The 57,671-nt window shown below is 35.4% G+C and carries 47 protein-coding genes and 1 pseudogene (1 of these 48 cut by a window edge); 22 read left to right on the top strand and 26 right to left on the bottom strand.

What is annotated here, in order from left to right; genetic code table 11:
• Window position 1, top strand: partial view of a DEAD/DEAH box helicase gene (locus GIY83_RS09110; RefSeq protein ID WP_229029256.1) — a 1-nt sliver only. 1,508 nt of this gene lie to the left of the window's left edge; a 1-nt sliver of its 1,509-nt coding sequence is all that appears in the window; its start codon lies off the left edge, out of view; only part of the stop codon is in view: it crosses the left edge, with 1 base visible at window position 1.
• Window positions 2-253: 252 nt separating this feature from the next.
• Window positions 254-1,552: an erythromycin esterase family protein gene (locus GIY83_RS09105; protein WP_208686467.1), complete on the top strand. Its 1,299-nt coding sequence runs from the start codon at window positions 254-256 to the stop codon at window positions 1,550-1,552.
• Window positions 1,553-1,630: 78 nt separating this feature from the next.
• Here the strand turns inward: GIY83_RS09105 and nagB are convergent, their stop codons facing one another.
• From nagB to GIY83_RS09040, 13 genes are all read right to left on the bottom strand, one after another.
• A complete protein-coding gene (nagB, locus tag GIY83_RS09100; RefSeq protein WP_208686465.1) occupies window positions 1,631-3,559 on the bottom strand; it encodes a glucosamine-6-phosphate deaminase in 1,929 nt (642 codons plus the stop codon).
• Between the two features lie 145 nt (window positions 3,560-3,704).
• Entirely contained in the window at window positions 3,705-4,496 is a 792-nt protein-coding gene (locus GIY83_RS09095) for a gluconate 5-dehydrogenase (protein ID WP_208686462.1), read from the bottom strand.
• Between the two features lie 212 nt (window positions 4,497-4,708).
• Entirely contained in the window at window positions 4,709-5,839 is a 1,131-nt protein-coding gene (locus GIY83_RS09090; protein WP_208686460.1) for a DUF4861 family protein, read from the bottom strand.
• Window positions 5,840-6,075: 236 nt separating this feature from the next.
• The gene (locus GIY83_RS09085) at window positions 6,076-10,119 is read right to left on the bottom strand and encodes a two-component regulator propeller domain-containing protein (protein WP_208686458.1); all 4,044 of its coding nucleotides are present in this window, start codon (window positions 10,117-10,119) and stop codon (window positions 6,076-6,078) included.
• A 222-nt stretch (window positions 10,120-10,341) separates the two neighbouring features.
• Window positions 10,342-13,020, bottom strand: coding sequence for a DUF4962 domain-containing protein (locus GIY83_RS09080; protein ID WP_208686456.1), 2,679 nt, complete (start codon window positions 13,018-13,020; stop codon window positions 10,342-10,344).
• A 21-nt stretch (window positions 13,021-13,041) separates the two neighbouring features.
• Complete coding sequence (locus tag GIY83_RS09075; RefSeq protein WP_208686454.1) at window positions 13,042-14,421, bottom strand: sulfatase; 1,380 nt, start codon at window positions 14,419-14,421, stop codon at window positions 13,042-13,044.
• 238 nt (window positions 14,422-14,659) lie between these two features.
• Window positions 14,660-15,625, bottom strand: coding sequence for an ROK family protein (locus tag GIY83_RS09070; protein ID WP_208686452.1), 966 nt, complete (start codon window positions 15,623-15,625; stop codon window positions 14,660-14,662).
• 130 nt (window positions 15,626-15,755) lie between these two features.
• Window positions 15,756-16,055 (bottom strand): hypothetical protein, encoded by a 300-nt coding sequence (locus tag GIY83_RS09065; RefSeq protein ID WP_208686450.1) that lies wholly within the window; start codon window positions 16,053-16,055, stop codon window positions 15,756-15,758.
• A gap of 230 nt (window positions 16,056-16,285) precedes the next feature.
• Window positions 16,286-18,172 (bottom strand): RagB/SusD family nutrient uptake outer membrane protein, encoded by a 1,887-nt coding sequence (locus tag GIY83_RS09060; protein WP_208686448.1) that lies wholly within the window; start codon window positions 18,170-18,172, stop codon window positions 16,286-16,288.
• Between the two features lie 16 nt (window positions 18,173-18,188).
• Window positions 18,189-21,338: a TonB-dependent receptor gene (locus GIY83_RS09055; protein ID WP_208686446.1), complete on the bottom strand. Its 3,150-nt coding sequence runs from the start codon at window positions 21,336-21,338 to the stop codon at window positions 18,189-18,191.
• A 1,187-nt stretch (window positions 21,339-22,525) separates the two neighbouring features.
• Entirely contained in the window at window positions 22,526-24,508 is a 1,983-nt protein-coding gene (gene hepC, locus GIY83_RS09050; protein ID WP_208686445.1) for a heparin-sulfate lyase HepC, read from the bottom strand.
• 30 nt (window positions 24,509-24,538) lie between these two features.
• The gene (locus tag GIY83_RS09045) at window positions 24,539-27,319 is read right to left on the bottom strand and encodes a chondroitinase family polysaccharide lyase (protein ID WP_208686443.1); all 2,781 of its coding nucleotides are present in this window, start codon (window positions 27,317-27,319) and stop codon (window positions 24,539-24,541) included.
• A gap of 277 nt (window positions 27,320-27,596) precedes the next feature.
• Entirely contained in the window at window positions 27,597-28,802 is a 1,206-nt protein-coding gene (locus GIY83_RS09040) for a glycoside hydrolase family 88 protein (protein ID WP_208686441.1), read from the bottom strand.
• Window positions 28,803-29,094: 292 nt separating this feature from the next.
• Between GIY83_RS09040 and GIY83_RS09035 the strand changes: the two genes are divergently transcribed.
• A complete protein-coding gene (locus GIY83_RS09035) occupies window positions 29,095-29,538 on the top strand; it encodes a GNAT family N-acetyltransferase (RefSeq protein WP_208686439.1) in 444 nt (147 codons plus the stop codon).
• Between the two features lie 8 nt (window positions 29,539-29,546).
• Here the strand turns inward: GIY83_RS09035 and GIY83_RS09030 are convergent, their stop codons facing one another.
• Window positions 29,547-30,404, bottom strand: coding sequence for a LysR family transcriptional regulator (locus GIY83_RS09030; protein ID WP_208686437.1), 858 nt, complete (start codon window positions 30,402-30,404; stop codon window positions 29,547-29,549).
• A 67-nt stretch (window positions 30,405-30,471) separates the two neighbouring features.
• On the opposite strand from GIY83_RS09030, the gene GIY83_RS09025 reads away from it, so the two are divergent.
• From GIY83_RS09025 to GIY83_RS24905, 9 genes and pseudogenes are all read left to right on the top strand, one after another.
• A complete protein-coding gene (locus GIY83_RS09025) occupies window positions 30,472-31,401 on the top strand; it encodes a DMT family transporter (protein WP_208686435.1) in 930 nt (309 codons plus the stop codon).
• Window positions 31,373-31,837 (top strand): GNAT family N-acetyltransferase, encoded by a 465-nt coding sequence (locus GIY83_RS09020; RefSeq protein ID WP_208686433.1) that lies wholly within the window; start codon window positions 31,373-31,375, stop codon window positions 31,835-31,837. Before GIY83_RS09025 ends, GIY83_RS09020 begins: the two co-directional genes overlap by 29 nt.
• Window positions 31,838-31,870: 33 nt before the next feature.
• Window positions 31,871-32,398 carry a GNAT family N-acetyltransferase gene (locus GIY83_RS09015; RefSeq protein ID WP_208686431.1) on the top strand — a complete coding sequence of 176 codons (528 nt, stop codon included), beginning with the start codon at window positions 31,871-31,873 and terminating at the stop codon, window positions 32,396-32,398.
• A gap of 69 nt (window positions 32,399-32,467) precedes the next feature.
• Entirely contained in the window at window positions 32,468-33,256 is a 789-nt protein-coding gene (locus tag GIY83_RS09010) for a PhzF family phenazine biosynthesis protein (RefSeq protein WP_208686429.1), read from the top strand.
• A 212-nt stretch (window positions 33,257-33,468) separates the two neighbouring features.
• The gene (locus GIY83_RS09005) at window positions 33,469-34,893 is read left to right on the top strand and encodes an amino acid permease (protein WP_208686427.1); all 1,425 of its coding nucleotides are present in this window, start codon (window positions 33,469-33,471) and stop codon (window positions 34,891-34,893) included.
• A gap of 256 nt (window positions 34,894-35,149) precedes the next feature.
• Window positions 35,150-36,505, top strand: coding sequence for an MATE family efflux transporter (locus tag GIY83_RS09000; protein ID WP_208686425.1), 1,356 nt, complete (start codon window positions 35,150-35,152; stop codon window positions 36,503-36,505).
• Window positions 36,506-36,559: 54 nt separating this feature from the next.
• Window positions 36,560-37,258 carry a DUF1826 domain-containing protein gene (locus GIY83_RS08995; protein ID WP_208686423.1) on the top strand — a complete coding sequence of 233 codons (699 nt, stop codon included), beginning with the start codon at window positions 36,560-36,562 and terminating at the stop codon, window positions 37,256-37,258.
• Between the two features lie 134 nt (window positions 37,259-37,392).
• The gene (locus GIY83_RS08990) at window positions 37,393-38,520 is read left to right on the top strand and encodes a serine hydrolase (protein ID WP_208686421.1); all 1,128 of its coding nucleotides are present in this window, start codon (window positions 37,393-37,395) and stop codon (window positions 38,518-38,520) included.
• A 23-nt stretch (window positions 38,521-38,543) separates the two neighbouring features.
• Window positions 38,544-38,639: pseudogene (locus GIY83_RS24905) on the top strand (DUF1826 domain-containing protein); the annotation flags it as partial.
• A 13-nt stretch (window positions 38,640-38,652) separates the two neighbouring features.
• On the opposite strand, the gene GIY83_RS08985 reads toward GIY83_RS24905, so the two are convergent.
• From GIY83_RS08985 to GIY83_RS08975, 3 genes are all read right to left on the bottom strand, one after another.
• Window positions 38,653-39,108: a hypothetical protein gene (locus GIY83_RS08985; protein WP_208686418.1), complete on the bottom strand. Its 456-nt coding sequence runs from the start codon at window positions 39,106-39,108 to the stop codon at window positions 38,653-38,655.
• A 252-nt stretch (window positions 39,109-39,360) separates the two neighbouring features.
• Window positions 39,361-39,648 (bottom strand): hypothetical protein, encoded by a 288-nt coding sequence (locus tag GIY83_RS08980; protein WP_208686416.1) that lies wholly within the window; start codon window positions 39,646-39,648, stop codon window positions 39,361-39,363.
• A 136-nt stretch (window positions 39,649-39,784) separates the two neighbouring features.
• The gene (locus GIY83_RS08975) at window positions 39,785-40,480 is read right to left on the bottom strand and encodes a pseudouridine synthase (protein ID WP_208686414.1); all 696 of its coding nucleotides are present in this window, start codon (window positions 40,478-40,480) and stop codon (window positions 39,785-39,787) included.
• Window positions 40,481-40,667: 187 nt separating this feature from the next.
• Here GIY83_RS08975 and GIY83_RS08970 point away from each other — a divergent pair, with 187 nt between their 5' ends.
• The 7 genes from GIY83_RS08970 (at window position 40,668) to GIY83_RS08940 (ending at window position 45,841) form a co-directional block, all read left to right on the top strand.
• Window positions 40,668-41,099, top strand: a complete 432-nt coding sequence (locus GIY83_RS08970) for an SMI1/KNR4 family protein (RefSeq protein ID WP_194614732.1) — start codon at window positions 40,668-40,670, stop codon at window positions 41,097-41,099.
• Window positions 41,100-41,183: 84 nt separating this feature from the next.
• Window positions 41,184-41,624, top strand: a complete 441-nt coding sequence (locus GIY83_RS08965) for a putative quinol monooxygenase (RefSeq protein WP_229029255.1) — start codon at window positions 41,184-41,186, stop codon at window positions 41,622-41,624.
• Between the two features lie 178 nt (window positions 41,625-41,802).
• Window positions 41,803-42,591, top strand: coding sequence for an SDR family oxidoreductase (locus GIY83_RS08960; RefSeq protein WP_208686411.1), 789 nt, complete (start codon window positions 41,803-41,805; stop codon window positions 42,589-42,591).
• A 226-nt stretch (window positions 42,592-42,817) separates the two neighbouring features.
• Window positions 42,818-43,624: a phytanoyl-CoA dioxygenase family protein gene (locus GIY83_RS08955; protein WP_208686409.1), complete on the top strand. Its 807-nt coding sequence runs from the start codon at window positions 42,818-42,820 to the stop codon at window positions 43,622-43,624.
• A 154-nt stretch (window positions 43,625-43,778) separates the two neighbouring features.
• Complete coding sequence (locus GIY83_RS08950) at window positions 43,779-44,465, top strand: CDP-alcohol phosphatidyltransferase family protein (protein WP_208686407.1); 687 nt, start codon at window positions 43,779-43,781, stop codon at window positions 44,463-44,465.
• A gap of 1 nt (window position 44,466) precedes the next feature.
• Complete coding sequence (locus GIY83_RS08945) at window positions 44,467-44,898, top strand: GtrA family protein (protein ID WP_208686405.1); 432 nt, start codon at window positions 44,467-44,469, stop codon at window positions 44,896-44,898.
• 364 nt (window positions 44,899-45,262) lie between these two features.
• Window positions 45,263-45,841, top strand: coding sequence for a DUF4833 domain-containing protein (locus GIY83_RS08940; RefSeq protein WP_194614727.1), 579 nt, complete (start codon window positions 45,263-45,265; stop codon window positions 45,839-45,841).
• Between the two features lie 135 nt (window positions 45,842-45,976).
• Here the strand turns inward: GIY83_RS08940 and GIY83_RS08935 are convergent, their stop codons facing one another.
• Complete coding sequence (locus GIY83_RS08935; protein ID WP_208686403.1) at window positions 45,977-46,348, bottom strand: SnoaL-like domain-containing protein; 372 nt, start codon at window positions 46,346-46,348, stop codon at window positions 45,977-45,979.
• Between the two features lie 125 nt (window positions 46,349-46,473).
• Between GIY83_RS08935 and GIY83_RS08930 the strand changes: the two genes are divergently transcribed.
• A complete protein-coding gene (locus tag GIY83_RS08930; RefSeq protein WP_208686401.1) occupies window positions 46,474-46,833 on the top strand; it encodes a helix-turn-helix domain-containing protein in 360 nt (119 codons plus the stop codon).
• A 282-nt stretch (window positions 46,834-47,115) separates the two neighbouring features.
• Here the strand turns inward: GIY83_RS08930 and GIY83_RS08925 are convergent, their stop codons facing one another.
• Window positions 47,116-47,823, bottom strand: a complete 708-nt coding sequence (locus GIY83_RS08925) for a hypothetical protein (protein WP_208686399.1) — start codon at window positions 47,821-47,823, stop codon at window positions 47,116-47,118.
• A 550-nt stretch (window positions 47,824-48,373) separates the two neighbouring features.
• On the opposite strand from GIY83_RS08925, the gene GIY83_RS08920 reads away from it, so the two are divergent.
• Window positions 48,374-48,976 (top strand): DUF4468 domain-containing protein, encoded by a 603-nt coding sequence (locus tag GIY83_RS08920; protein WP_208686397.1) that lies wholly within the window; start codon window positions 48,374-48,376, stop codon window positions 48,974-48,976.
• A gap of 37 nt (window positions 48,977-49,013) precedes the next feature.
• Here the strand turns inward: GIY83_RS08920 and GIY83_RS08915 are convergent, their stop codons facing one another.
• The gene (locus GIY83_RS08915; RefSeq protein WP_208686395.1) at window positions 49,014-49,667 is read right to left on the bottom strand and encodes a hypothetical protein; all 654 of its coding nucleotides are present in this window, start codon (window positions 49,665-49,667) and stop codon (window positions 49,014-49,016) included.
• A gap of 323 nt (window positions 49,668-49,990) precedes the next feature.
• Between GIY83_RS08915 and GIY83_RS08910 the strand changes: the two genes are divergently transcribed.
• Window positions 49,991-51,295 carry a M20/M25/M40 family metallo-hydrolase gene (locus tag GIY83_RS08910; RefSeq protein WP_208686393.1) on the top strand — a complete coding sequence of 435 codons (1,305 nt, stop codon included), beginning with the start codon at window positions 49,991-49,993 and terminating at the stop codon, window positions 51,293-51,295.
• Window positions 51,296-51,419: 124 nt separating this feature from the next.
• On the opposite strand, the gene GIY83_RS08905 is transcribed toward GIY83_RS08910, so the two are convergent.
• The 6 genes from GIY83_RS08905 to GIY83_RS08885 form a co-directional block, all read right to left on the bottom strand.
• Window positions 51,420-51,719, bottom strand: a complete 300-nt coding sequence (locus GIY83_RS08905) for a PAAR domain-containing protein (protein WP_208686391.1) — start codon at window positions 51,717-51,719, stop codon at window positions 51,420-51,422.
• A 140-nt stretch (window positions 51,720-51,859) separates the two neighbouring features.
• On the bottom strand, window positions 51,860-53,659 hold the full coding sequence (vgrG, locus tag GIY83_RS08900) for a type VI secretion system tip protein VgrG (RefSeq protein ID WP_208686389.1): 1,800 nt from the start codon (window positions 53,657-53,659) through the stop codon (window positions 51,860-51,862).
• A gap of 175 nt (window positions 53,660-53,834) precedes the next feature.
• On the bottom strand, window positions 53,835-54,092 hold the full coding sequence (locus GIY83_RS24900; RefSeq protein WP_229029253.1) for a phage tail protein: 258 nt from the start codon (window positions 54,090-54,092) through the stop codon (window positions 53,835-53,837).
• A gap of 38 nt (window positions 54,093-54,130) precedes the next feature.
• A complete protein-coding gene (locus GIY83_RS24895; protein ID WP_229029251.1) occupies window positions 54,131-54,304 on the bottom strand; it encodes a phage tail protein in 174 nt (57 codons plus the stop codon).
• Between the two features lie 42 nt (window positions 54,305-54,346).
• A complete protein-coding gene (locus GIY83_RS08890) occupies window positions 54,347-55,924 on the bottom strand; it encodes a phage tail sheath C-terminal domain-containing protein (RefSeq protein ID WP_208686387.1) in 1,578 nt (525 codons plus the stop codon).
• Between the two features lie 777 nt (window positions 55,925-56,701).
• Window positions 56,702-56,926 (bottom strand): hypothetical protein, encoded by a 225-nt coding sequence (locus GIY83_RS08885; protein WP_208686385.1) that lies wholly within the window; start codon window positions 56,924-56,926, stop codon window positions 56,702-56,704.
• Window positions 56,927-57,671 lie beyond the last annotated feature (745 nt).

Raw genomic sequence — 57,671 nt, 5'->3', positions numbered from 1 at the left:
GATTAAAACAAACCTTATCATTTGAAATAATAAAAAAATAACTTGTAGTAAATTATTTCAAATTTTATTATATCATTTTAGCTACCTGAGTAGTTAAGTGTATTTAATTAAGCCGTCTAAATTCATTTTTAGGCGGCTTTTTTTGATCAATCCGGGTTCAAGTCCAAATATTATATGTCAGATTACGTTTATGGAAAAAGTCTTGTAGTGATTTGTAGGGAAAATATAATATATTTGAAACAAACATATACAGATGAGAATATTTATTTCAGCCATTTCATTTTTTCTATTATTTCAAACATATGCCCAGAATAATACGGCTGTAAGCTGGATTAATGAAAACGCAATCAAAATTGAAGATGCAAATCCAGATACCAACCTTTTGATATTCAATAATAACATTCCGCAGAAGTTTGCTGATGCAAAAATTTTCGGATTCGGAGAAACGACACACCAAGGAAAAGAATTTTTTGATTTAAAGGCAAAATTTTTCAAATATTTGGTTGAAACCCAAAATGTAAAAGTGTTTATTATGGAGGATTCCTACACTTCAGAAGCTGGAATAAACGAATGGATTAGCGGAGGAAATGGTAAAGCAGAAACTATTGCTCAAAATTTCAGCATCGGATTTTGGCATTGCAAAGAAGTGGTGAATCTCTTGCAATGGATGAGAAATTATAATCTTAATAAGCCTAAGGACGAACAAATTCAATTTTATGGTATGGACATACAAGTGGTGCGAAACATCAATTTGGAAATACGTGGTTTAGTAAAAAAGTATACCATTCCTGTAAGCGAAGAACTTCTTTTAGTAGTGGACAATTGTGTAGAGAAAAAAGTTACTTACGGCGAATCAACTAATTGGGCAGACATTCAGACTCCAAAGCTAAATGAAATTAAGAGTATTTTACTCGATTTTAGAAAAGGCATTAAAGACGAGAATAGGGATGAGTTCGATTCAGCAATAAGAGCTTTAAATTATTTATCACAATACACGTATTATGTACAAAATCATTATTCTCAGGATAGAGATTTGAAAATGTTTGAAAATGCTAAATGGATAATAGAAAATAAATCAAAAAACGGAAAAGCTTTTATTTGGGCTCATAACGAGCATATTAATAATTTAAAAGCTGGAAATTACAGCACCCGAAAGATTTATAATCTGGGAAAACATTTGAAGGATTATTATAAAAATGATTATTATAGTGTAGGGTTTGATTTTGGCAAAGGTACACAAGCGGGTTATTTTTCCGATAAAGATGAAAAACCCAGTTGGAAAAAAGTGGAGTTAAATAAACCATATGCCAAAACTTATGCCGAAACACTTATTGAAGCAAAGGACGAAATTTACTTTATAGATATGTCTAAAGCTTTAGAGGGCAGTTCTTCGGATTTCTTCAAAAAGAAATCGAAACAAATAGTTGCAGGTGGAGGAGGTTTCGATCCCAAAAAGAACCATTTGTATGAAAAAAAGTTTTCAGAAATGTACGATGGACTAATCTTTATAAAAAATATTACACTTCCAACTAATAATTTGATTGCAAAATAAAGGATTGAATTGTAATAAAAAGGCATAAAAAAAACGCTAATTCAGAAATTAGCGTTTTTTTTAAGTGATCCTACAGGATTAAAACTCCCACCTTACAAAAGCTTCCATGGCAGCATAACGAGACAAACCTAACTGATTATACAATTCAGCTGTTTCACTGTTTCGGTCTTCGGCTCTCTGCCAAAATTCTCTCGCATCAGTTCCCTGAAAAACAACACCATCTTTTTGAGATTGATGTTTGAAAATTCCGTGGCGTTTTTCCAAAACCTGATCAGGGCTCATGGGTACTGCCATTTCGACTTCGTCAATTCCCCATTCCTGCCAGGCTCCGCGGTACAGCCATAGCCAGCAGTCGTTCATAAAAGCTTTTGGTTTTAATGCTTTTACGGCTTCAAAAACAGCGTCCAGACAAACTTTATGCGTTCCGTGCGGATCGGCCAGATCTCCTGCTGCATAAATTTGATGAGGTTTTATTTTTTCGATCAAATCCATTGTAAGCTGAATGTCTTCTTTACCTAAAGGTTTTTTCTCGATAGTTCCGGTTTCATAAAAAGGCAATTCCATAAAATGAATCTGCTCATCCGGCAGACCCACAAAATAACTGGTTGAACGGGCTTCTCCTTTTCGAATCAACCCTTTTAGGTATCGCACTTTCGGAATATCAATTTCGCTGGCTTTTTTGTTCTTTAAAAAGGTGACTGCTTTTTTATAAATATCCTCGGCTTCAGGACTTTTTATTCCAAATTTAGCATTATAATCAATCACAAAACTGGCAAATCGCAAAGCCTCATCATCGGCAACGGCAATGTTTCCTGAAGTTTGGTACGCCACATGCACTTCATGACCTTGTTGTTGCAGGCGCATAAAAGTACCACCCATGCTGATAATATCATCATCAGGATGCGGACTAAAAATTAGTACACGTTTTTTGGCCGGTTCTGCTCTTTCAGGGCGATTGGTATCGTCAGCATTTGGTTTTCCGCCCGGCCAGCCTGTAATGGTATTTTGTAATTTATTGAATATTTTAATGTTGATGTCGTAAGCCGGACCGGAATCTGCCAGTAAATCGCTCATTCCGTTTTCGATATAATCAGCATCGGTCAGCATTAAAATGGGCTTTTTTAAGTCTAATGCCAATCCTAAAACAGCTTTTCGGATTAATTTATCGGTCCATACAATTTTTTCTACCAGCCATGGTCTGTTGATTCTGGTTAGTTTAGAAGATGCTTCTTTATCCAAAACAAAAACGGCATTGTTGTGTTCCTGCAAAAAAGAAGCTGGAATTTGATTCGTCACTTCTCCTTCAACCGATTTTTTGATGATATTCGATTTTCCTTCTCCCCAGGCCATTAAAATAACCTGTTTGGCTTCCATAATCTTTTTCACTCCAAGCGTAATAGCAGTTCTTGGTGTATTGCTCAATCCCGAAAAATCACCGCTTGCTGCGACTCTGGTAATATGATCTAATGCGACTAAACGAGTTTTTGAGTTTTGAAGTGAACCAGATTCATTAAAACCAATATGTCCGTTACCGCCAATTCCAAGAATCTGTAAATCGATACCGCCCAACGCTTCAATTTTAGCTTCATAATTATGACAATAATCGGCAATTTCTTCTTTGGATAAAGTTCCGTCCGGAATATGATAATTCTCCGGTAAAATATCAACCTGATCCAAGAGCAGTTCTTTCATAAATCGAACGTAGCTGTTGATAGAATCTGGTTCCATCGGGTAATATTCGTCTAAGTTGAAGGTGATAACATTCTTAAAACTTAATCCTTCTTCTTTATGTAAACGAACTAGTTCTGCATACAATCCTTTAGGAGAAGAGCCTGTTGCCAGACCTAAAATACAAGGTTTGTTTTCTTTTTGTTTGGATTGTATTAAAACTGCAATTTCCTGAGCAACTGCTTTTGAAGCCTCAGAAGAATTTTCGAAAACAACGCTATTAATGTTTTCAAATCGTTTCTCGAATCCTGTTGCTTTATCTAGGGTACTTTTTATCATTTTAATTTCATTTTTTTATATGTCAATAGATCTTTAATACTTTGTGTTTTTATTTTTCACGCAGATTTAGCAGATTTAGCAGATTTTTTTAATCTTTTCTGCTTTTTATTCTGAAAGCTATTGAGAGCTATGTGTTTAAAAAGTGTTACTCGTTAGAAGGTTTTCCTATGGTAGCCAAAATTCCGCCATCGACATACACGATGTGTCCGTTTACAAAATCGCTTGCTTTAGAACTTAAAAAGATAGCCGCACCTTGCAGATCATCCGGGTCTCCCCAACGTCCTGCGGGTGTTCTGCCCATAATAAATTCGTTAAACGGATGACCGTTTACACGAATAGGAGCGGTCTGGCTTGTAGCAAAATAACCGGGACCAATTCCGTTCGTCTGAATATTAAATTTGGCCCATTCCGTAGCCATGTTTTTAGTTAGCATTTTTAGTCCGCCTTTTGCTGATGCATAGGCGCTTACAGAATCTCTTCCCAATTCGCTCATCATCGAGCACATGTTAATAATTTTTCCTCCACCGCGTTCGATCATTCCTTTTGCCACATTTTTTGATACAATAAAAGGGCCTGTTAGATCTACTTTGATTACAGCTTCAAAATCGGCAACCTCCATTTCTATAATAGGCGTTCTTTTGATGATTCCGGCATTATTAATTAAAATATCTATTGGGCCAACTTCAGCTTCTATTTTGTTGATTGTAGCAATTACAGCAGCTTCATCGGTTACGTCAAATAGATATCCATAAGCTTCGATTCCTTCAGCTTTGTATTCGGCTATGGCATTGTCTACAGCTTCCTGCGACGAGTGATCGTTTACTACAATTTTTGCACCCGCATGTCCAAGTCCTTTGGCCATTGCCATTCCCAGACCATGAACTCCTCCTGTAATGAGGGCTGTTTTTCCCGTTAAATCAAATAAGTTAATTGACATTTTTTTAAGTTTTTGGTTATTAGTAATCTTGATTTTTTTTAGATAATGTAATTATTGAAACACATACAAACATAGGTTCTGGTGCTATGAAAGGATATTAAAAAGAAATATTTTCTTTCACTTAGTCTCACTTTTTGCATTTTAAATAAGTTAAACTACTATTTAAAGTTACACTGTATATGTTTCTATTTTTTAATACTATAGTTCGCGTTTTATTTTATAACTACAATCAAAGGATTTTGAATTTCCTGATTGAAATGGTCTAAGTAATCCTGCCATTGTTTTGAGTTAGTTATCTGACCCGCTTTGTCCCAGGCAGCACCGGAATAATACACGATCGGTTCATTGTTCCTAACCGAAGTTTGGGTTAGTAACTGCTCTTTATCGACCCACATTTTTTCTGCCGGAGTGCTTAATATTATTGCAACAGCTGTAGTTCCTTCTTTGTCAAAAGTCGGTTCCCAGTAACTCATAATTCCTTGTTGTTCGTTTAAGCCAATTATGCCTTGCTTTTCACGTCTGATGATTCCAGCCACAACAGGCATGGGTTTATTATCGTTGACTGTGTAAATGTTTTCAATTCGGTTGAGTTGCGAGCCGGCATCCAGCGAGATCGTTTTTACAGCGGTCACTTTTATTCCTCCTGCATTCCAGGTATCGTAAATTAATTGAAAAGTAGATCGTAACGGGCCATTGTCTAGAACTTTCCATTGATGATAATTTCCTGAATAACGAATAGTATCCTTTACGTACGGAGCCATATTGCCGGCGCCTAATGTATAACCAACATGATAATAATCTAATCCGTCTCCATGATCGATATGATAATCGTTTCGTTTGTAACGGTCGTTTAAGACTAATTTATTGGTTCTTTTTACCCAGACATCATAACCGTAAGCGTCTCCTTCGGTTTTTTCTAATGCTTTCCCATAAGCGCGAAAGGCGATTTTGTCATTTTCCCAGGCAAAATCATCCAATCGTTCCGGAACAAAGCGAGCATAGGTTTTGGCTGCAAACGTTTTCGGTTTTCCTTTTTGAATTGAAAGTGTGAGCGATGCTTTTGCTTTAACATCAACTTGTACCAATAGATTTTGAATTGCAGCTTTTCCTTTGTGTTCTAACTGAAAAGGAACTTGCTTTTTGGTAATGCTGTTAATCACCACAAAATTGGCCGTATCGATTTGTGAATAGGAGGAAAGCACGGTTGTCCATTTTATGCCTATGACCGATTCTTTTCGGTTTAAAGCCGAATTATTCTGAATGGTTACAATTGCTTTTGATTGTGCTATAAGAGTGAAAGGCAAAATAAAAGCCAGTAAAAAGTGAATTTTGACTAATTTCATGAGTGGTAATAATTGTTGTTTTTAATGTGTTTTTTTTAAAATTCATTCAAAAAAGGCATAGCTTGTGCTTCCCGATTCCAAATGAGTTTTGCATTTGTACGAGATTATACTTTTTCAGAATAATAAATCAGTATTGATTTTAGCCTTTTAGAAGCTCAGTTTTTAAAGATTTTCGTTAAGAAGAACGACTGTAGTTTTTCATTGTATAGTAGTTTATTTGTGTTGTTTAAGTTGAGTTATTCTTCTGTGTTTTCCAGTTTTGCTAAATATTCGCTCGGCATACAACCGTAATGCTGCTTGAATGCGGTAGAGAAATACGATGGCGAATTAAAGCCGCACATATATGTGATTTGCGCAATGGTATAGCGTTTACTCTGCATGAGTTCAACTGCTTTTTTAAATCGGATTCTTTTGATAAAATCCATTGCAGATTCGCCTGTTATGGCCTTTAACTTCAAGTAAAGGTTAGAGCGGCTCATTCCGATTTCTTTGCTGAATTGATCTACTGAAAATTCAGAATCGGCCAGGTGATCTTCGACAATCTGAATGGCTTGTTTTAAAAATTCTTCATCAAGCGTATTAAAAGCGATATTCTCGGGAACCATTTCTTTTCCTACCGAATAATATTCTTTTAAGCGTTTACGGGAACGCAGCAAATTTGTAATTTTTGCGGCCAGTAACGGAGTCGAAAATGGTTTTGTGATATAATCGTCGGCACCCATTTCCAATCCTTTTAGCTGTTGGCTGGTTTCGTTTCTGGCTGTCAAAAGCATTAGCGGAATGTGCGAGGTATTAATGTTCTGTTTTACCTTTTTACAAAAATGCAAACCATCGAGCTCCGGCATCATGACGTCACTGATAATAAGATCAAAAGGCTGAATTTCTAAAAGGTCTAAAGCCATCTGACCATCATAGGCCACGGTAACATCATAAACTTTGCTGAAGTAATCCTGCAGATAATCTATAATTTCTTTATTATCGTCTACAATTAAAAGTTTTATAGGCTGATCTCTTTCGGTTATTTCATTTTCTTCAGGCAATAAAGAATCGTCTGTTTCCAGTTCATTATCCGATATGATCGACAAATTATAAGCAGACTCTTCTACATGCTGATCGTTTTTATAAATATGATCTGAAACCGGAATGGTTACAGTAAAAATACTTCCTTCCTGCATGGTACTTTCGGCTGTAATTTCGCCGTGATGCAATTCGACCAAACGTTTTGTAAAGGCCAATCCCACACCGGAACCCAAATTCATCTCACGGTTGTTTACCTGATAAAAACGATCAAAAACTTTTGAGAGATCGTCTTTGCTAATTCCGACCCCCGTGTCGGCGACCTTTATTTGTACAGTATCGTTTTTCTTTACTAATTCGACATGAATGCTTTGACCGGTTTTGGTATATTTAAATGCATTGGATAAAAGATTGAATAAAATCTTTTCCATGGCGTCTTTATCAAAATAAAATAACAGCTGTGATTCTTCGGAATGGTAGGTGTAATGAATGCTGTTTTTCTCAGAAAGAGGTTTAAACGATTCGAAGATTTCCTCCGTAAAACTCACGATATCACCTTTGCCAACTTTAAGCTGACGGGTTCCCATTTCGGTTTTTCTGAACTCAAATAACTGATCGACCAAATTGTAAAGCCTTTTTGCATTGATGAACATTAATTCATGTTTCTTTTTAGAGATTTTATCTGCAAAAGGCATTTTTAATAACTCTTCTAAAGGAGCTAAAATCAGTGTTAAAGGCGTTCTTAGTTCATGCGATACATTAGTAAAAAAATCCATTTTTACCTGATTGATATAGCTCACTCTTTCTTTGTCAATTCGTTCTAATTTTAATTGCTCAACGGCTTTTATTCGTCCTTTTATGATTTGAAAACCAATGTATATTGCGGTACTGATAATGGCCAGTAATAACAAAGAAAACCAAATTGTTTTGTACCAGGGCGGGAGTATGCTGATCTTTAAATTTCGCACCGCACTTGTTTCGCCATTTGGACCAATTGCCTTGATTTGGAAATAGTATTTTCCTGCAGGTAAATTACTGTAGCTCACCTTTAGTTCATCAGTACGCTGCCAGTCTTTATCGATTCCTTCCAGCTTATAATAGTAGTACGTCCGGTTCGATGAAATATAATTGAAGGTATTAAAAAAGATACTGAATTGTTTGTATTCCGGTCCAATTTCCAGTTCGTTTGTCTGGTCGATATGTTCCTCCAGAATGTCCGTTTCATCTGCCACCGCAACGTTTTTATTTAAAACTTCTAAACCTGTAAAACTTAGTTTTAAAGGAAGCGGCTGCTGTTTAATCATCGACGGATAGAAATATGAAATCCCTTTTATACCTCCAAAAAGCAGCATGCCGTCTTTTGCTTTATAGAAAGCATAATCGTTGAATTGCTTGTTCTGTAAACCGTCGCTTTCGTCAAAAGTCTGCATAGCATCTTTATCAGGATTAAATTTGATCAGTCCGCTGTTGGTTGATATCCAGAGGTTTCCGTCATCATCCGGAACAATTCCGTAAATCGTTTCCTTAACGAAATCTTTTCCGGTTTTAAAGCTAATGAATGATTCCTGGGCTTCATCATATAATCGTAAACCTTCTCTGGTACCAAGCCAGATTCGGTGTTTTTGATCTTCGGTAATACAGTTTATAATATCGTCGCTCAATTTTCCGTGTCCGATGTTTCCAAATAATTGTGTATCAGGATAAAACAGTGTTACGCCGTTTGTGGTTCCAATCCAGATTCGATGTTTGCTGTCTTCAAACAAAAACGTAATATCGTCTGATGTCAGGCGCTTTCCGGCCTTGTCTAAGTGAATGTGCGTAAAGGTTTTGGTTTCGGGATGAAACTGGTCTAATCCTGATCGGGTACCTACCCAGATACGTCCTTTAGAATCTTTTAATAAGCTGTAAACCAAATCTCCGGCAATTGTGTTGGGATTGTTTTCGTCATGTCGAAAACGCTGAACAGAACCACTGTTAGGGTTCAATAAATTCAATCCGCCGTTGTGCGTACCAATTAAAACATTCCCGTTATCATCGAATGCAATGGCTTTAATGTTGTTTGAACTTAAACTGTTTGGATTATTTTCACTGTTCGAATAATAGGTAATCGTGTTAGCGTTTTTATTCCAGTAATTTAGGCCTTTATCGTTGCTTCCAATCCAGAAATTTCCTTTAACATCTTGTTTAATCACGCCAATTACTTCATCGTTTAAAGAAGGTTTTCCTGAGTTTTGACTTAGCAAATTGAACTTGATATCGTTTTTATGATAGTAGTTTAAACCGCCATAATAGGTTCCTAACCAGATTCCGTTTTGTTTGTCTTTAAAAAAGCAGCGAACAGAGTTTTGACTAATAGTATAGGGCTGAGAGATTTGATGGTAATAATTGGTAAAAGAATTGTTGTCTGGATTGAAAATAGTCAATCCCTTAAAGGTTCCCAGCCAGATATTTCCCTCGGTATCTTTTCCAACACATCTAATATTATTATCGGCAATGCTATTGTTTCCGGTGCTATGAAGCAGGGAAGTAGTCTGTCCGTTTTCAGCATTGTACTGAATCACGCCCTGGCCTTCGGTAGCGACCCATAATTTTTTACGATCTATGTAAACATCATTGATATAGGTTTTTTTTACTCCTAAATTAATTTTAGCCAGCTGATGCGTTTTTGGATTGAGTTTGAAAAGCCCAACATCGGTTCCCAGAATAATTTGCTGCTGCCAAAGTCCGATATACGCTATTTTTTTGATTTCATGTGAAGAAGCATTGAACTTTACGGCCGTAAATTTTTCCTCTTTTGGATCCAGCATAAAAACATCGCCCGCAATAGAACTTGCCCAGATTCTATGCTCTTTGTCTTCGGTTATAGAGGAGATATACCATTCGCCTATATTTCGCGGAAGCGGATAATTGGTAAAACTATCCGTATTATAATTGTAAACGCTTATTCCCTGATTGCCGCCCACCCATAATTGCTCTTTATGATCCGTAAATAAACTGCGGATGTAATACGACTGCAGGCTGTTTTTTACATTTTTTACTGGCCGATACACTTTGAAACCCTTGCTGTCGTAACGATTTAATCCGTCCTGGGTTCCAATCCAGATAAAGCCCAAAGTATCCTGCTGAATGGCAAAGACTGAACTTTGCGACAAGCCTTTATCTACCGAAATATTACGAAAATATCGATCCTGAACTTGTGCATGGCTTTTGGCTGCAAAAAGAAAAATGTAGAAAAACGCAATAATGGCAATCGTTTTCTTCATGAAAGTGGTATTATAATGGTTTTATTTATGCTTATTTCTGTTTTAAAATAGAATGATAGCTTTTTGGTAACTAAAAAAAGCGTTTCACTTATTGTAAATGCACATAATTGACTATGTGAAAGAAATGTATTTCTTTTTTGCATTCTTTTAGCATTTAAAATTGATGTTTCTATGTGTTTAAACAACATCTAATTTAAAGAAAAAGCAAACATCTTATTTGTTTTAATTTTTGTCATATTTGGCCACATCCGGCAATTCGTCTATAGCTTCTTGTTTATTTACTTTAGTACCTTCTGATTCTAACAATACTGAACTTCCTTCAATTTTAGGTGAATAGGCTTTTCCTTGAAATGTAACAGGCAGATTACCATAGCTAAATAGCGATTTTACCGCTTTTCCTGAAACTTGTAAAGCGACAGGTTTTTCTCCGTCTAACTGCACCTGAATATCCCAATCTCCAACTTGTAAATGCGATAAACCATTGTTGTTTGCGATAGTTTTGATGACTTCTGTTTTTCCATCTTTAATCTGAATAATGGTTAGAAACCTGAATTTTTGTTTCGCTTCAGAAGTAATTCCGGCGTGCCATTGGTCTTTAAATTCTTTAATCTGACCTTCATCATTGGTGACTTTATTCCAGTTAACGGCAGCTTCGTAGAATTGGTTATGTACTGCCATTTTTAGCGGACTATTCGCAAATACACTTGCATTGACATTTCCTAAGTCTGTTTTTACAATGAAGTTTTGTTGTTTGGCTTTCACCGAATTTTCTCCTTCGATCGTATAATACGGGCAGTGGAACTGAGTGGTCCATTTTACAGGATTTTTAGCTTCCAGTTCATCATACAAAACAATATATCCGCCTTCTAATTGCAGCATATGTCTGCGGTATAAAGTTACTCCTGAATCTCCGTAACCATTGGCTTTATTCGGCACAACATTAATCTGTTTGAATCTGTCAAGCCAAAATTCGCTTTTAATTTCTCCGTAAGCATTACTGGCATCTCCCAAAGCATATTGAATGTGTTTTCCTGAAATAGCTCTCGGAATCCATCCGTAACCTTCTTCACCCAATTTTTGATTTAAACTATCGGCTAAAATGGTGTTGTAAGCTTTTGATGTTCTATAGTATAAAAGATTGTGCTTGTCGCTAAAATTGCTATAATAACCCGTTCCTCCAAAAATTACTTTTCCTTTGTAATTGATGGTAAAAGCATTCTGCGAAGCATGTCCGTGCCCCGAAGAACCAAATGGACTGCTGAACAAATAACTGCTCAGGGTTTTATCGCCATGAGCCAAATCTTCGTGCATGGCTACTACACCAACATCTCCAAATTTGCGGGTTTTAGGCAAGTCAGTAGGAGAATTTGCAGGCAAATTTCTGTTGGGTTTATAGTTTAATAATCTAAAGAATAAGAAATCATCTGTACCGTGATAATAGGCAGGATAATCTCTTTTTATTTCGCCCACATACCAGTTTAAGCACGGATTATTCATTTTATAAGTCAGGGCATCTGCAAACCAGGCTTCGCCTTTTACGATGTACGGAATGTTCTCCCACATGTCGCCAATTGCAGTACTTGCAGCTCCGTTTGGGTGTGTGTACAGCATATAATACGGAAGATTTTGCATCCACGGTAATTTGAAGTAATCAACTCCGCTAAAATCACCAAACATTTGTGATAAATAAACAATCGACTTAAAGTTGACTCTAAAATAGCCGTTTCCTTCATGCCAGCCGCCATCTGTAGTGCCCAGAACCGGAAAACGTGCCGACCAGACTTCGTACATATACGTAAGCCATTCTTTGGCTTCTGGAACATCATTAATTACGGCTACTGTAGCTATCGCAAGATTTCGTAGTGTAATTTGCCAAACGTGATTATCGCTTACATGCAATTCAAAACGGTTAGGCAAATGATTGTAAACGCGTTTCGCCCTGATGGTAATGATATTTTTGAATGTTTCTTTTTCCTGTGGTGTTAAAAATTGATATCCTGCATCATAAAACCAGCCCAAAGCTTCGAGTACAGCACCGCTTGTAAAATCGTCGCCTGTAGCCAATCCGTTTGGGTTCATGGCGGCAATGTTTAAGGCTCTGCGTTTAGCGTCCTGAATAAAACGTTCGTCTTTGGTCAGTTGATAGGCGATGCATAAATTACGAACAGGAGTCCCAACAGCATCACCAAAACCATGGTACATTCTTTCTACAATAATCTTTTTTTCTAATTTATTTTTGCCTGTAGTATCAATTACTCTTTGGGGTTTTTCTGTTGGGAGCGGTGCCAGAATTAGTTTTTCCGCGTAAGCGATAAATTTTTTAGCTTCGGGATTATCCAGATTGTTTTTATAAAAATCTTCGCCAATACTGTCCATATCCCATAAAAGCGGATGTGCTCCTTCGTTGCGTTTTAAAACCTCGCTTATTGGCGGTGATACTTTTTCATTGTTATATTTGTTGTCAACTACAAAATCGTAGATCGGAGACCATGTCCATTGATTGCTGTCTTTTAGGGCGTAACCGTATTTCCAGTACCATTTTCCGGCTTTTAAGGATTGGTGCAATGGGTAAACGGCCCAGCGCTGTTCAGCACTTGTTATCAAATCATTGCCGAAGTTTTTATCGCTGGCCAGCATTACTTTGTAGTGCACATTACCAATATTTGGATCTTCGGTAACTTCACTGCCGCTTTCCATTGGTTTTACCATTTCTTTTCCATTGGTTGCAGGCCATAATAAGGCGGGAGCATTGGTAGGAACTGTAATTCCGTTTACAGGATAAGGCCATTCACGGACTCTTGAATGCAGTTTTTCTGCTGTTAATTTTATTGTGGCAGGTTGCTGCTGACTGAAAACAGAAAGTGCCAAAATAGATAGTATTATTGTATATGTTTTTTTCATAAAATCATTTCGTTAGCCCAATTATAATCCTGATTCAAAAGAATCTCCATTTGTTTTACACCACTTTTTAAGATAGCGGCGCATAGCAGTTAATTCTTTTTTATAGGCTTTATTTACGGCCAGATTCGTGATCTCGCCCGGATCTGTCGATAGATTGAAGAGCTGTTCTTTTAAATCTCCCTTGTTGTATACGATATATTTATAATCTTGAGTAATTACGGCACGTCCGCTAATGTTTAGAAGCTCTTCGTTATCTGCAAAATCGGTTTCGATTACCAATGTATCACGTAATTTTAGGGCGGGATTTTCTATTTTTTTACTAATGTCAATTCCTTTTAAATAATTTGGTTTTGGGATTGCTGTAAATCCGCAGATTGTAGGGATAATATCGGTACCATTACAAACTAACAAATCATCTGTGCGTGGTTTCCATTCGCCTATTTTAGATATGATAAAAGGTATTTTGGCTGATTCTTCGTATAATATTTGTTTCTGATTCCAACTGTGACCTGCGTATCCGTCACCGTGATCTGCTGTAAAAATAATGATGGTATTTTTTTCGATATTGTATTTCTTTAAAGAAGCCAAAACCATTTCGATATAACCGTCTACTTTTTCTACCAGACGATTATAGGCCCAGCGGTATTGGCGCCATTGATCCGGAGTCCAGTTGACGGTGGGATAGGTTCTGAAACTTACTTTTTGCTGTTCGCGTACAATTTTAGGTTCGTATTCCGGGATTTTCCAGTTGGCAGGCAAGGTCGGACATTGATCTGCAGGTGGTGCATTTTCTAATACATCCATTTTTAAATCTTCTCCGCGTGCCCATTCGCAAATATCATGTGGATTCAAAAAGGAGGCGACCAATAAAAAAGGGGTGTTTTTATTCTCTTTGATAAAGCGAGCACAGAAAGACGGTGTCGCAGCATCATTATAATCCTGAAAGGCGGTATTTTCGATATATTCAAAACCATGCTGGCTTTTTTTGGAAGTGGGAACGGGTAAGTGCCATTTGCCTACATAACCGGTTTTATAACCTCCGTTTTGGAAAATTTTCCCCATCATCAACAGATCATCCGGCCATTGACCGTCCTTTTCTGGAGCGTTTCCAATAAAACCATTTTCGAAAGGCATTTTTCCGCTCATTATAGCGGAGCGGGAAGGAGTACACAAGGGTTGTGCGCAATACGCTTTGGTAAACCTGACTCCGTTTTGTGCCAGTTTATCCATTGCAGGTGTATGCAGGTTTTTGTTTCCTGCAATACTCATTGCATCAGCAGTCTGCTGATCGGTCATGATGATCAGAATATTGGGGCGTTCAGCGGTTTGCGAATTACTTAAAAACGGAATATGCAATACCACGAAAAGCCATATAAAATATATGTTTTTTTGAATGATCATATCGACCTGTTTTAATAGATTGGTTTTTGATTTATACACTCATAAATGCAAAACGAATTTAGTAATCAATGTGCTTATACGGTTTTGAATTTGTGTAAAATGATATTAAATTTATCTAAAAACCTTTAATTCTTTGAATTTGTGGGGATTTCGCGAAGAGTTACGCAAGGGGCGCGAAGTTTTTTTTATGCAGGTTTTTTTATCTCCCAATCCCGATAACCATCGGGATTGGGAGATTTTACAATTTCGCGTATTCCGTCTTTTTAAATTTCTGGAAAGCATTGGCGCAAGCACCTAATAAACCGGCTTGGTTGCCTAAACTAGCCGCTACAATTTTTGTATTGGAGAAAGAAACCGGAATTGCGGTCTTTTTAACTCTTTTTGTCAATTCATCAATATAAAACTGACCTGCTTCGCTGATTCCACCGCCAATTATGACTTTCTGCGGACTAAAAATGTTCACGCAATTAACGATTCCGGCTGCTAAATAATCAAAGTGATGTTCCATTGCATTTACTGCATGGTCTTCGCCGGCAAGATACTTTTTGATAATGGTTTTTCCGTCGATATGTTCTTTGGCTGTTTTATTTTGAGATTTGTAGTATGCTATTAATGCGGTAACAGAAGCGTATGTTTCTAAACAGCCGCGTCCGCCACAGGCACATTGAATTCCATTGTACTGAATTACGGTGTGTCCTAATTCGGCGCCACGATTGTGGTAACCGCCAAAAAGTTTTTTATTGATCATGATCGCACCGCCAATTCCTGTGCCAATCGTTAGGAATATAGCATCTTCACTGTCTTTTGCCGCGCCATAGATTACTTCGGCAAGTCCCATTAAGTTGGCGTCATTATCAATTACTACATTATGTCCTGACAGGTCATTTAGAATTTTTCCTAATGGCAATTGTTCAAAACCGGGAAGATTAACGCCACCACCCACAATTACATCATTTTCGATTAAACCCGGAAAACCAATACCAATGCCTACAATAGGTTCGTTTAATTCATCTGTGCATTGCGTAATCACCTTAACAATTAAGTTTATTATCTCTTCTTCGGTTTTTGCTTCTTTAAGGGAAACTATAAATGAAAACAAGATTTCTCCAAGTTCGCTGACAACGCCGCATTTCAGTGAAGTGCCGCCAATATCTATCCCGATTGCGTATGATTGTGATATTGGTGTATCGTTTATGGTATTCATAATGCTAATTTTACTATTATTTTATCTTCTCCCGGAAACAATTAATGCAGAACGGCAAGTTCTGCATTAATGTCCAAAAAATGATTAATTTTCTAAAAAAAATAATCCTTTTATTTATGTTCTAACGGTATTATGATTTAGGTTTATTTAAAGATTTTCCAAAATCTCTCCATATTTGAAATTGTTCCGGTGTTAGAATTGCTTTTTCTTTGGTTGTTATTTCTTTTTTCCAGGCTTCTAGTTTCTCTTGTCTCTGATCATAAAAAAGTGCCGGATCGTCTTTAATCGCTTTTTGACCTTTGTCATTTTCGGCAATTAAATCGTGCATTTTTTGTCTGTTTACTTTGCTTATTTTCATGACTGTAAAGATAGAATCTCTTAATACTTTCATGTCTTTTGGTTTATCCTGAGCCAGTGTTACACTAACCATTAGGATCAAGCTGTATACTAATACTATCTTTTTTATAATTTACTTTAAATTTATAAAATGAATATTTTATTAAACACATAGAAACATAGTTTTTATTTGTAAAAAAGGATATTAAAAAGAAACTCGTTTCTTTACACATGCTTATCTATGTTTGTTGCAAATGAGTGAAACGCCTGCTTTTCAGCCAAAATAAACTATGATTCTATGTGTTGAAAATTATATTAAGAGATTTAATACTTCGGATTTTGACGTGTAATACTTTTATTCACATCGGTTTCGTTTTGCGGAAACGGATATAATTCATGTTTCCCGGCCACAAAATTGTTGATAGCAGGGTAGAAGTATGTAGATCTTATAGCTTTTACTGCAACACTTGTTTCGGTTAATTTATCTCCCAAAATTCCCCATCTTATCAAATCGGCTCTGCGCATACCTTCCCCTGAAAGTTCCCAGGCTCTTTCTTGTTGAAGGGCTTTAAGGAAATTTTCTTTACTAAGTCCTGTTGGTAAATTTATTTGTGCAGCTGTTGGTTTTGGTAAAAGTCTGGCAGTTGCTGCTGCACCTGAACCTTTTCCGTCTGTACTTGTAATGGTTACAGTTGGTGCGGTTGTATAACCGTCGCCCGAACGTAACATTCCGATTGTCCCAATTCCACCACTTGCAAGTGTTACTACAGCTGCCGCCGCATCACTGCCGCCACCGCCTGTAATTTGAAAGACAACATTGGCCGCGGCTGTATATCCTGTTCCTTTGGTATTTAAATCAATGGCAATTCTGCTTCCCTGAATATCTGCTCCAAAAGCTCTTTTTCGAACCTGATTAATGGCATCATACGCAATAGCATTTGGACCTTCGTTTAATTCATTTTCTACTTCGGCACGCATTAACAGTAAATCTGAATAACGCATCACTACCCAGTTGATGTGTGTATATTGTCTTTCCTGAGTAGAATTGGTTTGATATTCCCTGTTCCATTTTGCCACTGTCCAGCTTTCGTCTTGTTTTGTGGTCAAAAGAGCTACTTTATTCCCCAATGCATTAATTGTATAAGTGGCTATCGAAAAATCTCTTCGCTGGTCTCCTTCTGTAAAGCTGCTGTAGAATGGCTTTGGCACCATACATCTTCCTACTGTTGTAGCGTAAATTCCGTTTGATGTTAAAGCCCCGTTGAAATAACCCACCCAGGATCCGTTTTCTCTGGCTCCGGCTGAGTTGTAAAAAGCAATCTGAAAAATATTTTCTGTAGGTTCTAAAACATGCTGACACTGGTTTTTAAAGACCTTAGAATACGAAGGGTTCAATTTATATGGATTTTGTGCCATAACATCATTGATCTCTTTTTGTGCAATCTTGTAATATTCTTTGTAATCAGCAGGACGTTTTATAGTTCCGTCTGCGTTTAAAGAATAGCCTCCTGCGAAGATGGCTACTCTGGCAAGCATTGATTTTGCTGCCCATTTGTTAACACGCTCATCTGTTGGTATTTGTTCAGGAAGAAGAAGGGCTGCTTCCTGCATGTCTTTTATAATCTGAGCATAAATTTCATGACGATCTACAAGTGCTCCCTTAAGATTATCTCCTGCCTGAGAGCTTTTTGTTTTAAAGGGAACATCGCCCCATAAACGCACTAGCTCTGAATAGTAAAAACCGCGCAGAAACTTAGCTTCTCCAATGTATCTGTTGAGCTGAGTTTTTTCGGCCTGTGTTCCGTTTGCGTACAAATCCATTTGTGGGATTCTTTCAATTACAACATTCGCCCTATCGATTCCTTCATACAATTTACTCCATACGTTGTAAAAAGCATTCGTTTGAGAGATTCCCTGATAATGCGCTATGGTACGCCAGTCATCAGATCCTAAGCCGCTTATTTGACCAATATCAGTATCAGCATCAAAAATCAGCGAAATATTCCAGCCATAGCTATCAAGAGACGACATGGGCTCGTAGACACCTAATGCCGCCATATTGGCTTCATTGGCATTAGTAAAAAAATTAGCGGTTGTAAAGTAAGAGTAGGGTGTTACTTCCAGTTCTTTTTCACATGAATTAAGCGGTAATAGCAGGCAAGTTATTCCAACTATTGTAATTGCTTTAAAGGAAAATATATATTTTTTCATTTTTTTAAACTTTAAATTATAGTGAAATATTTAAACCTGTAAGAAACGATTTGCTTCTTGGATAAGCACTAAAATCTACTCCTCTGGTTATAGCACTATTAATTACACTTACTTCAGGATCGTAACCTGAATATTTGGTAAATACATACACATTATTAGCCGTAAAATAAATTCTCAGATTTGAAATTTTAGTATTGCTCAGCCATTTTTTAGGCAGGGTATATCCTAAACTTATATTATTGATGCGCAGGAATGATCCATCCTCGATAATATCGCTGTACAAACGGCCTGTAGCATTACCATTGAAGGCTGGGTTGGTTTTTCCAACATTCAGGGCTGTCAGTTCAGCAGGATCGGTTACACGCTGTCCGCTTGCGTTAATCGTAGTCCATCTGTCGGCATAAATAGCAAAAGTATTTAGGTTTTCCTGATTCAGTCTTGAATTGTTCAGCACGTTAGCGTTATAAATATCATTTCCTACAGAGAAATCTAAAAAGATACTAAGATCTAATCCTTTATAACTAAAGGTATTATTTAAACCTCCTGTATATTTAGGGTTTGAATCTCCTATAGCAGTTCTGTCTAAATCATTGATTACTCCGTCTGGTTTTCCGTTTGGACCACTAATATCTTTAAATTTTATGAATCCCGGCTGTACCACAACATTATCACTCACTACACCTGATTTTAACGTGTAAGTGCTGTTTGTTGCATTATAATCAAAATCGCTAACCTGATATAAACCATCGCGAACATATCCGTACATAACACCTACTGGTCTTCCTACTTCTAGGATATAATCGTTTGAAGTGGTGTAACTATTGGTTATTAATGAATTTTCTCCTTCGCTTAAAGCCAGTACTTTTGTTTTATTAAAAGCGATATTAAAACTGGTACTCCAATTAAAGTCGGCCTTTTTTATGTTTATTGTATTCAGGGTAAATTCTAAACCGCGGTTGGATGTTGCACCAATATTCTGAAACTGTTTTTTAAATCCTGAACTAGCCGGTACACGGGTGTTGTAAAGCAAATCTTTAGAACGATTTTCGTATAACTCGGTAGTAAGTGAGATTCTTTGTTTGAAAAATCCTAAATCTAAACCTATATTCGTTGATTTAGTAGCTTCCCATTTTAAAAGCGGGTTCGGAATATTGTTTTGATAGGCTGTAATATTAGTTTGATTGTTAATAGGATAAGATCCTGAATTAAAAATACCTAACGCAGCATAATTTGCAATTCGGTTATTTCCTGCCTCACCATAACTTACACGAAATTTAAGGTCTGAAAATACAGGAACGCTTCTCATAAAATCTTCTTCAATAATTCGATAAGCTGCAGATACTGAAGGGAAATATCCCCATCTGTTATCAGAACCAAATTTTGAAGAACCATCAGCTCTTATACTGGCTGCAAACAAATATTTATTTTTGAAAGAATAACTTGTCTTTGCAAAAAAGGACAGCATTTTATCATCTTCTGCAAATGTTGTCGGTATGCCCGCAATGGTACCCAATTGCAGTTTGTCCCAACCCAAGTTTACATCCGGAAAAGCACTGGCAGTCGTGCTAATTCCTTCGGAATAATTATAAATGTATTCCTGACCTGCGGTAAAATCAAATTTATGATTTTTAGAAAATGTATTACTATAAGTCAGCACATTATTATAATTTAAACGGGTAGAGATATTATTGGTAACCCCTCCATTAGCACCGCCGCTTCTGATGGCCTGAATACCTCTGGCATCATTAAAATACTTACTGTTGTTATTGTTATCAGTATAACTTATCAATCCGCGATAAACCAATTTAGGTGTAATATTATACTGAAGCTGCAAACTCATGTTTATCGATCTTGTAATGGCTTCTCTTTTTTGGCTGTCGATTGTAATCGACGGACTTTGAAATATAGGCGAATCCTGATTGTCTAACGGATCTACGGTAAGGGTTTTAAGGTCTTCGTCTACGCCATTTTTTCCAATTGTTGGTCGGTATTGCAGTAAAGTCTGTAACATGCTTAATCTTGCATTTCCACCTTCGCCTGTATCTAATCCGGTTATTTTTTGATTGGAATAATTAACGATAGCATTCACAGAAAGTTTATCGGTCACATTATGCGTTACAGCCAATTTTGCGATATGCTTTACAGATTCGCTTCCGAGCATAATACCCTGATCGTTATTAACAGAATAAAATGAATTAAATTTGGTTTCGTTTCCACCGGCGCTAATACTTATCTTATGATATTGAGACTGCACTGCATTTCCAAATATTTCATCCTGCCAGTTAATACCGGGCCTGTTTTGATAAAGAGGGGCTAATTCATCCCAGGTACCATAGTTTTTTATGAATTTTTGCAGTCTTACATCATCAGTAGCACCTTCATACATTAATTGGGTATATTGATACGGATTCATTACATCAAGCTTTTTGGCAATTGTTTTAATACCTCCGTAAGTATCATAACCAATCGTTAGTTTACCGCTTTTTGTTTTTTTGGTTGTCACCAAAACTACTCCGTTGGCTCCCTGCGCTCCATAAATAGAGGTTGATGAAGCATCTTTTAGCACATCTACAGATTCGATATCTGTAGGGTCCAAAAAGCCCAATCCGCCAGTTTGCGCCACTCCGTCGACCACATACAATGGCTCGTTGCTTTGTGTTATTGAAGTTCCGCCTCGAATTCTAAGTGTTGGTTCAGATCCCGGAGTTCCGTCAGACATCGTAACCTGCATACCGGCAACACGTCCTTGCAGGGCCTGTGCAACGTTTTGTACCGGCATTTTGGCAATTTCCTCTCCTTTTACAGAGGATATGGCGCCGGTAATATTTTTTCTTGATTTCGTTCCGTAACCTACCACAACTACCTCATCAAGATTATTGGTGTCATCTATTAGTTTTGTATTGATCGTGGTTCTGTTTTTAACCGGGATCTCGGTAGTTTTTGTTCCCATAAAAGTAAATACCAATATAGCATCGGGTTTTACCTTAATTTGATAGTCACCATCAATAGATGTAACGGTGCTGTTTTTGGTTCCTTTTTCGTAAACTGTCGCACCAGGTAAAGGCAGTTTTTGCCCATCAGTAACTACACCGCTTACTGTAATATTTTGCCCATAGGTAACTATAGAAGTTATAAGCAGCATTAATAAAAATATAGTCCTTTTCATAATTTTGTTTTAAATGGGAATAAGTCTCGTACTTAATTCCTATTGATATTATTAAGTTGGTTTTGGTCTTGTTTAAAATTAGCCACTATTTGTATTGCAATTTCAAAAGATATATCTAAATGTTTCCGTTCATTTACAGAGCGAAACTTCTACAATTATTTTTGAAAATAACAACAAGTACGCTTTTAATAGTTTCATTAAATTACTTACTCAATCGATGCAGTGGAGAAAATTATAACAATTTATTAACTTGAGAAAGGGGCTGGGGAATTTTACGCCGGGTGAATAAAAATAGATTCTGTAGCAGCTGGTTTGTTTCTTTTGGATTAGTCATGTTTTTTTTTGGTTTTAATTAAAACAAATATAGAAATCGGGTACGCATGACAGTTTTGAATACGTCCAAAATGATATTGATTTTGATTAATACAACGTTTTCGTTCCCCGTAAACAAAGGGAAAATCAAGTTTTTATGTTGTTTTTTTGAAATGTTTTTCTCAGGAAAGTACCGTATTTACTAATCAATTTTGAAATAGGGTAGCGGGTTTAAAAGTTAAGCAAAATTCAGGAAATTGTTAAGCGAAATAGTGGCCTTTTGAGGTGATTTTTATCGATTGATTTGTTGATTTATTTTAATGTTTCAGATAAAACTTATTAATTTAAATTTCAGCTAATGATTTATTGTTCGAAGAATGAGATTTTAATTTTAAAATTGATTTTTATTTTGAATAATTAGTTTAGAATTAATAAAAAAAGATTGCGTAATGGCACGCGGATGAGACGGATTCGCTCTCGCGAAAACACGGATTTATGCGGATTTTTTTTGTGCCTTTTTTTTCAATGAAGGATTATTTAAATGATTTCTTAATTTTCTTGAATAAAGTAAAGCTTAATGCATCTTAAATATCTTAATGGTTAAATAAATGGCACACGGATGACACGGATTCGCAAGCGAAAAAGCGGATCTAAACGGATTTTATTCTACCTTTTTTTCAATGAAGGATTATTTAAATGATTTCTTAATTTTCTTGAATAAAGTAAAGCTTAATGCATCTTAATATCTTAATGGTTAAATAAACGGCAGACGGATCACTGATTTTTATTGTGCTTCATGATAAGTGAAATAAGAACAAAAAAAAGACGTCTAAGATAACTCTTAGACGTCTTAGAAAATATAATTCTTAAAATGCTTAATCCTGCAGATTGGCTTTCACATCGCTTTTTTTACCATCAATAATAAGGCTTAAACTAATATTCCCTTTTTCGAAATCATTGTCGCTATTGGGCTGAATAGTAATTTCAGGAGTTTTATTGCCATTATAAGGGTAAACGATACTTATAAAACTTTGCGTTGCAGTATCTTTTTTAGGTTTTTCGAATACAAAGGCTGGTCTTGGTGTTTCTTTAGCATAGGAGTACGAAATTTTTCCTTCTTCTTTATTTAAAACTACTTTGTCACTGTTTAAAGATTGGATCAAAAGGTTGTTTCCATCTGCATAAGTAGTATAAACTTTGTTATTTGCTTTGTCGAAAACGGGTTTGCTGTCTTCTTTTAACTGAAAATGTACGCCTAAATTCCCTGTAGCTTTACCAATGGCTTTATCAATGATCAAAAAGTATTTTTGATCGATAAAAAGAACGCTTCGCTGATGGTCAAGATCATTATAACTAGGGTTGGTATACGTTACTATATCCAGGTTTTTACTGGTTTTCCATTGGTTTTGTCTGGCTTTGGTAATGATCATATTCTCATTATTCAAGGTCAAAGTAGAATGTACTTTTGTCTGACGAAACCAGTTTCTCATTTTGGTTACTTCGGCATCACCGCTGTAAATATAGCATCCTGTATCAGGGGTGAAATTGCGTCCTTTTACCCAAAGTTCAAAAGTCCCGTTATCAGGCTGCGCATGAAATTCTGCGGGCGGCCCGGCTTTTAAAACCATTATGGTTGCTTTATTATCCCACCCGTTTCTAAAGGTATAAAGTCCTCCATTGGGGAATGCATTTGATAAATAATCAGGCAGTTTTCCTGATGCACCTTCTGTAGCAAAATATTCGATAAGTCCGTCATTAGGGAACATTTTTGACCAAGCTGCAAATTGTTTTATTCGTACGTTTTTATCGACCACCCACGTATCACCAAACATAGGATAGTTGTAATTAGGGAAAGATATATTGGCGGTAACGAAGACCATTTTTTCAATTGTTTTGATATACGATTCCGGAAATTCGTTTTCTACACCCGCCATTTTTGCAGCGTTATAAGCCTTTGTGAAAATTTCGATACATCCCACATGATAGGTTGGTGAAAGTTCCCATTGTACACCATCAGGAAGTACTTGCAGTTTTATTTCACGGTTAAGGACGTCGATACCGCTTTTACGCCATTCCGGGGATTGTTTAAACTCTGGAAAAAAGGCACCTGCGACTAAAACACGCTGTGCTTCAAACAATAAATGATTGCCTTCTTTACTGTAATGTTTTGGAATATAAGCGGTTTGCTTATTGAAACTGTTTAAAAACTCCATCAAAAAAGCCGGTGTAAAATTGGGCGATACAATAAATAAATTGAATACACCCGGGAAACTTTGTATGCGCTCTGATACTTCTAACGGGCGCCAGGCAATACTGTCATTATCAACGGAACGGCCTAAGTAATTTTTCTTTTCCCAATCACGAAATTGGAAAACCCACTCTTTGGCATATTTCTCATCGCCACTGCTGCGGTATGCCAATCCCATAGAAGTCCACCAGGTGACACGGTGCAATTGCCAGCGAATTTCATTGTCTTTTACAGGCCAGTAATCCCAGTTGATGTCTTTTCCAAAATCGAAAAATCCGTAGCCTTTATGTGGCTGAAATTGATGTAGTAATGCATTATCTGCTTTTTCCTGATTGGATTTTCCAATTTCTTTTCCTTTAAACTGAGCTTCTTCACCTAAATTAAAATCGGAATTTCTGATGTTTTTACGATTGCGGTAATAGGTCAAAAGTTCTTTAGCCGCAGCATCGTATTTACCCGAATTAAAAAGTTGTTTTACTTTTTTTAAACCCGGATAAGCAAGATTAATATTATCGAAACTTGCCTTGGTAATAGTCATTTCCTGAGCCTGAACTAAGCAAGCCGTCAATAGCATAAAAAGCAATGCTGTTGTTTTTTTTAAATTTATCATGGTGGTTATTTAGTAAATAGAGTTTAATTTTTATTGTTTGATAAGCTTAACTGTTTTTTTCTGCTTTCCCTGACGTATTTCAGCAAAATAGATTCCTGAACTCCAATCACTGCCCAAAACAATTGTTTGTCCATAATTTGATTTAATGGTTTTTATTTTTCTTCCTAAAGTGTCAAATACTACAGCAGAAATAGTTTCTGGAACATTGCTCGTTACGCTAATCTTAAAATCTGTTTGTGCAGGATTTGGCGCAACAATTACCTGAAATTCATTTGTTTGTTTTTCTGTTTGTTTTATGCCTAAAGTTTGTTTTACCAATTCAGTTTGTATGGTTAATCCGTTGATGGTTGTAAAGATAACATCAGTATTTGAACCGTTTATTGTAGTTGTTACATTGTTTTGCGGTGCAGCTAATTCCCAATAACCGCTAAGTGTCAGCGTAACCGGATCTGCTTGCGGTACTCTGTTTAAAATGGAATTCTGCCCACTAATCTGGCTCCATTTGTAGGTTTCACTTGCTGTCAATAAACAAAGATTAGGATTGGTAAGGCTAACTTTTAGTTTAGATCCTGCGTCAACTTTTTGAGTCATTACAATGGCTGGTTTGTTTACGCTCACCACGGCATCATAAGTAAATACGGTTGCGGGATTAAAAATTACATACCCAAATATGTTGTTCGGAATATACTGCACAATATGCGCCTGACTGTTTTGATGGTAAATTTTAAAATAAGAATTAAAATTGTCAGCAAGCTGTTGGGTTTGTGTTTGACCGCCCTGCATTATAACGGCATATTGAAATTTTCCGGCGGCAGGAGCGATGCCATGATTGATATAAGCGGTAGTAAAATTACCGGAAGTATCCGCTGTATTGGTATTATTACGCGAGTTTTGTACAGAACGAGTCACTGTTACAGGATCTGTATTGTTTGAGTTTGACGGAATTACATAACCATTCCCAATCGCATCGGTGGCCCAAAATGCTCCGGTTGTTTGTGTCTGGGTAAAATTGGTGCCAGTTGCCGCTGTACCATTCACGTAAATGGGAGTATTAACATCTGCCAGCGCGGTTTGAAATAATGTAGTATGAATGGGATAGGTACCATTGACGTCCCTGATGTTAGTAGCAAGGCAAAGTATAATGTTTTTGAAAAAGAAATTAGATTTTTGAGCCGTCATAGCCGTCACAGAATTAAAGTCTTTGTAATCCATACCAAAAATACCATTGTTGTCTAGAGAGCCTTGTGCGAGAAAGGATTTTCCGTTCATTTCACGCATGGTCCCCGTTCCCAAAACACTTAACGGAAGGCTGGCAACTGAAGTTCCGGGAATGTGCGACCAGTCCCAACCGTTTTCACTATAACCATTGGAAGTTCTGGTTACAGGATTTCCTGTAGTTAATAATTCTAATGCTCCTGCAGAAGTATATCTGCCAAAAACATTTTCTGTAGCCGAATTTTCGAAATGCCAGATGTGTTTGCTGGTTCCTTTTACACTGGACTGAAATCCATTGTACTTGTGCACGCTTAATCCTGCATAGGGAAAATTAAATTGCCCTTCGGTTATTTCGGGAAGCGGAGTAAGACCTGTGTTCAGTGTCTGCAGTATGTCCATGACTCCGCCAGGCGTATAAACCATGGTAATCGATAAGGCATTCATTCTCAGTAAAGCAGTATTAGCAATTGTGGAAATACCCCAAAGCCGTACAAATTCTCTTCCGGCATCTGCATTGGCAAGAGGATCTGTGACATACAAAAAGGCCAGTGCGGGTCTTAAATCGTTAAGGGCATCTGTATTGGTTGGAAATCTTCCGGCAAGGCCCAAAGGCATTTGAAAACCTTTACTAAATTTACTGTAGGTTAAAATAGCCGTTTTTAGATTGCTTTGTGCTTCGGTAGTTAATTCATAAGCAGTATTTTTTAGCATCATATTCATGATAGAAGATTGATGCAAGGCTTCGACTCCGTAAGTATTAGAATACGCGCCTCTGTGATGATAGGTTATAAAATCGGGCTTGATACAATCGTTCCAGCCGTTGCTTATTTTTAGTGCATTATCGATGAATCTTTTTAGAAAATCCATATTGGCAAGCTTTGAATTGTCTGTATCGTCCTGAGCCAGTACATAACAAAGTCTTTGCTGAACAGAAGAACGAACAACATCAGAATTAAATCCCGGATTGGTGAAATTAAAATTAGGATATTCAGGCGCTATAAAAGCCGTGAGTGTGTTAAGTGCGGCCATATGATGGGTAAATTCACCTGCAACGATCAGTTCCTCTTTCATTAAAAAAATGGCTGTGGCATATCCTGAAGAACGCAAACAGACTCCGTGACCGCTCGTAATAACTTCTTCTGTAGCGGGAATTGCCAGATAATCAAAATTGGTTGTACTGCTTATCCCTTTTGCTTTCATGTAATTAAAAATAGTCAAAATCATGTCTCGCACCGCCGGACTATGATAATCCGGATTTGGTGCAGAAGCCGATCCTTTTAACTGATATAAAAATACAAGCCTGATAAGCTTTAATTCTACCAAATCCTGATACGCTTTTTGGTCGGCGCTGAGAGTAAAATTCCATACAGGGCCAGGATTTGTAAAGTTGTAAGCAGATAAATTTTTAGCTGCTATTCCGCTGCTAAGAAACCTGCTGGATCTTTCATTAACCTGCGATTTTGAGTAATCGAGATTTTCACCCGTTAACCAGTTTCGATATTTTGTTTTAATATCGTTTACATCGCTCAATTGAGCATAAGAAAAGTTCAAAACCAGGGCAATAAGCCCCACTGAAAAAAGTAATTTTTTGCTCATAAGATTATTTTTTAATAGATTAATTATTAAAATTTTATTATTGCGGTATTCTTATTAATTACTTCATCAATATTCTTAAGTCAATTGAATGTTAAATCAGAATATTGCCTGTTTTTGATCAGGCCTTCAGGTCAGGAATTCTTTAGCAGAAGTTAGGATTCAAATGTTTGTGGCAAACTATTTTATCATTCGAATACGTCACTTTTTCTAAAATCCCTAACCTAATAAAACTGGATCTTTTATTTTTTTCCGATGACCGGCAATGTGTTTAATTCATTTAGATTTCAATTTTTTTGATTGAAGCGTATCTTTTTAAAGCTTCCAGATAATAATAATCGGCGTAATCAAGCGGCGTATCGATTTCTGAATTGTATAAAAAGGCACCAACGCTGTGTTTTAATAAGAAGAAACTATTCTCGCCCGGTTTTGCCAAATAAGCATCGGATGATAATGATTTTAAAATATCTTCGGCATAATCAGCATATTTTTTTCCGTCTTTTACCTGATTGCTTAAATCGAGTAGAGCAGATGCTATAACAGCAGCAGCCGAAGCGTCTCTTGGGGCACGCTCTGCAGTATCCAGTGCATTGTGTACATCAAAATCCCAAACCGGTATTTTATCTTTTGGCATTCTTGGATGGTTCATAATAAAGGAAGCAATGTGTTCTGCTTGTTGCAAAAATTTCTCATTTTTGGTATTGGCATAACACAGTGTATATCCGTACAATCCCCAGGCCTGACCGCGAGCCCAAGCCGACTCATCTGTAACGCCCTGATGTGTTGCTTTGCGCAGTACTTTACCTGTTTTTGGATCATAATCTACCAAGTGATACGAACTGTAATCTTTTCTAAAATGATTTTTCATGGTCGTTTTGGCATGACTATTTGCGGCATTTGCATATTCAGGTTTATTAAACTGGTTGGCACTCCAATATAAATATTCGAGATTCATCATATTATCGATAATTACAGGATAATGCCACCAGGTAAAATCCCAGGAACGGATTGTTCCCACGGTTGGGCTAAAGCGGGCGTAAAGGTTTGCAGCGCCATCTGCCAGAACAGGAAGATATATTTTATCACCGGTAATTCTGTACGCATTTCCGTAAGAACAATACAGCATAAAGCCTACATCATGGGTGTTTTTTATGTTTCGGATAGAATCTAAAGCGAGTGTAAATTTTTTAGCCTCATCGGCTAAGGTTTTGTCTCCTGTAAGTTCATATCCGTACCAAAGACTTCCCGGGAAAAAACCAGTTGTCCAGTCGGTTAAACCTGCAAGCCTTACCGTTCCGTCGGGATTTACAGAACGCGGATTTTTACCCGGTTTGTAGGTTTGTGCCGCTTTATTTAATTGAAAATGAATTACCTCAGTTGTTTTTTTAAACCAAAGCAAAGACGGATCATCATTTTGAACAGGCTTTGCAAAAGTGCTAAAAGTAATGGCGGAGAGGACTAGAAATAGATTGAAAGTTTTTTTCATGGTTTAATCGTTTATATCGGTATTCTGTTTGATGGAATATTTATAAAGCGAAGTTAAACGAGGGGTTCAAAAAGGTCTTTCAAATTCTATCATAAATGTTTTGAATTTGTGTAAACATCAATTTTGAAACTGATTGAGGTTAGAAGTTTAAAGGCAGAATGTAATTATATCAAAAACTCATATCTCCAAAATTTTAAACTAATTCAATAATTGTATTAGTTAATGTTTAAATAGCATTTTTACGCATTAGTTCTATTGCTACCTTTACAGCAATTTGATAATAGACAAAACAATGAAAACAACTTATTTTATAAAAACATTTAATGAATTAACCAATATCGAATTGTACCAGATTTTACAGTTGAGAAGTGAAGTTTTTGTTGTAGAACAGAATTGTGTGTTTCAGGACATCGACAATAAAGATCAGCAGAGTTATCATCATCTTTGTTATGTTGATGGCACTCTTGCAGGATATACTAGACTTTTACCAGCAGGATTGTCTTACAAGGAAATCTCAATTGGTCGGGTAGTCAGTGCACCAGCTTTTAGAGGCATAGGTTTGGGAAAAGAACTAATGCAAAAGTCAATTGAAGCTTGTGAAAAAGTATTTGAAGAAACACCGATACGTATAGGAGCACAACAACATTTGTCAAAATTTTACAATTCACTGGGTTTTATAGAAAGCGGCGAACCTTATGATGAAGACGGAATATTACATATCGAAATGATCAGATAGCTATACTTTTATAATAATTCAAGAATAGTGTTAATTAAAGTGTTTGGATCGTTTTTACGCCAGTTCATATACAGGTTGGCTGTGAAGTTAAGCGGAATAAATCGAACGTTTTCATTATGCTGAAGTCTATAAGATTCAGGCAAAATGGAGATGCCCAAACCATTTTTAATTAAGGAAATAATGGTAGATCCAAATTCACAGGAAATATGCGAATCAGGGGCAATTTGATAGTGTTTGTAAACATTACTAATAATGCTGTCATAACTATTGCTGGAACCCGCATTTGTTGCAATGAATCTTTCTTTAGCAATACTTTCATGAGTAATATCATCAATTGTTATAAAGTGATGATTTGAAGGAACAACTAAGCATAAGTTTTCAGAACCGAGGTTTTTTGAATCAATAGACGCCGATTCATTTTTCTCACGACTGAAGGCCAAATCAATTTTATAATTTTTAAGCTGTTCTTCCTGCTGTTCATAAGTCAACTGGACCAGTTCAATTTTTAATTTAGGGAATACAGTTGCAATTTTTTTTAGAAAATCCGGTAAAATCGATGAAGAAATTGAGTCCGGGTGCGCGATACAAACAGAACCCTGTTCGCCTAAATGAATTTGACGGGCGTGTTTTTGTATAGCTTCAAGCTGAATGAGTTCAATGCTCCACTTTTCCTTTAGAAATTCGCCTGCCGGAGTAAGTTTAACATTACGTTTATTTCTAAAAAAAAGCTGCAGACCCATTTCATTTTCCAAAGACATAATGTGACGGCTGAGGGCAGATTGGGTAATGTTCATTTTTTCAGCCGTTTTCCAAAAGTGAAGCTCCTTGGCAAGGGCCAGAAAATATTTCAATTGCTGTATATCCATGCCTGCAATTTAATAATAAAATAAAACAATCATCGAAATGCTTTTTTGAATATTTCAAAATTATAACATGCAAAAGAAAAAATTATATCTTATCCTTTTAATACTAGGCACTGCTTTTTGGGGTATTTCATTCTCTGTTACTAAGATTGGAGTAGCGACAGGATCACTATATATTTTCCTGGTGTATAGATTAGCACTTGCTACCATTATTCTTTCTATTTTCTTTGCGAAATATTTTAAAAAGACTGATAGCAAAAGTATGATAGGAGGAATTATGCTCTCATTGCCTTTGACCTTTGGGATAATTCTGCAGACAAAAGGCCTTGAATATCTGCCTGCATCTCAGTGTACATTTATCGCTGGAATTTGCGTAATTCTTGTTCCTATGCTTAAGTGGATGTTGTATAAAACTGTTTTTTCCAGCAAAATATGGATGGCTTCGCTAATTGCACTGCTTGGTTTGGCCATAATTTCTATTTCTGACGGATTAACAATAAATCAGGGAACTATTTATGTCATTTTAGGAACAATTGGGTTCAGTATCTATCTTATAATGGTCGAAAAACAAAAAGACAAACGTGAAATAATAACTACAATTGTCCCAATGTTTGCTGCAAGCACTGTTATCTGTTTAATTTTTGCAGTAACAGACAATCAGCAAAACTGGCTTATTGAAGATCATAATTTCTGGACTGCGATTGTTTATTGTGCAGTGTTTTCTACTGCTTATATGTATGCTGTATCCATGATTTCGCAGAACTATTTATCTGCCGAAAAAGTAGCTATAATTTATCTTTTTGAACCTGTATTTGGTGCATTTGCCGCATTTTTTATATTGGATGAAGCTTTGACATGGAAATTACTTTTAGGCGGCAGCTTGATTTTAACTGCAACGATATGGTCTGAAATCAACATTTCGGTCAAAAAAAATGGCAGAAAATTTGTAATCACTAATAATCAAAACATACATGAACCAAACAGAAATAAAAATTCGTAAAGCTGTTGAGGCAGACAGTGAAAAATTGTGGATATTGATGAAAGAACTGGCAGTATTTGAAAAATATATTGATGTTTTTGCGATTACTCCGGAAATAGTAAAAGAAAGCGGATTCAGAAAAAGCCCGCCTGATTTTTATTCTTTTGTGGCAGATCATAATGGTCAGATAGCAGGTATGCTAGTTTACTATTACCTGCCATATACTGCTGTAAACAGGGCTTCTGTTTATCTTAAAGAACTTTATGTTGATGCAGCATATAGAGGGCAACAAATAGGAGAGCAGTTGATGAATGCTTTGCATTTAGAAGCTAAATTAAATAATTGTGCCCAGATTAAATGGAATGTTGCACCATGGAATGAAGCTGGCAAAAAGTTTTATGAAAAGCTGGGGGCGGCTGAAAATAAGGAATGGCTTAATTATGAATGGAACGTATAAAGTATAGTGTAATGATTACAAAAAATATAAAAAATGGAAAATTTTAAAATTAAAAAAGTAAGTATAAATGATATCATCCAATTGCAGGAAATTGGCAGAAAGACCTTTTTTGAAACTTTTTCTGAAAGCAATACAGAGGAAAATATGGCTCAATATTTAGAAGAAGGTTTTTCAGTTGAGAAACTTTCGGAAGAGTTAAGCGGAGATAATTCAGAATTTTATTTTGCTGTAATTGACAATGCGGTTGTAGGGTATCTAAAAATAAACAGTGGAGCATCTCAAACGGAATTGCAAGACAATGCAGGACTTGAAATCGAAAGGATATATGTGCTCAAAGAATATCATGGTAAAAAAGCAGGTCAGTTTTTGTATGAACATGCTATACAAATTGCAGAGACAAATAAGGTTAATTTTGTCTGGCTGGGCGTTTGGGAAGAAAATCACAGAGCGATAAGTTTCTATAAGAAAAATGGCTTTGTAGAATTTGATAAGCATATTTTTGTATTGGGAACCGATGAGCAAACTGATATTATGATGAAAAAAAATCTCAAAAATCAATAGTCATTTAGAAATACTTGGATAAATAATTTATTAGTATTGAAAATCATTTTATAATGATCAAAAAAATATATGAAACTTAATCTCTATCAAATTGATGCTTTTACAGATAAAACATTCGCAGGTAATCAAGCCTGTGTCGTGCCTCTCAAAGAGTGGTTAAGCGACGAAATGTTATTGAAGATTGCAAATGAAAATGCTGTTGCCGAAACGGCTTTCTTTGTATATAAAGACGCGAAAATACATTTGCGCTGGTTTACACCAGAGATAGAAATGGATCTCTGTGGTCATGCTACCTTAGCAACGGCTCACTGCCTAAAGGAGATTCTAGGCCATAAAAGGGATCAAATTGTTTTTGAAACCTTAAGCGGAGACCTGACTGTTGCAGTAGAAAACGGTCTGTATAAAATGGATTTCCCTTCAAGAATGCCAGTAGAGTCTGCATTGCCTGCAGCGATTGAAAATGCTTTAAGTATCAAACCAAAAGAAGTTTTTAAGTCTCGGGATTATGTTTTAGTTTATGATACCGAATCTGACATTAAAAATATAAGTATAGACAGGCAGATTTTCGATCAGATCAATCTTGACCCGGGTGGTGTAATTGTAACCGCAAAAGGAGATAACTCTGATTTTGTTTCGAGATTTTTCACACCTCAGGCCTCTATTCTGGAAGATCCGGTCACAGGTTCTGCACACTGTTCGTTAATTCCTTTTTGGGCAGAGCGTTTAAATAAAAAAGAACTTTTTGCCCTTCAGATTTCACAACGGTTAGGAGAACTTTATTGTGAAGATAAAGGAGACAGGGTAATAATCAGTGGAAGGGCAAAGACTTATTCTATTGGAGTTTTATGGACAGAATAATAATGGTTTTACCTATACTTTTTTGCAGAATTAAGATGATCCCAATCCTTAGCTTACAGCTAATATGGGCATACTTTCAGGAAATCTCTCAAAAAAAGGATCATCTAATCGGAGTTTTAGCATAGTACATGCTTTGTACCATTCCTATTTTAACTTATCTTCGCGGTTTATACATTTGTGAGTACATTTAGCTCATTTAAAAAATTTAGTTTGTGAAAAAAATCCACGAAGACATACAAGACAATCAGCTTAAACGCGGGCTGACGAATCGTCATATTCAGTTAATTGCCTTAGGCGGATCAATAGGAACGGGGCTTTTCCTTGGTATTGGTCCGGCGGCTGTATTAGCAGGGCCATCTGTTATTTTAGGATATGCTGTTGCCGGAATTATTGCTTTTTTTATTATGAGGCAACTTGGCGAAATGGTGGTCGAAGAACCTGTATCAGGAAGTTTTAGTCACTTTGCCTACAAGTATTGCGGTTCTTTTGCTGGTTTTGCATCCGGTTGGAATTATTGGATTTTATATATTTTAGTGAGTATGGCTGAACTTACAGCCATTGGTGTTTATGTGCAGTTTTGGTGGCCTGAAATTCCGCTTTGGGCATCGAGTTTATTTTTCTTTCTGGTTATTAATGCTTTGAATTTTGCCTCTGTAAAAGTGTACGGAGAAACTGAATTTTGGTTTTCGATCATAAAAGTGGTTGCCATTATCGCCATGATTCTCTTTGGTACTTATTTGCTAATAAGCGGTACAGGAGGAGAACATGCTACAATTCATAATTTATATAATGATGGAGGTTTCTTCCCGAAAGGTTTCTTTGAAAAAACGACTAATGGTAGTTTTCAGGGTTTATTAGCTGCAATGGCACTAATTATGTTTTCCTTTGGAGGCTTAGAACTTATTGGAATTACCGCTGCTGAGGCAGAAAATCCGGAAAAAAACATTCCTAAAGCAACCAATCAGGTCATCTATAGAATCCTTATATTTTATGTTGGTGCATTGGTAATTTTATTTGCTTTGTCACCATGGCAGCAAATTACTACAGACAGCAGTCCGTTTGTAATGGTTTTTCAAAATTTAAACGGAATGGAATTTGAGTTTTTTGGCCACAAAATATTTTTCACAAGCCTTATCGCTAATGTGCTTAATTTAATTGTACTAACCGCAGCTTTATCAGTATACAATAGCAGTGTATACAGCAACTCACGGATGTTATATGGTTTGGCAGATCAGGGCAATGCTCCTCAATTTTTAATGAAGCTAAACAAACAATCGGTACCTATAAATGCTATTTTAATTTCATCCTGTTTTGCAGCGATCTGTATTTTAATAAATAAACTAATGCCAAAAGAGGCTTTTAGTATTTTAATGTCTTTAGTGGTGTCTTGCTTAATTATTAACTGGGTGATGATTTCTTATACGCATCTACGATTTAGACGTTCCAAAGACAAAGAAGGCACAAAAACTAAGTTTGCTTCCTTATTTTATCCGGTAAGCAATTACATTTGTTTCGTGTTTTTATTGGGCATTTTATCCATTATGTGGATCACTAATATGAAGCTATCCGTAGAATTAATTCCAATTTGGCTGGGGATTCTTTTTGTATGTTTTAAAGTTTTTAAAACAAAAAAATAAGCAGCTTTTATTATCATTCATTACAGGCTATTTATTTTTGATGTGTAGTTGATTGTCAATGCTATACTTTCGTTTTTAATGCCACAGTAGCCCTTTTAGACCCTCAATCCTAAAAACTGTGATAGTACAGATTTTGTAATCTCTGTGCTGTCGCATCAAGGCTTGAGTTATCGTTTTTTCCATTAACTTAGATAAAAAAAATGTGCTTTAATTATATTATTTGAGCACATTCTTAATAAAGAAAGTAATTTTTAATATGATCAAAAAATATAAATCCAATAAGATATATTATCAAAGCACCATAGCACTTGCAGGGCCTGTTGTAATTTCTCAGCTTGGGCATACCCTGGTGCAGACTCTCGATACAGTGATCATAGGTCATTATGCAGGAACCATATCATTGGCGGCAGTCTCGCTGGTTCATTCCGTTTTCATGGTAGTTTTAGTCATTGGATTAGGGATTGCCTACGGATTAACTCCTTTGATTGCACAGGAAAACGGGAAATCAAATTTTAAAGAATGCGCAGAGCTTCTGTCAAACAGCTTATGGCTTAATGTTGTATCTGCAATTTTTCTTTTTTTGGTAGTGTATTACGGTTCTATGTTTGCCATGCAGCATGCAGATCAGGATCCTCAGGTGGTAGAAACGGCAAAACCTTATTTACTTATTTTAAGTTTATCTATTCTGCCTTTGATGGTATTTCAAACCTTCAAACAATTTGCAGAAGGGCTGGGTTTTACAAAACAAGCCATGTCTATAACAATATGGGGAAATGTACTCAACGTAGTTATCGCAGTGATTCTGGTAAAAGGAATGTTTGGGATTGAGCCAATGGGAGTTCAGGGGGTAGGAATTGCAACATTGATAGATCGTGTTTTAATGATGCTGGTCATGATGTGGTATGTGCTTCGTTCAGAAAGCTTTAAGGTTTATATACAGCATTTCTCAGTGAAGTTTATTAATGCTTCAAAAATTGTAAAAGTGGTCAAAATAGGATTGCCTGTAGCGATGCAGTATGTGTTCGAGATTGGAGCATTTGCAGTAGCTGCTTTAATGGCCGGTCATATAGGCGCAATAGAACAGGCAGCTCATCAGACCGCAATAACCCTTGCAGCAATGACGTACATGATGGCAGGAGGAATTGCATCGGCTGCAACTATTAAAGTCGGAAATAGTTTTGGAAATCAAAACTACAAAAGACTTCAGAGGTTTGCTGCTGCGTCTTATCATTTAGTGATCATTTTTATGATGTTCTTTGCTTTAATTTTCACACTTTTTAATCAATATTTACCTTATCTGATAACCAATGACACCACTGTTGTAGCGCTGGCGGCACAATTATTAATAATTGCCGCAATATTCCAGCTCTTTGATGGTACTCAGGTGGTTGGACTAGGCGCACTAAGAGGAATGGGAGATGTAAACATTCCGACTTTTATAACCTTTATAGCGTATTGGATTATTGGCCTTCCTGCAGCCTATATTTTAGGAATTCATTTCAATACCGGAGTACAAGGAATCTGGTTTGGTCTGTGTTTGGGCTTGCTAACATCATCTGTCTTACTGTATTTAAGATTTCGCTATGTAATAAATAAAGCCTTGCAAAAATAATGGGCTGTTATATAATTTTGTATGCTTAAATAATTAGCTTCTTACTATTATACTATGAACAATAAATTTTCGGACAGCGACCAAATAGGAATCGTATCTACTTTCTCTGAACTCGTACAGACCGATTTCAACGGAGAAATGAATGCGCTATGCTGGTACAGAAATTTGGATGGTGATTTTAATGAGATTGTAACTAAGTTATCATTAGAAGAAAATATAACCGAAGTTCATCCTGAAGATATCATCGCACTGCAACTATCAGAAAAGGGGAGGATAGCAAGGGAAATAATCTTAAAGGATCTACAATTATTAACTGATTTTGGTGCTTCGCCTTCTCTTAATTTATTAAAGTGTTACGAACGTGATGATGAATTTGATTTCATATCGACCGATGTGTATTCGTTTCATGTAGATCGTTCGCCCATTGCAACAGATACTTTTTTATGTACTTATCACGGTGCGGCAAGTGATATTGTTGCTAATGCGCAGGCAGAGCAAAAAATCCTGATTCCGGAAATCCGGGCAAAGCTAAAAGAACTGCATGATGGACCAGAGGAAGAATTCGAAAACTTTCTGAAAGAAAATTATTTTGATTTGCATTATCAGGTAGATCAGGATGCAGTACCTATTAGTTTAGGTTTAGGGCATCTTTGGCGATTGGCCGTAGATCATCCAAAACAACAAGTGCTGCCTTGTATTCACAGAGCACCAATAGAAAATGAAGGCGAATATCGGTTGTTGTTGATTTGTTAAGGAAGTTGCTGCAAGATTAAAATATACAAATTGCTCATACTGGGTTAATGAAGTTAGTTAAAAACCTATTATCAATAAAAAGGTATTCGATAATCTAATTAATTCTACATAAAAAAATATAATCGTTTAAAACTATGAAAAATAGATTCCTTTTAATTTTTTTACTTTCTTCTATCTTTTGCATGGCTCAGCGCTCAAAAATAGAAAATATTGATATAAAAGTTTTAATTGATAGCGCAGCAAACAGAATGATTAAAAAACCTTTAATTCATTCTACTTCAATTGCAATAGTTTATTTAGGAAAAGAATTCATTGGTCATTATGGAGAATTGGAAAAAGGAAAAAATAATTGCCCTGATAATGAAACAATTTATGAAATAGGTTCTTTAAGCAAAACATTTGCAGGAACACTTGCAGCAAAAGCAGTTCTCGAAAAGAAATTGAATATCGAAGATGAAGTCCAAAAATATTTACCTGAAAATTATCCAAATCTAAAGTACGGAAAACAACCTATTCTGATAAAACACTTACTTTCGCATACAAGCGGATTTCCAAATATGCTCCCATTTGAAGCAAATACAATTCTGGACAATTTTACAAGCCACGATACTCCTGCAAAACTCAATGAACTTTATAAAAACTACGGTCAAAAAGATTTTTTAAGAGATCTTCATAAAGTCAAAATAGATACCGTTCCAGGGTATAAATATTCTTATTCAAGTGCAGGCAGCCAACTTATAGCTTTTATTTTAGAAAGAGTTTATAAAACAAAATATGAAAAACTGCTAACAGATTACCTGACTAAAAACATTGCAATGCAGCAGACAAAAATAAGCCTTTCTAATCAGGAAGCCCAAAAGCTTGCTGTAGGTTACCATAGTGATAATAGCCTAATTACGTCGCCAATGCCGCAATTACCATGGGGAGCATCCGGTAATATGAAATCGACAATACCTGATATGGTGAAATATATTAAGTTTCAGTTGGAAAATAATAAGATCGTTGCCGAATCACATCAAACAATTGTAAAATTTGACAAGGAGTTTAGTATTGGTTATTTCTGGAATATCGCTACAGAGGATAAAAAACTGGGAACCTTTAATGTTCATCACGGCGGAGTACCACGTTCTCAATGTTATATTTATATCGTTCCAAAATACAATCTGGGTGCATTTATCATTACGAATCAAAGTGGTACGGATACAGCCAAAGTTATGGAAGATGCATTAAATGAAATATTCGAGAAAATAACAATGAATTAAAGAAAAATGGCTAAACTTTGTGACTGGCTCTAGAGCATCCAAAACAATAAGTACTGCCTTGTATTCATAGGCCATCAATAGAAAACGAAGGCGAATATCGGTTGTTGTTGATTTGTTAAGCGAAACTCCGGTTTAATGCAGTTGAAGAAAGCCTGGTTTATACTTTATAAAAAGAGCCACGATTTCCTTCTCATTTTTTTCGAGTAAGTCTATCGGAAAATAAAATGATTTTCTGTTTTTCAACAAAATATGCAAATAAATAGAGGTGCTCTTTTCATTGTATTCATTATGGCTAATTCTCCTCTTTACTTCAAACGCATTGATATCATTCCATGCAAAAGTTCCTATTGCATTAAAAAAAACGTCTTGATCACTAAAAATAATTTCATTGGGTTGTTGCTTAAGACGACTATCTCGTATCAACGAAAAAAAGTATAAGAGTCCGATTATACCCAAAAAGGCAGCCAGAAAAACAGATAAGTTTATAACAGCAATACTAATTGGCAAAAAAATTAGCAACCCTAACAATGAAATTGTCCGGTTCTGACTTCTCAGCCTTTTATCTCGTTTTATTACGATTGTTTCCATTTATCTATTCCTTTTTTTTAGTTTCTCTAGGTATAATCTATTCTTTATTAGCGTCTTTAAATCCCATTGAGTAATTTTAGTTACTATAAATATATTGAATTTTATTAAATAATTGTTATTCAGTATTTTGAATGCGGTTTATCTTGAGTTAACTCCTAATATTACTTACCCAAATAGCCCACAGATAGAAAATGAACGGGAATATCAGTTGTTGATTTGTTAAGGGAGATTTGTTAGGACAATGCAGTTAACCTAATTACAAATGACTTTATTATTTACTAAAATTAGTCCTTTTATACTTATTGTACTTTCATCAGATCTTGAATTTAAAAAGATATACCCTTCGTTCTTCAAAAGTATTAAAGTATCTAATACTTTCGCTTGGTTTTTCTTTTCATCAGACAAACTGTCTTTCACTGGTGTATAAGCATTAAAAACAGTAGTTAACAGACTTGTCAGCTCTTCTAAAGTACAACTCATGCCGTATCTGTCGGCAAGCAAGTGCAGAATTTTTATAAGAAAGATTGGTAGTGTTTCCATGATAACAGCTTTTGCTTATATATACGAAAACAGAATCCAAATAGATTTTGAGGAAGGTTTAAATTGTTATAATTGTATTGTTAATCTGTGAAGATATACTTTGCAGGACGGATTATAAACCGCGCGATTGGTAATTCTATTGATACTTACTCAAATCCAGATTAAGAATAGTACCTACTTTGCTAAACTCTTCATTAATCTTTGCATTCAGGATGAGTTGTTTATTGTTTATGGGATGATTAAAAATTAACTGATGTGCATGAAGCATCATTCCTTTGAGGTCAAAATTCTCCAGCCATAATTTATTTTGTTTGTTACAGCCATGTGGGCGACTTCCTAAAATGGGATGAAAAATATGTTTAAAATGTTTTCGTAATTGATGCATACGCCCGGTTTCAGGAATCGCTTCTACCAAACAATAGCGTGAAGTGGGTTTATTGTTAAATTCTAAGGCAACTTCAGCATTTTGCAAACGATGAAAGTAGGTTATGGCATTTTGTGTAATGTCGTCATCATTGGTTAAATCATAGTCAATCGTTAGTTCCTGGGGTGACCAGCCACGTAAAATGGCTAAATATTTTTTTTCGACTTCGCGTGTGGCAAAACGATCATTCATAATTTTCAAAACCTCCTTATCCAACGCAAATAACAAAATACCAGATGTTTTGCGGTCTAACCGATGAATAGGATAAACGTGTTGGCCTATCTGATTTCTCAATTCCTGAATGGCATACACTTTTGCATCGCGCGCATAAAATGATTTGTGAACCAGCAACCCGCTTGGTTTATTAATGGCTATAATATATTCGTCCTGGTAAAGAATTTCTAACATTGCGCAAAAGTAAAATAGATTTCGATTGAAATGTATTTTAGGACTTATTTATTTTTATAGTTTTTCCTGCTCCTCGAAGAGTTCCCTATATTTGCGCAGCGCTTGCAAGAACACCTCGGATAGAGGTAACTTTCTGGATGTATTGGCTCAATTAGAAAAGTATTATTTAAAAATTAGTGATTAAAATATGAGAAAGTTAACTTTAAATGATCGTTTTTTACCGCATCAATACAGTAGAATTGAAAATGAAGCCGGTATCAAAATACCTGAAACTATTAAAGATTTTATTTCAAAATACGCAGATTTGTCAGTAAAGGAAAATAAGTTTATAAATAATGATGGAAAGTTATTTGAAATTTCACAATTTATAACTTATAGGATGATGTACGATTTTATCAAAGAATTCAAGGAAGAAGGCTTAGGGAAAAAACTACCTTTTGCCATAGATAATGGAGGCTGGGTATTTTGTATATCATTTGATGAAGAATCTATGGATAAAATTTTGTTATATCAAATGGAAATGGAGTGGAAAACAAAAAATGATGCTTTTGAATTAGTAGCCAACAACTTTGAAGAGTTTATAACTAACTTGCAAGAAGAAACTGCCATCCCTCTCTAAAATTGTACCGCTATATTGTGTTATCTTTAGAGAATTATCCTATCCATCTTAAAGAATTCTTATTGTAATGTTAAAACCTTATAAATGAAAAACTTAATTTATAATCTTCAAAACAGTTTTCCAAATAGTTTATTTTTACAATTAATATTTGCAGCAATTTTTTTAACTTTCAACGATATGTCAGCTCAAAAAAAAGAGATGATGGTTCGTATTTCGGAAATTGAAATTCACCCTGAATATTTATCCGAATACAAAGCCATTTTAAAAGAGGAGTCTTCAGCTTCAGTAAAACTGGAACCTGGTGTACTTGCAATATTTCCCATGTATCAAAAAAATGATTCAACTCAAATAAGAATATTAGAAATCTACAATGATAAGGATGCTTATCAATCGCATTTAAAAACACCTCATTTTCAAAAATATAAAATATCTACAATTAAAATGGTTAAATCATTAAAGTTGTTAGACATGAATACAATAGATTCAGAGTCAATGGAAATGTTGTTTAAAAAAATGGTTGAATAAATACTTTAGTATGCATGCTTTTAAAAATAGTGCCATAGCAGTTTTTAATATTTTTCAAGTTTCTTCAAACCCTGAATAAGACAGCAAGAGGATAGGGGAGGCAGAGGATAACCATTCTGCACGTTGTACACCCAACGGTGTATAATTAATTTCTATATTTGATTATTAAATCAATGAAATGAGCGAAAAAACGAAACCGTATGCCTTAATAACCGGAGCCAGCAAAGGCATAGGAAAATCTATTGCTTATGAATTGGCCAAACAGGGTTATCCACTATTGCTTGTTGCAAGAAGCGAGGAAGAATTAAAAGCATTATCTGATGATCTTCAGGTTAAATACGGCATCAATGCTTTTGTTTTATCGATTGATCTTTCGATAAATGGTGCATCACAAAAAGTAACCGATTGGATAAAAACGAATAACTATCCGGTTGGCTTTTTAGTGAACAATGCCGGTTATGGGGTGTGGGGCGATTTTAGTGAGTCTTCTCTAACGGATCAGCTTGGCATGATGCAGCTTAACATGAATGTAGTGGTAGAACTTTCGCATTTATTTGTTCCAATTCTTTTACAAGAAAAACAAGCATACATTTTAAATATATCCAGTACTGCTTCCTACCAGGCTGTACCTACGCTGGCTGTTTATTCGGCTACAAAGGCTTTTGTTTTATCGTTTACTCGTGCCTTGCGTTTTGAATTGGCCCAAACTTCAATTTCCGTAACTTGTTTTAGTCCTGGTCCGGTTGATACCGGTTTTGCTGTAAGAGCTGGCTTAAACGCTTTTAGCAAAATGGCTGAAAAGTTTAATATGCAGCCTGATGAAGTTGCAAAAATGGCCGTAAAAGCCATGTTCAGTAAAAAATCAGAAGTTATTCCGGGTTTTACCAATATCATTTCGGTTTACGCCAATCGCATACTACCAAAGGCATTCATCGAAAAAACTGCAGCCGGAATTTATAAAATTTAATTTAAAAAAATAAAAAATAAAAAAATATTGTTTGCAAAAGAAAAAATTATATTAAGTTTGTATTAAATTCTACTAATTCTATAGAGTATGTCAAATAAAAGAAAAAATTTGTTTAATTTTCCTAAGGGTCGAATGCAGGCAAACATGCGAATGTGTTGTTGTTGCTGTTGCTAAACTTTTAGATAAAATTTCAAACTTATTATTTCATTTATTAAATATATTTATCATGGTATCTTCTTATAAAACCTTTACCCTTACTGAGCAATTAACTGCTGAGCAAATTGCTTTTTTTAACGAACATGGCTTTATCCATTTCAAAAAATTTATAAATCCGCAAACGGTTTCATCCATCATTGATGCCTCGAAACAAGTAGAGCAAAAATGGATCGACAATGACCTTCAAAAAGTAAATGGTGTTCCTGTTAAATACGGAAAAGATTTAGATGGTTCTCCTATTGTACAACGTTTTGCTTTTATCAACCAGCATCATCAGGCCTTAAGCGGTCTTTTACTTGATCCAAGATTTAATACTTTATTACCATTGGCAGGCGAGGGCGCAAGATTAGGCACGGAAGAAAAAGACGGAATGGTTTTTAATCATTATATCAATGGGCCAGAAAGTAAGTTTACTAAAATGGGCTGGCATACAGATGGTTTGAGAGATATTTTTTATGGTGCCAAATTAAACCCGATGCTCAATGTGGGTATTCACTTAAGCACTTTAAAACCCGAAAATGGCGGACTTAAGATCATTCCGGGTACTCATAAGCAAGGTATTTATCAAATGCTTTTTCGTAAAAAATACTTTTTAGATAATAAAGCCGATCCTGAGGAAGTTTCTATCATTCCTGAAGCGGGAGATCTGACCATTCATGATGGCCGTTTGTGGCACAGAGTCGCAGAATCGACTATCCGTGGCGAAGAGAGTAGAAGAAGGGTGATTTATATTCCGATTATAGCAGGAAAATACGCTCCTAAAAATGAGAACAGTCCAACGGTTTTCTATCAACGTTTTGCGGGTATTGTTAAATAATTATGCTGATTATTATCGCATTTAGTTATCTGGTTAGATCAGGTAAACTAAAAAGAACGACCGATTTTTTAAAAAATACGCAAAGAAAAGTAAAACTAAATTATATTAAAGTAGAACTGGCTATACTATCAGGCTTACAAATATTGCGCTATTAATGGGAAAAGAAACACAGGTAGAAGATCATAATACAGTTGTACAAAGAACATTTTCAGACCGTAAGCGAACTAATATTTTAAATAGAGCAGAACAGTCAACGATTGTATTTTTGTTGCCAAAGGTGCCTAAATTCATTTCGCCAAACGTACTCACTTTAATGGGTACATTGGGTTCGGCATTAGTTTTCCTGGCTTTTGTTTTAGGTGCTTATTTCGCCAATTGGTATTTGCTTTTGGGTATTATTGGTTTGGCTATAAATTGGTTAGGCGATTCTTTAGACGGAAGATTGGCTTATTTTAGAAATATTCCGCGCCGTTGGTATGGTTTTGCACTCGATATTATTGCCGATTGGATCGGTATTGTACTTATAGGCTTTGGCTATTACATTTATGCTAAAAATGGCATACAAATAATAGCCTTTGCTTTTGTCGCCTTGTATGGCTGGTCTATCATCATCAGTCAGTTACGCTATAAAATAACAAATGAATACAGTATAGATTCAGGCTTTGTTGGCCCAACAGAACTTCGATTTATTATTGCTTCAATTTTAATTACAGAAGTTTTATTTCCCGGATCAATTACCTATTTGGCTGGTTTAATTACTATTGTCTTATTTATAATCAATGTTATTGATAGCTTAAAACTTTTAAAGCTGGGCGATTTAAGAGATAAAAACCAAGGCTGATATGTTCAGGAAAAAATCCATTTTTACTTTTCTGCAAGCACAAGTGGCGGCATTTTTAGGAGGTATTACCGATTATGGCTTAATGATTTTATTAACCGAAGTATTCAAATTGCATTTTACCTTTTCGATTCTAATCTCTGGAACCGTAGGCGCAATTGTCAATTTCAGTATCAATAGATTTTGGGTATTTAAAAATCAATCCGGTTATAGCAGCCGCATCAATAGTCAGCTTTTTAAATTTGCGTTGGTGGTTTTGGTAAGCATTTCTTTAAAATCATTTGGTACGCTTATTTTGCAAAAAGTATTTCAAATCGATTATAGAATCGGGAGATTAATCACCGATAGTTTTGTTTCTTATGGATTTAATTATCCACTGATTAAATATTGGGTTTTTAAGGCAAACGAAAAACAGAATGTAATCGAATCAAATTAGTATATAAATAAACCAGTTGGGTGTAATTCGTAGTTTTTCTATTCCGCACATAATTCGAAGCCCAATATTATTGAGTTAAGCTTTTTAGAAAATAAAATTAAGCACGCAAAGTCGCTAAGACGCAAAGGTTAAACACAATATTGTCATTTCGATCCCGAAGCCCCGGGAGAGAAATCTCCAAAAGAAGCTCGATAAAGATTGGATTTGCGTAGCGGAGTTACTGCATCGAAATGATAAACCTTTGCCATTTTGCCAGAGATTTATTCTACATAACACTATTGATTTTTTCTTAAGTTAATGACATCGTGCTTCGGGACTATGTGTTAAAATAATAGAAGCCAACACTTCATATAAATATTTCGTTATGAACAAATTATCATTTAAACATTTTACAAAATCACTAATCGTTATAACGATCTTAGTAAATATATATTCTGAAAATCTAGTGGCACAATCTAAAAATCCGTCGCCATTAAATTTTCCAACGCCGAAAAATATAGATAATATGCTATTTTACATTCAGCGCGACCCCAATACAAACACTGCTATTTATGCCATAAACTACCAGGAAAATGGAAAAATAGACAAAAGCAATCCTATAAAAGCCTATTGGATTCGATATGCTGAGAAAGGAGATAAAAAAGATTTTAGTTACATACAACGTAAATTTGCATACGGAATAGAATCTAAAACCTTAAATAATGAGGAGTTTGAACTTCAATTTGTATCGTATAAAAAGTTACCCTTAACCTTGAAAAAGATAGATTCGGATCAAAAATATCATGTTTTTGTAAGTGTGAATCAGAAAAAAATCCAGGTAGAAAAAATATTTGTACGTATTGAAGGAGGTTCTTTTTGGCTGCCCAATGTAAAGTATGCCGAAGTTACCGGAATTGATACTTCCTCAAATAAAACAATTACAGAAAGAATGTTGTTGAAGTAAGATACTTATTTCTTGTTGCTCTGCATAATCCTATAATCTGATCTTTTGCGCATGATTCCATATAATAAAAAGAGATTTTTGCAAAAACGGGACAAAAGATAAAATCTTTGTCCCGAATAATGTTCTTTAAGAAGATTAATAAAAAAATTGTTCAAAAACTATTTTGCCTTCATGTACTTTGTATACGCAGATTTCATCCATTGTGAATCTGTCCCTTCCTTTGAATGTCATATCAGCTGACCATGACACCGTAAAGTAGTCGCCGCCAATCACTGGGTCTGAAATAACACGTCCATGAACCTGTTCGACCAAAGATTCAAATAATTCTGATTTTTTTAAAATTTCCTGTAGTCCTTCTACAGTTTTTGGCAGTAGGAAATCATTCGCTTCAATGCTGATGCAGTTATCGGCATACAATTGTGTTTGCGCTTCATAAAATTTATCTTGACGAACCAGTTCAATAAATCTGGCTGCAAGTTCTTTTGTTGTTAAAATTGTTTCTTTCATTTTAAAGGAATATTTATTTAATAATCTTATTTCTGGTGTCAAAGTTAGGGGATAGAACTTACCATATGATAGTAGTTTCCCAAAGGAAAGCGCTTACTTTTAGGAAAGTTTATTACCTTTCGGATATGAAGACAACTAAAGAAAAAATAGCGCAAGACCCAGTAGAATGTGCCCAATCACTCAGAAATGTGATTGATGCTATGTTTGTTCTCAATGGAAAATGGAAACTGGCATTAATTCTTTGTATTTCTCAATCCTCAAAGCGTTTTTCTGAAATACAAAGCGAGGTTCCTATATCACCTAAGGTTTTAGCAAATGAACTAAAGCATTTGGAATTAAATAACTTTATAAAACGTAATGTTTTTCCAACCACCCCCGTCACTATTATTTACGAAGCAACGGAGTACTGTCAGACTTTAAAAAATGTAATATGTGAATTGGATCAATGGGGGGAGAAGCATAGAAAAGTTTTAACAGGGAAGTAAAGCCCGCAGTCTCAGAAGTGTTTTCATGAAAAGCTATGTAAATGTCTCCCAACTTTTTACTATTACTTCTTATTATTGTCTTGGATTTTTTTACATTCAGTAAAAATATTTTATGAGAATTAGTTTTAAAGTCAGAGACTTTATGAAGTCTCTATTTTTCAATTATATTTTTTTAAAATAGCGCAAAGTCAGTCCCGAAGACTTTCGGGATTGCGCAGAGTAAAGAAGAAGACTTCGGAGAGCGGGGATTTTAAATCGAATGGAACTTGTTGATGGTAGTTCTTATAAGTCAGTATTATAATATAGCTCTACAATGGAGTTATCTAAAGTGTCAATATGAAATCCGGAATTCTTATTATAATAATCATAAATTGTATAAAAACCTTCTAACCTCTCATCTTTATTGTAATGAAAGCCTGCGCTATCTACTCTTAATCCATTATACCATTCATCGTCGGCCTTACCATAGTCTAGACGACCTATAATACTCAAAATTTGTTGATAATTATCATTATAATAATTAATTAACTCTTTATAGAAATTATTTGTCCAGGAAAAATGCGAGTTTGTATTTTCAATAAAATTAGTGATGCTACTTTCTTTTTCGGCACTAAATTCTACCTCATCATTTAATACTTTTTTGTTTAGCAGCAGAACATCGTTGAAGTTTGGTTTTATGCTTATGATTATAAAATTTAACTCCTCATTAAATATAAAGTCGCTTCTCAATAATGGCGGTGCCACATTTCTTTTTTCAGCAGTCCTTAAGTCTCTGAATTCAACTAATTCATAATACCCCAATTTAAATAAATCTTCAACCTTATTTAATAGGTCTCGCCACTTCCACTGGTTTAAATAATTTAATTTGTTTGAGGATATATGGGTTTTGACAAATTTTTTACATTCCCACTTCCAACCTAATTTGTAATAAATCTGAGCTAGTAGATAACTTTGATTTTCATCTTTGTTAGATTTTTCAAGTTCGTACATAAATATCAAAGAGAGATTCAGCACTCTTTGTGGTTGTATATAAACTTCCTTTCTTATATTTTCGGAAATCTTCTTTTGCTAAATTATATCTGTCAAATATATCCATAAAATTACCACCAACATTCTCGCTCTTCCAGACGTTTGCAAGTTATGAAAACGAATATTTTCGGCTCAACGAAAATACGATAAAAAACGGTAATTGCACTAAATTTGCAAATGTCTATAAACGTGTTAGCAGAGGTACAGGGTTTATATTTGGACTATCTGACAAACTGATGAATGTGCTTAATTTAATCCTAAACCCAATCTAGTACCAAAACGTTATTATTAATAGCTAAAAAAAACGGGAGAATTTAATAACCTTACAAAGGCTTACATTCTTTTAATCAAAATGCTAGATGCAGTAGAAATGAGACAAAAGAGTTGAGAAGATTTACATGAAATAACCATGAAATCAGGTATTGTTTTTCGTACCAGCCCAGAGTAAATTTGTTTGAATCAAACAGCAGATAATGCTACATTTAATAATAACCTTGAATTTTTACAAATTATGAACATAAACAAAACACTTAGTATTGCCATACTTGTGCTTGTTACACAGCTAAGCTTCGCACAATATTTTAAACTAACTCCACAGGGCTTTGTGTCAAATGACAATAGCGATTATACGGTAGTGAATGTGTCAAACGCAAAACAAAAGGATTTGTACAAGAATGTACTCAATGCCATTAACTCATTGTACAGTAATCCACAAAAAGGACTCAATGTAGTCGAAGGGGAGAGTATTAGTTTGACTGCGTATGAAGAAAATGAGCTAACTGTAAAGCATAGCGCTGGAGGTTTTGGAAAAGGAATTTATAAATATGACTTATCTTATACGTTATCTTTTCTTTTTAAAGACGGTAAGATTCGAATTAACAGTCCTGTTTTTGAATGCAAACGAAGGTATGAAGGAACTTACAGACCTACAAGTGGATGGGGAAGCAGTGGATGGGCTACTCTAAAACTTGTAAAAGGCGATAAGGATAGAGTTGCTATTTATGATAAAAATGGAAAACTTCTTTTAGAAGATGCCTCTAATGGATTAAACAATCATTTCAATTCGGTTTTAAAACAAATCATCGAAAAATCTCAAAAGATAAATAATTGGTAATGAAAATTTACATCGCAGATTTTCCATATTGTCATTTCTACTGATTTCGATTATTACGCTCCTTATTTGAACCTTGCGTTATCTTTTTCAGTAGTTGTGAATTACCGAAAAATTTTGAAAAAATACTATTTGTAATACCAAAGAAAAAACTTAAATAAAAAATAAAAGAGCCGGGAATCATGATGTAAGGATGCCAAAAATACAAGTATCGCCAACCATAGCCATGGCTTTCATTTATATAACTATAAAACAATATTCCTGCTGCCAAAGCAATCAATAATAGCAGTCCAATCACAGTGAGGGCTATGTTTTTGGCATTCGATTTTTCGACCTGCCTGTCTATTCTGGTGTTATTGCCCGATTCAAAGTGTCGTTGATACGGTTTTGAGTCCATAAATTCAAACTCTTCCGAAGTGGTTTCTTTTCTTTTTTTGCCATGCTCAAACGATTGAATACTACCATCTTTTTTCGAAAGATTGATCAAAAAGTGCTTGATGTAATAAATAAATACGATGAACCAAAGTACCGTGCCCAGACTAAGTAAAACGAATGCTTCGCTGGCAGATGTGTGAATCATCTCATAATCGCTTTTATGATGATTTCCTGCGTAATGCAGAATGAGTGGTAGTCCAATAGCGAACAACAAGAGATAGATTATCCAAAATATAATAAAGCCTTTCCAAAATTTCATATCATAAGGTTTTTCATAGATTAAATTAACGCTTCACTTTAGTTTGTTAAAGATAGGTAATATTTTATTTGGAGATTCTAAGCTGTGCGAAGTTTTCCGACTTCGCACACGCTTGTTCTCTTCAGGTTGTAAATCTTTTTATATCCATTAAAAATCATTGAACCAGAGATCACTATGTTTAAATCATTCTGTAAATTGGCAGACTAACTTTTAAATTACTTAAATTCTTATATTTGATTCTCACAGCTGCGACAGAACTCTAAATTGTGAGAATAATTAATGTACATTTGGTTTAACTAAAATATTATTTATAAAAGTAAAATATGAAAAAAATTATTGTAAGTATGTTTGTTCTAAGTCAATGTTTTAATGTACATGGGCAATCGATTGATAAAATTATTACGACCAAGGAAGTAGCTCGTATAGAGAAAATACTTTCGGCTGATGACATGCAGGGCAGGAGAACTTTTACTCCCGGTATTGACAAAGCATCAGCCTTTATAGAATCAGAGTTTAAACAAATTGGTTTGCAAACTTTCAATTCAGCAACAAATTACAGACAAGAATTTTCGATTACTGGCTCTAAAGCAGTTTCTTCAAAAATTACTATTGATGGCAAAGAAATAAATAATAATCAAGTGGTAACATTCTCCTACGTTCCTCAAGTTTCTTTAACTGAAAAAAGTGATATTTCTATTGTAAAAATCAATAAAGGGGACAACATTGGCGAGAAATTTAATGAATATTATAAAAGTTCGAAAAATCTTTTGATACTAGTTGACCCTTCATTTGATAATGTTTTACCGAATATTCAACACATTGATCGACTAAATGCTAATCCTGGAAACAATACCATTATGTTTGTTTTTGGCACCCTTGAAGCGACTACTTTTTCTGTTGAATTAACGAATGTAATCTCCAAAAAAACATTGAATAATGTTGTTGGAATATTACCCGGAAAAAGTAAACCAAATGAGTATGTGATTTTTTCAGGACATTATGATCATTTAGGAGTAGGCTCTCCCGAAGAAGGTGCTCCGCATTCTGCAACAGATTCTATTTATAATGGTGCTAATGATGATGCCGCTGGAACAACAGCAGTAATTATGCTTGCTAAATATTTTAAAAAACAAAATAACAACGAGCGTACTATTATTTTTACCACATTTGTAGCTGAAGAAATAGGTGGTTATGGAGCCAAATATTTTTCTAAACAGCTTGAGCCTGAAAAAGTGATTGCGATGTTCAATATCGAAATGATAGGAACAGAATCTAAATGGGGTAAAAACTCTGCTTACATTACAGGTTTCGAAAAGTCGAATATGGGACAGATTTTACAAACTAATTTAACAGGAACAAATTTTACATTTTATGCAGATCCGTATCCTGAACAACAATTATTTTACCGCTCAGACAACGCTACGTTAGCCAGGCTTGGAGTTCCTGCTCATACCGTTTCTACTTCAAAAATGGATAATGAGCCAACGTATCACACAGTAGATGATGAATTTGAAACGTTAGATATTGATAACATGACCCAAATAATAAAATCAATTGCAATAAGTTCTTCTTCGATTATTAGTGGAAAAGATACGCCAACAAGAGTAAATACTACTCAATTGAAATAGCATAAATACATTATAAAGATTCAAAAAAGCACTGAAAATAATTGGTTTTCAGTGCTTTTTTTATCATTTGTTTTGTTCTTATTATTTCCTGTATCTTTAATTTTAGAGATATTTGTCTGTTGTATTATCCACCGATTATCACATTAAATGCTCCAAGGATAATTGTTCCCCCATGAGAAGTTTTATCTCCTATTCTCGCAGCAGGCATACCACATATCATAACCGTTGCCGATCCTGTAATGATAGAATCTGGAGGTCCAACACAAACCAGCATATCTCCAACTCTGGCGGCGGGGAGCCCTGCTATTAAAACTGTAGGTGCACCTGGCCCTGCAATAGGTCCGCCTACATGCGGAATTGGCGGCAGCCCGGGAGTAATTAATGGGCATTCATGAAAGTCTGTAAGTCTTGCTGCTGGTGGCATAATTTTAATTGTTTAATGGTTAATTGTTTAATCGATGCTTTAAACTTTTGAGTCGACGTTGTAAAAGTTTAAAACTTTGACAAAATTTAAATTGTAATTAATTTAGCGGAAGCTAGTTGTACACGGTGAATAATTTACCATTAATTAATCGTTACCATTGCACCTTTTAGTGTTAATTGCATTCCTCCGGATATTTGTGCCATTTGTCCGCCTTGAGCGCTGTATTGCATATCTGCGTTTTCTTTGATGTTCAGGCCTTTTAATGAGATATCTCCGCCACTTGACTGTATTGTAACACCTTGATTTCCTTTGATGTTTACATTTTGACTGGCTGAAATATTGATGTTTTTCTGACTTGACAAATCGATGCCGCTGCTTGACATTATGATGCTGTTCTCATTTTCGTCCTGTATCGTGATTTTCTTGTCTTTATCACTGATAATGATGGTGTTTTTATTAGGCGTTGCTACGGTCCATATTTTGTTTTCATCATCAAATTGTACAGAGATGCCTGATTTGGTAACAATGGCTTTTATTGAATTTTTTTGATTTGGATCTAAACCAGTAAGAGGTTTATTGGTTGTACTGCTATAGACGCTTCCAAGTATTATTGGATAACGTGGATCTTCGTTTATGAAACCCAAAATGATTTCATCTCCAACTTCGGGCATGAAAAAAGCTCCGGCTCCGCTTGTCGAATAAAAATTGGCAAGACGGGCCCATATTCCTGTACCATTTGGATCTAATAAGGGAACATCAACTAAAACCCGGTATTGAGAGTCGGGATCTTCATACATCTTTTTGACAGTTCCGTTAAGGAGACCTTTTGCTCCGGGAACAAGTCCGGAAGCGGGTGGTGCCGCAACATTTGGCTCCTGGGTAAACCAAAAAGGAGAAAGTCCTAGTGTAACTCCAGTAATCCAGTTTCCCTGCGACAAATCGTGTACAACTCCTCCAATTATATAATCACCGTTAAAACGATCTCCAAGACCGGCAAAGGTCATGTATTTTCCGGGATCAACTAAATTTGTGCCTTGAAATTTGGCTTCTCCAGTTATTTTAGAATATTCACTTTTGATAATTTGTGCTTTGGACCAATTAGTCAATTCGGCAGTTTCTAAAGATGCAGAAGTCTGTATTTGATAGACAGGAAGTCCAATAACTTCAGAAAGTTTTTTTGTGGTTAAATTTCCAGCTCCTGAAACATTTGGAGCAGCATTACCACTTACAATTGCCTGGGTCTTAAAATCCCAGCTACTGGCGGTGACGTTCCCTAATTGAGTAAGAGCATTTAATTTGGCATTAAACTCAAGCAGATTATCGCCATATGTTACCGTCAGGACAGATGTTGTGTTTTTATCAGGAGGATTTACTGAAATTTTGCCGTTTAAAGTTGTTACTATTAGCCCATTTGCCTCGGCAAGAGCCATAATATAATACCAATCTGTAACATAATACTGGACTTGTTGTGGCCAAGTTGTGCTTGTCGCAGTAACATCTGCGCTTAATTGTGAATAGTTTGCTATTATCGATGATATAATTTCACTATCTTTTTGTTTAGAAAAGGTGAGACTTTTACGGCCTACAGTCATTTTTACAGCATTATCACAACACTCAATTTCTAAAGATGATCCTGTCAGATTATCAACACGAATGGTCTGGCTCATAATCAATCCTGAGAAAATACCAGAATTATTGTTGTCGTATCCTGCTTCAATACTAATTGCTGCGCCGGGTACAAAAACAGCAGAAGAACTGGCGTCAAACGTACCTGTACTGGCTTCTCCGTCCAGAATTGTAATTTTTGCTGAAGCAATTTGGTTTACTTTTTTTTCAATATGAATTGAAAGTACACTCAGTTCATCAGCTATTGGCGTACCATTAACTTTTACTGAAAATGTTGCGATTCCGCCACTTTTTATTTCGGTTGAAGTACTCATTAATTAGGGGGATTAGAGGTGGTAAAATGAATTTTTCGTTATAGTTTTTATTTTGATAAACAATTCTCTTATTTCGATTTACATGATGGTTTACGCACGCAATTCAAAATGCCTCTTTGATAGCTGCATCTGCACCAGCAAATGAAGAGTACAATAAAAGCCGAAGGCATAATGATTACTTACCACCGTTTTTTATGATCAGTGGTTTGTTAGCAATTTCTATTGTATCTATTACAACTTCGTTAGCATCAGATTTTAAATCTATACTGGTAATTTTGGTGGGCCAAGCGTTATTTAATGTCCATTGCATGGTTAGGCCGCCTATTTCGTCTAATAATTTTATAAGTATTGTTCTTCTTTTAATGGTATTCGTAATAACTTGCTGATGCCAGTCCCAAAAGGAATTATCATTTACAAAGATTCCCCGCTTCATGGTGACGTTTCCATACTTGGTAATACCCGGCATTTTCTCTACAGAAAAAGCGAACTATTACTCTTGCGATATTCTATAATTGAATTTTCGATGTCCATTCCGCTAACTTCCTGAAAAGCTACTTTTGCTAATTCTGTTCCGAGATCTACTTCGAATCTAAACTTTGGCATGGGCCATGTTGAGCCTTGTTCGCTTCCGTCATCTGTTATCATATTGTTTTAAATTAAAATTCGCTTAATGGAGTAATTATTTAATTAACTGGAAGCTGCCATTTGCTGTTGAAATGTCAGAACGATAAATTCAGCAGGATGAACAACAGCAACTTTTATAGTTACATTCATATGACCATTAATAATGTCATCTGCAGTCATTGTCGAACCCAATCCGCAGGCTACAGAAAAAGCATCAGAAGGACTGGCTCCCTGTAAACCTCCTTGGTTCCAAATTGAAGTAAGAAAACTGCTGATCATAGAGATTACAGCATCCCAGGTGTTTTTATTATTAGGCTGAAATGCATATGCCTGAGCTGCGAGTTTACAAGATTGCTCTAAGAATATCATCGTTCTTCTCACTGAAATATATCTCCAATCCTGACTGTTTCCGTCTAGTGTTCTTGCTCCCCAGATTAGAATACCTATACCGTTAAATGTTCTAATAGCATTAATCGATTTACCAGACACGGGATCGATGTTTAAATTGACTTGCTGGCTTTCTGAAAGAGAAATAGGCAATGATGCTGCACCAACAATAGAAGCATTTGCAGGTGCTTGCCAGGGTCCAACAGCATTATCTACTGTAGTAATAACTCCTGCCATACCTCCGCTTGGAGGAAGAATATTAGCATTATTAACGATGTGTTTAATCATCAAGGAATAAGTCGGGCTTGCAATAAGCAGCGCATTGTGATTTTGCGCAACAGTCAAAGTGCTTGCTGGATTTTGAATATTGGCAATAATTGCGGCAACGGCAGAATTAGGAGCACTTGGAGGATTAAGAATAGCTTCCAGCTGTTTTAAATCGCCACCAAATAAAGTAGTGTAATCAATTTCAGAATTTTGCATTATCGTCGTTCCTATAAAAGGATAATATGCCATTCCGTAGCTTAATCCAACAGAACCTGTGTTCATTCTGAAGTTTGTAATGTCTTGAGTATACAAAACAGGATCTGGGGCGTCACCGCCAATAATGTCAAACAGGCACATTGCTGTTTGCATTTGTGCAGCCTGAAGAAGCATTGACTGCATTAACGTTCCATTGTCTTCTACGCTTAATAAAGTGGCTTCGGGACAAATGTACATTGTTGGTTCCTGTTCATTTATCAATAAAGAAAGACCTTTGGTCAAATCATCCAACTGCACATTTAGGTTTACAACAGGAACTCCAACAGCCGCAGGTTTTTTTGACGGAGGTCCGTAACTGCCTACAGAAACTATATAAGCATCTCCACCGCCATTTTCATAAAAAAGCCTTACGCTGTTATATAAATAGTAAACTGTTTCAGGATCGGGAACTATTGAATAATAGGTTCCTGCAATGAGCATGTAGTCTCCCTTTAGTGGCTGGCTTTTTTCTGCCACCAAATAGTATTCAGGTTTGTACTGTTTAGAAGGATTTGCAGGTGCAGGAGGATCTGGCAAACAGAAAAAAGCCTGAAAATCAGTAAATGACGTGATTTTTACTGGCACATTAGTATACGATTTTCCTTCGTAAGCAGCCTGAGGTGTGTACCCTATAAATGCTGGTACTGCGCTAGGAACTCCAACAACAGAATTGGGAAAAGCATTTAATTCCTGAATGTAAACACCAGAAGTTTGAATGGTAGATAGATTCATTGATTTTAGTTTTTAGCGTTCATTTTAAGAGGGAATGTATTCTATAAATTAAAAATAAGTATGCTTAACAGTTTTTTATTATAACACTAAAGTACTGTGAATAAATATTTTGGGAGTAAGTATATTTACCTGTTTTTAGTGAAACAGCTTGTATTCAGGTGTTGAAAAAAAGCTTCTGTCCTGATTAAGGAAAATAACAAGACTTCTGCGTTAGAGTCTCAATAAGACATAAATGTATTGAGTTGATTAGAAAAAGAACTCAAAAAAACAAAAGACAAGTATTAGTGGTTTGTGAAATGGATTGTATTCACTTTCAAATTTTAAATACACTTTTGCATTTTGTAAATCTACTGAATAAAAAGTTCTATTGGAATTACCGAAATATAACTTGTTGTTTTTGGTGGTCAGCGTGGTTGCTATCAAATGAAGTTTCATTGTTCTTTTTACAACCGAACGGGCAAATTAAAAAAAGAAGGATTAAAAATTTTGTTATTTTCATTCTTTATTGCGATTTCTCTCTTAATATCTGCTAATGTTCACTTCCTGCAAGAGGTTTGGGGTTAAATTAAGCTAAGTTGCAAAATCGGTTGTAGTAAGTGTTGGCTGATGATCTTATTTCTAATGCTCTATTAAATCTGTATAATAAAAATATAAATTTAAAACTCTCTGTCTTATTATTTCGCAATATTCAGAGTAATAATTATTATCAAGCGGACTGCCGTCAAATCTTTTCGAAAACCAGTTAAATTCTTTATTTTTAAAATTTTCCCAAGCAGTTTAAGCAATTATTAATTCAGTTCTTTCAGATTGATTGCATTCATTTTTTGAAAGGGCATAATATTTTTCTACTAATTTTTCGTAATCATGAGTTTTGTTTTTGATAAGTTCTAATTCTTCTATATTATTAAGTTTTAGAGACCTATTTAATCTTCTGTTAAAATATTGAATTTTAAAAGTATCGATTGCAAATTCAGAATAAATGTTTTTTGTAAAAGGATTCATCTGTCGTGATTCGACTTCTTCTTTTAAACCTTTAATTTTACTTTCAATTTCAACATTAATTTTTGTTTCTAATTGTTTTCTGTTATTTTGAGAAAAACAAAAATTTAGCGAAAAAAAAAAGAAATGTAAGTATTGGTAAGAATAGTTTTATTTTCATCAAGAGGTTAATACTTTAGTTTTTTTTCAACTCTTTAAACATATACCTTGCCAAGGCGTTCCCGTTAAAAATCAGGAGACTTCTCACACTTTTACGATTGCAGCAAGATTTAAAAATTACGCAAAGTCTGAATAAGATTTTGGCAGCGGGTGGTTCTTGCTTATTTTTGTTTTTGAAAATTATTGCCAACGTCCCACCGGCTTCATGAAATTGTTTTTTTTTGCTCCCGAACTATTCCATTGTAAATGAAGTCAATATAGAAAAAAAATCCTCCCATTAAACACCAGAACCAATTTCTTTGCTTAAAACCTAACTTTTGCAGTTGATCCGATAATTGGTTAAACAACTATGAATTACCCATAAAAAAAAATCCCATTTCGTTAGAAATGGGATTTTAATTTTTGTGACCTCGACTGGACAAATTTCTATGAATTTTATGGAAGATTTCAAGAGATTGGCGTACTATATATGTAAGGTATGTCTTTGAATGGCTTTAACAATTTGGTTTAGAGGCTCCATTGCTATATTCTGGAAGTCTCAGGAACCATTTAGATAGTCTTTGTGCAAGAAATAGTTTTAATAGCTAGT

It is taken from the genome of Flavobacterium sp. SLB02 (assembly GCF_009664855.1).
GTDB lineage: Bacteria > Bacteroidota > Bacteroidia > Flavobacteriales > Flavobacteriaceae > Flavobacterium.
This window is presented reverse-complemented; position numbering and strand designations above follow the sequence as displayed.

Coding starts and splice junctions, on each gene's coding strand:
- GIY83_RS09105 (WP_208686467.1), top strand. CDS start 254: ATGAGAATATTTATTTCAGCCATTTCATTTTTTCTATTATTTCAAACA.
- nagB (WP_208686465.1), bottom strand. CDS start 3,559: ATGATAAAAAGTACCCTAGATAAAGCAACAGGATTCGAGAAACGATTT.
- GIY83_RS09095 (WP_208686462.1), bottom strand. CDS start 4,496: ATGTCAATTAACTTATTTGATTTAACGGGAAAAACAGCCCTCATTACA.
- GIY83_RS09090 (WP_208686460.1), bottom strand. CDS start 5,839: ATGAAATTAGTCAAAATTCACTTTTTACTGGCTTTTATTTTGCCTTTC.
- GIY83_RS09085 (WP_208686458.1), bottom strand. CDS start 10,119: ATGAAGAAAACGATTGCCATTATTGCGTTTTTCTACATTTTTCTTTTT.
- GIY83_RS09080 (WP_208686456.1), bottom strand. CDS start 13,020: ATGAAAAAAACATATACAATAATACTATCTATTTTGGCACTTTCTGTT.
- GIY83_RS09075 (WP_208686454.1), bottom strand. CDS start 14,421: ATGATCATTCAAAAAAACATATATTTTATATGGCTTTTCGTGGTATTG.
- GIY83_RS09070 (WP_208686452.1), bottom strand. CDS start 15,625: ATGAATACCATAAACGATACACCAATATCACAATCATACGCAATCGGG.
- GIY83_RS09065 (WP_208686450.1), bottom strand. CDS start 16,055: ATGGTTAGTGTAACACTGGCTCAGGATAAACCAAAAGACATGAAAGTA.
- GIY83_RS09060 (WP_208686448.1), bottom strand. CDS start 18,172: ATGAAAAAATATATATTTTCCTTTAAAGCAATTACAATAGTTGGAATA.
- GIY83_RS09055 (WP_208686446.1), bottom strand. CDS start 21,338: ATGAAAAGGACTATATTTTTATTAATGCTGCTTATAACTTCTATAGTT.
- hepC (WP_208686445.1), bottom strand. CDS start 24,508: ATGATAAATTTAAAAAAAACAACAGCATTGCTTTTTATGCTATTGACG.
- GIY83_RS09045 (WP_208686443.1), bottom strand. CDS start 27,319: ATGAGCAAAAAATTACTTTTTTCAGTGGGGCTTATTGCCCTGGTTTTG.
- GIY83_RS09040 (WP_208686441.1), bottom strand. CDS start 28,802: ATGAAAAAAACTTTCAATCTATTTCTAGTCCTCTCCGCCATTACTTTT.
- GIY83_RS09035 (WP_208686439.1), top strand. CDS start 29,095: ATGAAAACAACTTATTTTATAAAAACATTTAATGAATTAACCAATATC.
- GIY83_RS09030 (WP_208686437.1), bottom strand. CDS start 30,404: ATGGATATACAGCAATTGAAATATTTTCTGGCCCTTGCCAAGGAGCTT.
- GIY83_RS09025 (WP_208686435.1), top strand. CDS start 30,472: ATGCAAAAGAAAAAATTATATCTTATCCTTTTAATACTAGGCACTGCT.
- GIY83_RS09020 (WP_208686433.1), top strand. CDS start 31,373: ATGAACCAAACAGAAATAAAAATTCGTAAAGCTGTTGAGGCAGACAGT.
- GIY83_RS09015 (WP_208686431.1), top strand. CDS start 31,871: ATGGAAAATTTTAAAATTAAAAAAGTAAGTATAAATGATATCATCCAA.
- GIY83_RS09010 (WP_208686429.1), top strand. CDS start 32,468: ATGAAACTTAATCTCTATCAAATTGATGCTTTTACAGATAAAACATTC.
- GIY83_RS09000 (WP_208686425.1), top strand. CDS start 35,150: ATGATCAAAAAATATAAATCCAATAAGATATATTATCAAAGCACCATA.
- GIY83_RS08995 (WP_208686423.1), top strand. CDS start 36,560: ATGAACAATAAATTTTCGGACAGCGACCAAATAGGAATCGTATCTACT.
- GIY83_RS08990 (WP_208686421.1), top strand. CDS start 37,393: ATGAAAAATAGATTCCTTTTAATTTTTTTACTTTCTTCTATCTTTTGC.
- GIY83_RS08985 (WP_208686418.1), bottom strand. CDS start 39,108: ATGGAAACAATCGTAATAAAACGAGATAAAAGGCTGAGAAGTCAGAAC.
- GIY83_RS08980 (WP_208686416.1), bottom strand. CDS start 39,648: ATGGAAACACTACCAATCTTTCTTATAAAAATTCTGCACTTGCTTGCC.
- GIY83_RS08975 (WP_208686414.1), bottom strand. CDS start 40,480: ATGTTAGAAATTCTTTACCAGGACGAATATATTATAGCCATTAATAAA.
- GIY83_RS08970 (WP_194614732.1), top strand. CDS start 40,668: ATGAGAAAGTTAACTTTAAATGATCGTTTTTTACCGCATCAATACAGT.
- GIY83_RS08965 (WP_229029255.1), top strand. CDS start 41,184: ATGAAAAACTTAATTTATAATCTTCAAAACAGTTTTCCAAATAGTTTA.
- GIY83_RS08960 (WP_208686411.1), top strand. CDS start 41,803: ATGAGCGAAAAAACGAAACCGTATGCCTTAATAACCGGAGCCAGCAAA.
- GIY83_RS08955 (WP_208686409.1), top strand. CDS start 42,818: ATGGTATCTTCTTATAAAACCTTTACCCTTACTGAGCAATTAACTGCT.
- GIY83_RS08950 (WP_208686407.1), top strand. CDS start 43,779: ATGGGAAAAGAAACACAGGTAGAAGATCATAATACAGTTGTACAAAGA.
- GIY83_RS08945 (WP_208686405.1), top strand. CDS start 44,467: ATGTTCAGGAAAAAATCCATTTTTACTTTTCTGCAAGCACAAGTGGCG.
- GIY83_RS08940 (WP_194614727.1), top strand. CDS start 45,263: ATGAACAAATTATCATTTAAACATTTTACAAAATCACTAATCGTTATA.
- GIY83_RS08935 (WP_208686403.1), bottom strand. CDS start 46,348: ATGAAAGAAACAATTTTAACAACAAAAGAACTTGCAGCCAGATTTATT.
- GIY83_RS08930 (WP_208686401.1), top strand. CDS start 46,474: ATGAAGACAACTAAAGAAAAAATAGCGCAAGACCCAGTAGAATGTGCC.
- GIY83_RS08925 (WP_208686399.1), bottom strand. CDS start 47,823: ATGTACGAACTTGAAAAATCTAACAAAGATGAAAATCAAAGTTATCTA.
- GIY83_RS08920 (WP_208686397.1), top strand. CDS start 48,374: ATGAACATAAACAAAACACTTAGTATTGCCATACTTGTGCTTGTTACA.
- GIY83_RS08915 (WP_208686395.1), bottom strand. CDS start 49,667: ATGAAATTTTGGAAAGGCTTTATTATATTTTGGATAATCTATCTCTTG.
- GIY83_RS08910 (WP_208686393.1), top strand. CDS start 49,991: ATGAAAAAAATTATTGTAAGTATGTTTGTTCTAAGTCAATGTTTTAAT.
- GIY83_RS08905 (WP_208686391.1), bottom strand. CDS start 51,719: ATGCCACCAGCAGCAAGACTTACAGACTTTCATGAATGCCCATTAATT.
- vgrG (WP_208686389.1), bottom strand. CDS start 53,659: ATGAGTACTTCAACCGAAATAAAAAGTGGCGGAATCGCAACATTTTCA.
- GIY83_RS24900 (WP_229029253.1), bottom strand. CDS start 54,092: ATGAAGCGGGGAATCTTTGTAAATGATAATTCCTTTTGGGACTGGCAT.
- GIY83_RS24895 (WP_229029251.1), bottom strand. CDS start 54,304: ATGATAACAGATGACGGAAGCGAACAAGGCTCAACATGGCCCATGCCA.
- GIY83_RS08890 (WP_208686387.1), bottom strand. CDS start 55,924: ATGAATCTATCTACCATTCAAACTTCTGGTGTTTACATTCAGGAATTA.
- GIY83_RS08885 (WP_208686385.1), bottom strand. CDS start 56,926: ATGAATCCTTTTACAAAAAACATTTATTCTGAATTTGCAATCGATACT.